The 56,966-nt window shown below is 51.3% G+C and carries 53 protein-coding genes and 2 riboswitches; of the genes, 30 read left to right on the forward strand and 23 right to left on the reverse strand.

Annotated features, from left to right (window positions below; translation table 11 throughout):
• The first annotated feature begins 84 nt into the window (after positions 1-84).
• The 3 genes from IMCC21906_RS00265 to IMCC21906_RS00275 are packed head-to-tail and all read left to right on the forward strand — an operon-like array spanning position 85 to position 4,280.
• Positions 85-2,283 carry a TonB-dependent siderophore receptor gene (locus IMCC21906_RS00265; RefSeq protein ID WP_082117286.1) on the forward strand — a complete coding sequence of 733 codons (2,199 nt, stop codon included), beginning with the start codon at positions 85-87 and terminating at the stop codon, positions 2,281-2,283.
• Between the two features lie 15 nt (positions 2,284-2,298).
• Entirely contained in the window at positions 2,299-2,841 is a 543-nt protein-coding gene (locus IMCC21906_RS00270; RefSeq protein WP_047010478.1) for a hypothetical protein, read from the forward strand.
• Between the two features lie 14 nt (positions 2,842-2,855).
• On the forward strand, positions 2,856-4,280 hold the full coding sequence (locus IMCC21906_RS00275) for a PepSY domain-containing protein (protein WP_047010479.1): 1,425 nt from the start codon (positions 2,856-2,858) through the stop codon (positions 4,278-4,280).
• A gap of 81 nt (positions 4,281-4,361) precedes the next feature.
• Here IMCC21906_RS00275 and IMCC21906_RS00280 read toward each other — a convergent pair whose 3' ends face one another.
• The 5 genes from IMCC21906_RS00280 to IMCC21906_RS00300 all read right to left on the reverse strand — a co-directional run bounded on the left by IMCC21906_RS00280 (position 4,362) and on the right by IMCC21906_RS00300 (position 7,316).
• The gene (locus IMCC21906_RS00280) at positions 4,362-4,850 is read right to left on the reverse strand and encodes a hypothetical protein (protein WP_047010480.1); all 489 of its coding nucleotides are present in this window, start codon (positions 4,848-4,850) and stop codon (positions 4,362-4,364) included.
• Positions 4,837-5,208: a hypothetical protein gene (locus IMCC21906_RS00285; RefSeq protein ID WP_047010481.1), complete on the reverse strand. Its 372-nt coding sequence runs from the start codon at positions 5,206-5,208 to the stop codon at positions 4,837-4,839. Before IMCC21906_RS00285 ends, IMCC21906_RS00280 begins: the two co-directional genes overlap by 14 nt.
• Positions 5,209-5,296: 88 nt before the next feature.
• The gene (locus tag IMCC21906_RS00290; RefSeq protein WP_047010482.1) at positions 5,297-6,508 is read right to left on the reverse strand and encodes an MFS transporter; all 1,212 of its coding nucleotides are present in this window, start codon (positions 6,506-6,508) and stop codon (positions 5,297-5,299) included.
• Between the two features lie 73 nt (positions 6,509-6,581).
• A complete protein-coding gene (locus IMCC21906_RS00295; protein ID WP_052763280.1) occupies positions 6,582-6,902 on the reverse strand; it encodes a hypothetical protein in 321 nt (106 codons plus the stop codon).
• Between the two features lie 63 nt (positions 6,903-6,965).
• Positions 6,966-7,316 carry a VOC family protein gene (locus tag IMCC21906_RS00300; protein ID WP_047010483.1) on the reverse strand — a complete coding sequence of 117 codons (351 nt, stop codon included), beginning with the start codon at positions 7,314-7,316 and terminating at the stop codon, positions 6,966-6,968.
• A gap of 193 nt (positions 7,317-7,509) precedes the next feature.
• Between IMCC21906_RS00300 and IMCC21906_RS00305 the strand changes: the two genes are divergently transcribed.
• The gene (locus tag IMCC21906_RS00305; RefSeq protein WP_047010484.1) at positions 7,510-7,929 is read left to right on the forward strand and encodes a PaaI family thioesterase; all 420 of its coding nucleotides are present in this window, start codon (positions 7,510-7,512) and stop codon (positions 7,927-7,929) included.
• Positions 7,930-9,025: 1,096 nt separating this feature from the next.
• Here IMCC21906_RS00305 and IMCC21906_RS00310 read toward each other — a convergent pair.
• The 4 genes from IMCC21906_RS00310 to IMCC21906_RS00330 form a co-directional block, all read right to left on the reverse strand.
• Positions 9,026-11,074, reverse strand: a complete 2,049-nt coding sequence (locus IMCC21906_RS00310; protein WP_082117515.1) for a TonB-dependent receptor — start codon at positions 11,072-11,074, stop codon at positions 9,026-9,028.
• Between the two features lie 122 nt (positions 11,075-11,196).
• Positions 11,197-11,378, reverse strand: a riboswitch (cobalamin riboswitch).
• Positions 11,379-11,476: 98 nt separating this feature from the next.
• The gene (locus tag IMCC21906_RS00320; RefSeq protein WP_047010487.1) at positions 11,477-11,782 is read right to left on the reverse strand and encodes a DUF2149 domain-containing protein; all 306 of its coding nucleotides are present in this window, start codon (positions 11,780-11,782) and stop codon (positions 11,477-11,479) included.
• The gene (locus tag IMCC21906_RS00325; RefSeq protein WP_047010488.1) at positions 11,775-12,230 is read right to left on the reverse strand and encodes a MotA/TolQ/ExbB proton channel family protein; all 456 of its coding nucleotides are present in this window, start codon (positions 12,228-12,230) and stop codon (positions 11,775-11,777) included. The genes IMCC21906_RS00320 and IMCC21906_RS00325 overlap by 8 nt, the downstream gene beginning before the upstream one ends.
• A gap of 21 nt (positions 12,231-12,251) precedes the next feature.
• Positions 12,252-16,628 carry a cobaltochelatase subunit CobN gene (locus IMCC21906_RS00330; protein ID WP_231580296.1) on the reverse strand — a complete coding sequence of 1,459 codons (4,377 nt, stop codon included), beginning with the start codon at positions 16,626-16,628 and terminating at the stop codon, positions 12,252-12,254.
• A gap of 105 nt (positions 16,629-16,733) precedes the next feature.
• A riboswitch (cobalamin riboswitch) is annotated at positions 16,734-16,993 on the reverse strand.
• A 114-nt stretch (positions 16,994-17,107) separates the two neighbouring features.
• On the opposite strand from IMCC21906_RS00330, the gene IMCC21906_RS00335 reads away from it, so the two are divergent.
• The gene (locus IMCC21906_RS00335; protein ID WP_156165946.1) at positions 17,108-17,380 is read left to right on the forward strand and encodes a hypothetical protein; all 273 of its coding nucleotides are present in this window, start codon (positions 17,108-17,110) and stop codon (positions 17,378-17,380) included.
• Positions 17,381-17,420: 40 nt separating this feature from the next.
• Here the strand turns inward: IMCC21906_RS00335 and IMCC21906_RS00340 are convergent, their stop codons facing one another.
• Entirely contained in the window at positions 17,421-17,843 is a 423-nt protein-coding gene (locus tag IMCC21906_RS00340) for an SDR family oxidoreductase (RefSeq protein ID WP_197085923.1), read from the reverse strand.
• Here IMCC21906_RS00340 and IMCC21906_RS17205 point away from each other — a divergent pair.
• A complete protein-coding gene (locus IMCC21906_RS17205; RefSeq protein ID WP_197085924.1) occupies positions 17,815-17,997 on the forward strand; it encodes a helix-turn-helix domain-containing protein in 183 nt (60 codons plus the stop codon). The two genes, IMCC21906_RS00340 and IMCC21906_RS17205, sit on opposite strands and share 29 nt — an antisense overlap.
• 113 nt (positions 17,998-18,110) lie before the next feature.
• On the forward strand, positions 18,111-18,821 hold the full coding sequence (locus IMCC21906_RS00345) for an NUDIX hydrolase (protein ID WP_052763281.1): 711 nt from the start codon (positions 18,111-18,113) through the stop codon (positions 18,819-18,821).
• A gap of 192 nt (positions 18,822-19,013) precedes the next feature.
• Here IMCC21906_RS00345 and IMCC21906_RS00350 read toward each other — a convergent pair whose 3' ends face one another.
• Complete coding sequence (locus IMCC21906_RS00350; RefSeq protein ID WP_047010491.1) at positions 19,014-19,469, reverse strand: YaiI/YqxD family protein; 456 nt, start codon at positions 19,467-19,469, stop codon at positions 19,014-19,016.
• Positions 19,470-19,769: 300 nt separating this feature from the next.
• On the opposite strand from IMCC21906_RS00350, the gene IMCC21906_RS16115 reads away from it, so the two are divergent.
• Positions 19,770-23,498: an ATP-binding protein gene (locus tag IMCC21906_RS16115; protein ID WP_052763282.1), complete on the forward strand. Its 3,729-nt coding sequence runs from the start codon at positions 19,770-19,772 to the stop codon at positions 23,496-23,498.
• Between the two features lie 48 nt (positions 23,499-23,546).
• Positions 23,547-24,722, forward strand: coding sequence for a methyltransferase (locus tag IMCC21906_RS00360; protein ID WP_052763283.1), 1,176 nt, complete (start codon positions 23,547-23,549; stop codon positions 24,720-24,722).
• 11 nt (positions 24,723-24,733) lie between these two features.
• Here the strand turns inward: IMCC21906_RS00360 and IMCC21906_RS00365 are convergent, their stop codons facing one another.
• The 3 genes from IMCC21906_RS00365 to IMCC21906_RS00375 are packed head-to-tail and all read right to left on the reverse strand — an operon-like array spanning position 24,734 to position 27,951.
• Positions 24,734-25,510 carry an SDR family NAD(P)-dependent oxidoreductase gene (locus IMCC21906_RS00365; RefSeq protein ID WP_047010492.1) on the reverse strand — a complete coding sequence of 259 codons (777 nt, stop codon included), beginning with the start codon at positions 25,508-25,510 and terminating at the stop codon, positions 24,734-24,736.
• A gap of 31 nt (positions 25,511-25,541) precedes the next feature.
• Complete coding sequence (locus IMCC21906_RS00370) at positions 25,542-26,729, reverse strand: DUF1214 domain-containing protein (protein WP_047010493.1); 1,188 nt, start codon at positions 26,727-26,729, stop codon at positions 25,542-25,544.
• Positions 26,730-26,760: 31 nt separating this feature from the next.
• A complete protein-coding gene (locus IMCC21906_RS00375) occupies positions 26,761-27,951 on the reverse strand; it encodes a sulfotransferase (RefSeq protein ID WP_047010494.1) in 1,191 nt (396 codons plus the stop codon).
• Between the two features lie 184 nt (positions 27,952-28,135).
• Here IMCC21906_RS00375 and IMCC21906_RS00380 point away from each other — a divergent pair, with 184 nt between their 5' ends.
• Entirely contained in the window at positions 28,136-29,083 is a 948-nt protein-coding gene (locus IMCC21906_RS00380) for an AraC family transcriptional regulator (RefSeq protein WP_047010495.1), read from the forward strand.
• Positions 29,084-29,118: 35 nt separating this feature from the next.
• Here the strand turns inward: IMCC21906_RS00380 and IMCC21906_RS00385 are convergent, their stop codons facing one another.
• Positions 29,119-30,405, reverse strand: coding sequence for an NADH:flavin oxidoreductase/NADH oxidase family protein (locus tag IMCC21906_RS00385; protein WP_047010496.1), 1,287 nt, complete (start codon positions 30,403-30,405; stop codon positions 29,119-29,121).
• A 5-nt stretch (positions 30,406-30,410) separates the two neighbouring features.
• A complete protein-coding gene (locus IMCC21906_RS00390; protein ID WP_047010497.1) occupies positions 30,411-30,812 on the reverse strand; it encodes a nuclear transport factor 2 family protein in 402 nt (133 codons plus the stop codon).
• 332 nt (positions 30,813-31,144) lie between these two features.
• On the opposite strand from IMCC21906_RS00390, the gene IMCC21906_RS00395 reads away from it, so the two are divergent.
• Positions 31,145-32,335: a class I SAM-dependent rRNA methyltransferase gene (locus tag IMCC21906_RS00395; protein ID WP_047010498.1), complete on the forward strand. Its 1,191-nt coding sequence runs from the start codon at positions 31,145-31,147 to the stop codon at positions 32,333-32,335.
• A gap of 100 nt (positions 32,336-32,435) precedes the next feature.
• On the opposite strand, the gene IMCC21906_RS00400 is transcribed toward IMCC21906_RS00395, so the two are convergent.
• Both IMCC21906_RS00400 and IMCC21906_RS00405 read right to left on the reverse strand, forming a co-directional pair.
• Entirely contained in the window at positions 32,436-32,723 is a 288-nt protein-coding gene (locus IMCC21906_RS00400) for a DNA-binding transcriptional regulator (RefSeq protein WP_047010499.1), read from the reverse strand.
• A complete protein-coding gene (locus IMCC21906_RS00405) occupies positions 32,716-33,027 on the reverse strand; it encodes a transcriptional regulator (RefSeq protein ID WP_047010500.1) in 312 nt (103 codons plus the stop codon). The genes IMCC21906_RS00400 and IMCC21906_RS00405 overlap by 8 nt, the downstream gene beginning before the upstream one ends.
• Before the next feature lie 206 nt (positions 33,028-33,233).
• Here IMCC21906_RS00405 and IMCC21906_RS17130 point away from each other — a divergent pair, with 206 nt between their 5' ends.
• The 7 genes from IMCC21906_RS17130 to IMCC21906_RS00435 all read left to right on the forward strand — a co-directional run bounded on the left by IMCC21906_RS17130 (position 33,234) and on the right by IMCC21906_RS00435 (position 36,122).
• Positions 33,234-33,368 (forward strand): hypothetical protein, encoded by a 135-nt coding sequence (locus IMCC21906_RS17130; protein ID WP_255353585.1) that lies wholly within the window; start codon positions 33,234-33,236, stop codon positions 33,366-33,368.
• 152 nt (positions 33,369-33,520) lie between these two features.
• Positions 33,521-33,724, forward strand: coding sequence for a hypothetical protein (locus IMCC21906_RS00410; RefSeq protein WP_156165947.1), 204 nt, complete (start codon positions 33,521-33,523; stop codon positions 33,722-33,724).
• 55 nt (positions 33,725-33,779) lie between these two features.
• Positions 33,780-34,091 carry a DUF2695 domain-containing protein gene (locus tag IMCC21906_RS00415; protein ID WP_197085925.1) on the forward strand — a complete coding sequence of 104 codons (312 nt, stop codon included), beginning with the start codon at positions 33,780-33,782 and terminating at the stop codon, positions 34,089-34,091.
• An 88-nt stretch (positions 34,092-34,179) separates the two neighbouring features.
• Positions 34,180-34,509, forward strand: coding sequence for a hypothetical protein (locus IMCC21906_RS00420; RefSeq protein WP_047010502.1), 330 nt, complete (start codon positions 34,180-34,182; stop codon positions 34,507-34,509).
• 153 nt (positions 34,510-34,662) lie between these two features.
• Positions 34,663-35,136: a T6SS immunity protein Tdi1 domain-containing protein gene (locus IMCC21906_RS00425; RefSeq protein WP_047010503.1), complete on the forward strand. Its 474-nt coding sequence runs from the start codon at positions 34,663-34,665 to the stop codon at positions 35,134-35,136.
• A gap of 109 nt (positions 35,137-35,245) precedes the next feature.
• The gene (locus tag IMCC21906_RS00430; RefSeq protein ID WP_156165948.1) at positions 35,246-35,566 is read left to right on the forward strand and encodes a hypothetical protein; all 321 of its coding nucleotides are present in this window, start codon (positions 35,246-35,248) and stop codon (positions 35,564-35,566) included.
• Positions 35,567-35,696: 130 nt separating this feature from the next.
• The gene (locus IMCC21906_RS00435; protein WP_047010505.1) at positions 35,697-36,122 is read left to right on the forward strand and encodes a GFA family protein; all 426 of its coding nucleotides are present in this window, start codon (positions 35,697-35,699) and stop codon (positions 36,120-36,122) included.
• 71 nt (positions 36,123-36,193) lie between these two features.
• On the opposite strand, the gene IMCC21906_RS00440 is transcribed toward IMCC21906_RS00435, so the two are convergent.
• Positions 36,194-36,736 (reverse strand): group II intron maturase-specific domain-containing protein, encoded by a 543-nt coding sequence (locus IMCC21906_RS00440; protein ID WP_231580297.1) that lies wholly within the window; start codon positions 36,734-36,736, stop codon positions 36,194-36,196.
• Between the two features lie 1,154 nt (positions 36,737-37,890).
• On the opposite strand from IMCC21906_RS00440, the gene IMCC21906_RS00450 reads away from it, so the two are divergent.
• The 4 genes from IMCC21906_RS00450 to IMCC21906_RS16120 all read left to right on the forward strand — a co-directional run bounded on the left by IMCC21906_RS00450 (position 37,891) and on the right by IMCC21906_RS16120 (position 45,752).
• Positions 37,891-39,984, forward strand: a complete 2,094-nt coding sequence (locus IMCC21906_RS00450) for a TonB-dependent receptor (RefSeq protein ID WP_047010507.1) — start codon at positions 37,891-37,893, stop codon at positions 39,982-39,984.
• A gap of 286 nt (positions 39,985-40,270) precedes the next feature.
• Positions 40,271-41,338 carry an efflux RND transporter periplasmic adaptor subunit gene (locus IMCC21906_RS00455; RefSeq protein ID WP_047010508.1) on the forward strand — a complete coding sequence of 356 codons (1,068 nt, stop codon included), beginning with the start codon at positions 40,271-40,273 and terminating at the stop codon, positions 41,336-41,338.
• A gap of 1 nt (position 41,339) precedes the next feature.
• A complete protein-coding gene (locus IMCC21906_RS00460) occupies positions 41,340-44,444 on the forward strand; it encodes an efflux RND transporter permease subunit (RefSeq protein WP_047010509.1) in 3,105 nt (1,034 codons plus the stop codon).
• 255 nt (positions 44,445-44,699) lie between these two features.
• The gene (locus IMCC21906_RS16120) at positions 44,700-45,752 is read left to right on the forward strand and encodes a DUF4382 domain-containing protein (RefSeq protein WP_052763284.1); all 1,053 of its coding nucleotides are present in this window, start codon (positions 44,700-44,702) and stop codon (positions 45,750-45,752) included.
• A gap of 128 nt (positions 45,753-45,880) precedes the next feature.
• Here the strand turns inward: IMCC21906_RS16120 and IMCC21906_RS00470 are convergent, their stop codons facing one another.
• The 3 genes from IMCC21906_RS00470 to IMCC21906_RS00480 form a co-directional block, all read right to left on the reverse strand.
• Entirely contained in the window at positions 45,881-46,915 is a 1,035-nt protein-coding gene (locus IMCC21906_RS00470) for an NADP(H)-dependent aldo-keto reductase (RefSeq protein WP_047010510.1), read from the reverse strand.
• Between the two features lie 167 nt (positions 46,916-47,082).
• Positions 47,083-47,928, reverse strand: a complete 846-nt coding sequence (locus tag IMCC21906_RS00475; RefSeq protein WP_047010511.1) for an SDR family NAD(P)-dependent oxidoreductase — start codon at positions 47,926-47,928, stop codon at positions 47,083-47,085.
• 47 nt (positions 47,929-47,975) lie between these two features.
• A complete protein-coding gene (locus IMCC21906_RS00480) occupies positions 47,976-48,962 on the reverse strand; it encodes a zinc-dependent alcohol dehydrogenase family protein (RefSeq protein WP_047010512.1) in 987 nt (328 codons plus the stop codon).
• Between the two features lie 146 nt (positions 48,963-49,108).
• Here IMCC21906_RS00480 and IMCC21906_RS00485 point away from each other — a divergent pair, with 146 nt between their 5' ends.
• The 5 genes from IMCC21906_RS00485 (at position 49,109) to arsH (ending at position 52,776) form a co-directional block, all read left to right on the forward strand.
• On the forward strand, positions 49,109-50,026 hold the full coding sequence (locus IMCC21906_RS00485; RefSeq protein ID WP_047010513.1) for a LysR family transcriptional regulator: 918 nt from the start codon (positions 49,109-49,111) through the stop codon (positions 50,024-50,026).
• Positions 50,027-50,154: 128 nt separating this feature from the next.
• On the forward strand, positions 50,155-50,490 hold the full coding sequence (locus IMCC21906_RS00490) for a metalloregulator ArsR/SmtB family transcription factor (RefSeq protein WP_369795836.1): 336 nt from the start codon (positions 50,155-50,157) through the stop codon (positions 50,488-50,490).
• A gap of 31 nt (positions 50,491-50,521) precedes the next feature.
• On the forward strand, positions 50,522-51,025 hold the full coding sequence (locus IMCC21906_RS00495) for an arsenate reductase ArsC (protein ID WP_047010515.1): 504 nt from the start codon (positions 50,522-50,524) through the stop codon (positions 51,023-51,025).
• Positions 51,025-52,047: an ACR3 family arsenite efflux transporter gene (gene arsB / locus IMCC21906_RS00500; RefSeq protein ID WP_047010516.1), complete on the forward strand. Its 1,023-nt coding sequence runs from the start codon at positions 51,025-51,027 to the stop codon at positions 52,045-52,047. The genes IMCC21906_RS00495 and arsB overlap by 1 nt, the downstream gene beginning before the upstream one ends.
• A 24-nt stretch (positions 52,048-52,071) precedes the next feature.
• Positions 52,072-52,776: an arsenical resistance protein ArsH gene (arsH, locus tag IMCC21906_RS00505; RefSeq protein WP_047010517.1), complete on the forward strand. Its 705-nt coding sequence runs from the start codon at positions 52,072-52,074 to the stop codon at positions 52,774-52,776.
• 15 nt (positions 52,777-52,791) lie between these two features.
• Here the strand turns inward: arsH and thpD are convergent, their stop codons facing one another.
• Positions 52,792-53,745 carry an ectoine hydroxylase gene (gene thpD, locus IMCC21906_RS00510; RefSeq protein ID WP_047010518.1) on the reverse strand — a complete coding sequence of 318 codons (954 nt, stop codon included), beginning with the start codon at positions 53,743-53,745 and terminating at the stop codon, positions 52,792-52,794.
• A gap of 738 nt (positions 53,746-54,483) precedes the next feature.
• On the opposite strand from thpD, the gene IMCC21906_RS16760 reads away from it, so the two are divergent.
• The 3 genes from IMCC21906_RS16760 to purK all read left to right on the forward strand — a co-directional run bounded on the left by IMCC21906_RS16760 (position 54,484) and on the right by purK (position 56,487).
• Positions 54,484-54,849, forward strand: coding sequence for a hypothetical protein (locus IMCC21906_RS16760; RefSeq protein WP_156165949.1), 366 nt, complete (start codon positions 54,484-54,486; stop codon positions 54,847-54,849).
• 73 nt (positions 54,850-54,922) lie between these two features.
• Positions 54,923-55,414, forward strand: a complete 492-nt coding sequence (gene purE / locus IMCC21906_RS00515) for a 5-(carboxyamino)imidazole ribonucleotide mutase (protein ID WP_047013011.1) — start codon at positions 54,923-54,925, stop codon at positions 55,412-55,414.
• On the forward strand, positions 55,414-56,487 hold the full coding sequence (gene purK / locus IMCC21906_RS00520) for a 5-(carboxyamino)imidazole ribonucleotide synthase (protein WP_047010519.1): 1,074 nt from the start codon (positions 55,414-55,416) through the stop codon (positions 56,485-56,487). The genes purE and purK overlap by 1 nt, the downstream gene beginning before the upstream one ends.
• Positions 56,488-56,966: the final 479 nt, after the last annotated feature.

The raw sequence follows: 56,966 nt of genomic DNA on the forward strand, positions 1-56,966 counted from the left end.
AAGAATCAATCTTATTACTATTTACCGCGTTTATTACCACTCTCAAATGGCCATTCAGCCGCCCCCATCGTCAGGAGCATCTCCATGTCCGCGCCCACTCTGCGGTCAACACGCCTAAATCAGGGCCCAGCCCTAACACTGGCGATTGTTTTCACATTGCTATCCCCAGGTTTAATCGCTGCCGAAGAATTAGCCCCCAAACGTGATGTAGAAGAAGTGCTGGTGACCGGTGACGGCTCCCAAGTATTGCTATTGGAAGCCTACCCCGGTGAGCAAGTAGCTCGGGGAGGCCGGGCAGGTATTCTGGGCAATATGGATATGATGGATGCGCCCTTTACCAGCACCAACTACACCAACGCCCTGATTCGCAATCAGCAGTCCCGCAGTGTTGCCGACGTACTTCAGAATGACCCCGTGGTGAGAGTTTCCACCGGTTTTGGTAATTTTCAGGAGCTGTATATTATTCGGGGCTTTCCGGTGTACTCCGACGACATGACCTACAACGGCCTGTACGGCATTCTGCCCCGGCAGTATGTGGCCGCAGAACTGCTAGAAAGAGTAGAAGTTTTTCGTGGCGCCAATTCATTCTTAAACGGCGCCAGTCCCGGCGGCAGCGGTGTGGGTGGGCTGGTCAACCTTGTGCCAAAACGCGCGGGGGAAGAACCAGAAACACTGCTCAGCGGCGGCTTTGAAAAAGGCGGGCAAATCTACACCGCGCTGGATATGAGCCGTCGCTTTGGCGAAACCGAGGAAAATGGCCTGCGTTTGAATATTGTACGCCGGGATGGCGACAATGCCATTAGCGATCAAGACCGTCAACTTAGTGTGTTCTCCTTGGGGCTGGATCATCAGGGCGAGCGTTTGCGCTTGTCTGCAGATATCGGTTATCAGGATAACCGCATTGATAATCCGCGCCCCAGCGTCACCCCCACTGGCGAAATTCCCAAACCACCCGAGGCCGATAGCAATTACGCCCAACCCTGGACTTACACTGACGAAAAGCAACTGTTTGGTGTGGTCAGAGCCGAATACCAGCTAACAGACAGTACCAGCCTATGGGCTGCATTTGGCGGCCGAGAAGGTGAAGAAGACAATGTGCTAGCCAATCCCAGTACCGACAGCGATGGCAACACCACCGCCAGCCGCTTTGACAATATCCGGGAAGACAAAATCTACTCCAGTGAAGTCGGTTTGCGCAGCGATTTTGAAACCGGCAGCATCGGTCACCGTCTTATCGCCTCGGCCTCTTATTACAGCCTGGAATCCAAAAACGCCTTTGCCTTTTATCTGGACAGCTTCGCCAGTAATCTCTACCAACCGGTAAATCGTCCGGCCCCAAACAGCAATATTTTTCCCGGCGGTGATCTTAAGCACCCATTGATCACCGAAGAAACCGACACCAGCAGTTTGGCCATTGCCGACATGCTGTCTTTTATGCAGGGACGCGTGTTACTCACCCTCGGTGCCCGCTACCAGAAAATCGATAAAGGCGGCTTTGATTACAACAGCGGTGCGCCCGACCCGGCGAGTAATTACAGCGAGAGCGCCCTCACCCCGGTTACCGGCCTCGTCTACAAAATGGGAGAGAGTATCGCGCTGTACGCCAACTACAGTGAAGCCTTGCAACCTGGAGAAACCGCCCCCGCCACCAGTAATGGCAACCCGGTAAGCAATGCCGGAGAGTCACTGGACCCCTTCCGTTCAGAACAATTTGAAATTGGCGCAAAATACGACGGTGGCAATATCGGCGGTTCAATCAGTCTATTTTCCACCAACAAACCCAGCAGCCTAGTGGAGGCGAGTGTCTTTACTGACAACGGCGAGCAACGTAATCGCGGTATTGAATTAAGCGTGTTTGGCCAGGCAAGCCAAAACCTCAAACTACTGGGCGGCCTCAGCTGGATTGAGAGCGAGCAAGTCAATACTACCGGCGGGGCGGACGAAGGCAATGAGGCCATTGGCGTGCCCAATCTACAGGCCAATATTAATGCCGAGTGGACGCTGCCCAGCATGCCCGGACTCGCCCTGGACGCCCGAGCCATTTATACCGGCGAGCAATATGCCAACTCGGCAAACACCGTAAAGTTACAAGCTTGGACAAGGCTGGATGCCGGGCTGCGCTACACCACCACCTTAGGCGGTAATGAAGTGAGCTTTCGCGGTCGGGTAGAAAACCTCACCGACCGTCACTACTGGGCTTCCGTGGGCGGCTTTCCCGGCTCCAACTACCTTGTGCTAGGCTCGCCCAGCAGCCTGGTACTGTCGGCAACGATCAAACTATAAGGAATATACAACGGCATGATTTTGGTATTTTCCGCACTCTGCCTTTCAGCTCTGGCGATGGTTTGTCTCTATCTGTCATGGCAAAACCGCAGCGCCACTCAAGCATGGCTGATGCCGACAGGCTGGCTATTTAGCGTGGCTGCCGCCGTGGTTTGGATTACGCTGAGCGGCATTGAATTTGGCCTGGCTTACGGATTTTTGATTGTCCCACTCATGGCCTGGCTAGCCGTTATTTACAACCTGGAAATTAAACGCAAAAAACAGCGTATTGCCGAGAATATCAATTTTGTGGTGCCCAATAGCCGCACCCTGTTCAGGCACTTTGCCTTGTTCTTAATTGCCTTTCCCCTTTCTGCCATTGCCGCAACCTATGCCACCACCGGGCTGATTAGCCTGCTGCCCTGGAGCGCAGTAAACAGCATGGTGTTTATCGTATTTGCTGCCCCGGTCTTATGGGGGCTGGCCGCATACTGGGTTTGCGCAGACCCCAATCGCTTTCGCCCTGCACTCTGGATTAGCCTCGCGGGTTTGGCCGGCGCGGCCATAGTACATATTTAAGGACGACGCCAATAATGAAGCAACTGCTCTCACCCTCACTGGTTAAAAACTCCCTCAGCAGCCACTCGTGGATTGGCCTGCTGGTTGGCGTCTTTATGTATTTAATCTGCCTGTCTGGCACCTTGGTGGTGTTTTACCCCCAATTTGAACGCTGGGAACAACCCCAGATCAGCGAAGACATCAGTGTCAGCCCCAGCCAATTGCAAGCAGCTTACGACAAGGCGCTAAAGCGAGGCACAGAAGAAACCGAGCATATGTTTATCGGCCTGCCCTATAAGGATATGCCCCGAGCCTCTGTTGCATCGGACCACGGCGGTTGGTGGCTTAACGACGAGGCCGAGCTGGCCGAAGAAGTTAACCACGACTGGACCCACGACCTGATCAACCTGCATATTGGTCTGCACCTGCCCCACACCATCGGCACCTTGATCGTCAGCATTTTTGGGGTGATGTTAATCAGCTTGATCGTTTCTGGATTTTTGGCCCACCCACGCATTTTTCGCGATGCCTTTACCCTGCGTCTGAAGGGCTCCAAGCACTTGGAACAGGCCGACATTCACAATCGCTTATCGGTCTGGGGGGCGCCTTTTCATTTAATGATTGGTATTACCGGCGCTTATTTTGGTCTGGCAACGGTGATGAGCCTGGTACTGGCCCAAGCCTTTTTTGACGGCGATACTGACAAAATCATTCCGTCGGTATTTGGTGAAAGCCCCGTTTTAGCGCAAGCTGTCGACAATGCCCAAGTTGGCTCGGCACTCGCCCAAATGCCTGAGCTAGCACCCGACGAAACCCCGTTTTATATCACCGTGGAAGACGTGAACACCCCGGAACAATTTATTATTGTTGGCACTCAGGTTCCCGAGCGACTGATTTATGCCGAGCAGTATCGCTTTGATGCCCAGGGCAACTATTTAAGCAAGGTGGGTTTTTCTGACGGTGAGGCCGGGCGCCAGACCATTTTCTCGGTATACCGCTTACACTTCGGCCATTTTGCCGGGGTGAATATGCAGATACTGTTCGCTATTTTTGGTTTGGCCCTGACCGTGGTGTCGGTTACGGGGATTAATATCTGGTTTGCTCGCCGTAAATCCCGGGACGCCCTCAACCATCTTTGGGTGGGCTGTGTCTGGGGCGCACCGCTGGCCATTACCATCACCGCCATCGCCCAAATTGCTTTTCAGTTACATTCTCCGGCGCTGTTCTGGCTACCGCTGTTGGGCTTTAGCGTGCTTACCGGCTTTGTCCGCAATGAGCAAAAAAGCAAAGCCATCATGCTCTACGCCAACGCGGCCGCCATAATGGCCTTGCTTGTCATTCACGGCCTGAGGTTTGGGGATAACGCCTTAAGCGGGGTGTCTTTGGGCATCAATACCGCTCTACTGATTGGCGCCATCGTTATGCTGTGGATGGTGCCTCGCACTAAAAACAAGGCATAGGATTACGTCGCTTAAGGCCCTATTCTCGAGGCAAATTTTGGTTAAGCTTGAGATATCACCGAATCAATCAGAGGTGCCTTACTAGCGATCTGACTCACCGTCTTCATCAAGGGGGCGGTGCTTGTTGGCAGACTTATCAAGGCCTTTGTCGGCACCCTTGGGTTTAGCACCCAAAACACTGCGACCCAATATTCCCACCGATTTATTCACCCCTCTAATCGAGCCATAAACCACATCAGAAATAAGATCGTGGGTTTCCCGCACCACCTTGCCGGTATCCCGGGTCATCGCATTGGCTTCAAGCATGCCAAAGGGAATCCGGGAAATGCCCATGTGCAAACCACGCACTGTTGCGGTTCCCGACTCCACAAAGGTCTCGACAAACTCTTGGGCGTCTTCCATCTGCCATTGCAGCGTTTGCTGGTAACGCAGCTCCAGCAAACGGGCGGCATCTTCACGCAATCGCAGCGACAATGCCTGAGTTTGCTGACTCAACTTCGCCACCCCTTGATACACCAACACCACCAGCGTTAAAGCCAATATGGCCAAGCCGTATTCAATCAAGTCCATAGAGTTGAATCTCGGTTTGCACACCTTTCATCTGCAACTCTTCTCGCAGAATATCGCCAGTGCGTTTATAGACTTTGCGGCGAATCACATCCGGCGCCACACTGCTTATCGGCCCGGCAAACACCGATTCTTTAGACGCCAGCTCCACCGGGTTGAGTATCTTGATACAAATTAAGGGTTCGATACTTGCCCGCTTCAAGTGTTCAAAGTCGATGGGTTGAGATTGCCACGCCTTGGCCAAGGTTTGCTGTTCAAGCTGCAACTCCGCCAGCAATACCTGCTGGGCACGCAAGCGCATCCATAAATATCCCAGCGTCAAAACCAAAACCGTAAAAAGAATAATCAGCAGTATTTGCATAGCGATGTGTTCAAGCCGGTTCCATTTCAATTAAAGATAGCAGCATCCCCGCCACTGTTAACAGACTAATGACATATAAACCCAGGGCCTAGCCCCCTTGTTTTGGTACAACATCCACCATTTTGTCCAATGCCCGCAGCTTAGGCGACAAACACCAGCCAGCCATCGTAATCAGCAATGCAAAACCCGCGCCCACCGTAGCCGCAGGCACAGCACCGACCATTGCCACTGCGCCACCGGCCCGAAAGTCGCCAAGGTCATTAGACGTGGCAATAAACAGAGAATTAACCGCATTAACCCGGCCCCGAAGATCATCCGGGGTGGCCAGTTGAATCACCGTAGAACGCAAGTTCACGCTGACCATATCGGCCCCGCCGTAAACGAACAAGGCAAGCAGACTCAGCCAAAGCTGGTCAGACAAGGCAAACACCAGAATGGCGCCGCAAAATACCAGCAGCGCAATAAATAAACGCCGCCCCACGCCCCGCGCCTCAGGTAATCGAGACATCAGCGTTCCCGCTACCACCGCCCCCAATGCCGGCATGGCCCGTAACAAACCCAATGCTTGAGGACCAACCGCCAAAACATCTACCGCAAACACCGGCAACAATGCCACCACGCTGCCCAGCAGTACAATCAACATATCCAGGGTGATGGCAGGCAAAACATAGGGATTGGCAAACACAAAGCGAACCCCTTGCAGCAGCGCCCGACCATCTCGCTGAGACGTCTGAACCACTCGGATATCTGGCAACTGGGAGAGCAATAGCAAAGACAAACCCGCCAATATCACCAACACCCAGTAGGTGGCAAAATCCAGTTGTGCAATCAGTACCCCGGCAACGAAGGGGCCAGCTGTCATCGCCCCATTCCAAACGGTACTCGTTACTGCCACCGCTTTCGACAAGTCGTCTCTACTGACAATATTAGGGAGCACCGACTGCAAAGCGGGCCCAAAAAATGCCCGCGCACAGCCGTTAATAAATAACAGGGCAAAGACGACTTCCCGATTAAGCTGCCCCGACGACAGCGATAACGCCAGCCCCAAAAACACCAATAGCTGCAAACTGCCACAGGCCAGCAACACCCACTTTCGAGGAAAACGGTCAACGACCCAGCCGGTAATAATAAACAGCAACACAATAGGCAGAATCTGCATCAAGCCGACTAAGGCCAAGTCAAAAGCATCACCGGTGGCTTGATAAAGATGCCAGCCAATCGCCACCGACAGCACCGAGGCCGCAAGACTAAACAGCACCCGCGCTAACAGAAAACAAATAAAGGCTTTATTTCGCAGCATTAAGCAGCATCCAAATTTAGCGAGGGGATAAAGGTATCAATCGGTACCACCAACAATTTCTGTGCTGCTCATGTTAATGACCCTTGCGCTCGTAGGTCGGTGCATCATAAGCACTGTAATCAATGGCTTCGTCTTTCCATAAACCTGACAACTCAGCTTTGCGCTCCTCAATGGTTTTGCCAAATACCGCGTAATGAATCGCAGCCATTTTTTGGCCCAGCTCCTGATGGCTCGCCAAGCCCAAAAACACCCCTGCCTGCATAAAGCCCTCTAAACGATGACGCTCCACCGGCGCAGCTTTATGGCCATCGCGAGAAGCCTTAAACATCCTGCGCAGACGCTGCTCCACTTCAGCGATATAGGTTTCTTTATTTATCATGTCTTCTTTATTCATAAGGTCCAGCATCCCTGTGGGTGACAAAAACAAACCGTAGCAATCAAACTCATCAACAGCGCGCTATGCGTGTTGCAAAATATTAACAAGCCGACCAAAGGGGTCGCGAACGTAAAATCGACGCACACCCCAAGGCTCGCTAACCGGCCCGTATTCAATCGCCACATTGGCCGCATGAAAACGAGCCAGGGCCATATCAAGGTCATCCACCTCAATGGAAAGATCCGGCACCGCCGTTCCCGAGCCGCCCTCAGAGCCAAAACTCAATTGCACCGTCATTGTTTGATCTGAGCCGTAAGTTTGAAGCCAGCCGTGATCCATCAGCAACTTCAAGCCTAAAATATCGCCATAAAAAGCCCCGGCCCTGCCCAGCTCGGCCGTCGCGGTATTGGACGTAATGCGCTTAACTTTCATTTTTAACCTCGGCTCTGTTGCAGCGTAGCGGCTCCGCAGTCTCCACCCTTGCCAGCACAAACAGGCCAGTACAAAACTGCCCCAAGCAATTTGATTGATCCATGTTAGCCATTTACCTTGCTGGAAAGCTATAATCAGACAAGGATTTTTATCAAGCTGCAGACAGCCTCGGCATTCAGAGAAAATAACACCTATGGCCACCTCAAACCGCCCAGACGATAACAACTTTGCCTCATGCTACGACACCTTAGGCGTTCAGCGTCTTGAACGACTACACGAAGAAAACCAAGTCAAAATGGTCTTTACCGGCACCCCGCAATTCCTGAACCCTTCCGGCAGTATTATGGGTGGATTTCTTAGCGCCATGCTCGACGCCGCCTTAGGCGAAGTGGTGGTTAACAGCCTGAGCGAAGCCGAATCGCTGTTTACCTTGGATATCAAAGTGAGCTTTATTGCCCCCGCCCGGGCAGGCAAGATCTTCGCCGAAAGCCAATTAATCAAACGCGGCAAGCGGGTCGCCTTTAGCGAGGCCCAGCTCCTCGATGAAGATGGCAAACTGGTAGCCACCGGCAGCGGCACCTTTAATATTTATCAAATGACAACCGCAGAATAACGCCTACACACCCGGCAGCTTACAACATTGCTATTGTTGCTATTACAAAATACCGAGACCTTCTGGATACCGGCTCAAAGCCTGCCCCGGCCTTCGAGCCGGGGGCCTGCATGACAATAGCATGGTGTGTTCTCCTGTCACCCCAGACGCGCAGCGAGCCCCTCCGCCTGCTCTATTCCCCTTTATTAAACGTTCGTCATCCCGGACGCGATAGCGAGCCGGGATCCAGCTACGGTACAAGCCGCTACATCGAAGTGGATTCTTACACAGAGGTCTTATGGATACCGGCTCGGGGGCCGGTATGACGATAGCGTGGTGTGTTGCCCTGTCATCCCGGACGCGCAGCGAGCCGGGATCCAGCTACGGCACAAGCCACTACATCGGAGTGAATTTTACACCGAGGCTTTCTGGATACCGGCTCGAGGGCCGGTATGACGATAACGTGGTTGTTGTCCCGTCATCCCGGACGCGCAGCGAACCGGGATCCAGCTACGGCACAAGCCGCCACATCGAAGTGAATTCTTACACCGAGGCATTCTGGATACCGGCTCGGGGCCGGTATGACTCAGTCTTTTTGGCTAGACCACCAATACATTACACTCGTGAGATTCAAGCTAAAACGTACCCAGGCCTACGAGCCCGAGACTAGCATGACTAAACTACCTGAAACCTCGTCATCCCGGACGCGATAGCGAGCCGGGATCCAGCTACGGCACAAGCCACTACATCGAAGTGAATTCTTACGCCGAGGTCTTCTGGATACCGGCTCGGAGGCCGGTATGACGATAGCGTGGTGTGGTGTATTGTCATCCCGGACGCGATAGCGAGCCGGGATCCAGCTACGATACAAGCCACTACATCGAAGTGAATTCTTACGCCGAGGTCTTCTGGATACCGGCTCAAAGCCTGCCCCGGCCTTCGAGCCGGGGGCTGGTATGACGATGGTGTGGTGTGGAGTGTTGTCCCGGACACGTAGCGAGCCCCCTCCGCCTGCTCTATTCCCCTTTATTAAACGCTCGTCATCCCGGACGCGCAGCGAGCCGGGATCCAGCGCACAAAGGTAGGTATTAACAATGCCCCTGCTTAGAACGCAATATTAAAAGTTATAACGCATACCTACCCGTAACGTTCTGGGTTCTGTTGCGCGACTCATGGTGCAGTCCACCGCGGCACAATCCACATCATCTGAGCTGCTGCCCGCATCCAGCCCTTCGACATAAGCCGGGTAGTAATAGCTGATATCTTTACCATCGTTATCCAGCAGATTAATCATTTCGGCGTACAGGGTGATTTTCTGCCAATGATAGGCACCGCGAATATTGACGGTGGTTAAGGGTTTGGAGCGATGGCCATTGTCTGCGGTGAGTGCATAGGCACCTAAATAACGAAGTCTGGCACTGACTTCCCACGCGGCACGGGTCACTGAAATACCAAGCTGGGCGGCTTCTTCAATGGCGTTCTCGACGTATTTCCCCTCGGCGCTATTATTATAACGAGCATCGCTATGGGCATACACCGCGTCGATACCCACACCGTCAAAGGGCTGCCAGAATAACGTTAACTCATAACCATCCCGCTCAGATCCCCCCTTGGGTTCCACTGAATTGGAATCACCAACAAAAATTAGCTCACTGTCCTGATCTAACCACCAATAACTGGCGGTAAGCTGTACATCACCAATATTGGCTCGGCCACCAAACTCATGCCCCGTTCCTTCAGACAAACCGGGTACCCTATCAGCCTTGTTTACCACTCCTCTAGCATCGTTAGAATGAAAGCCTTTTCCCCAGTTTCCATACCATTCCAGCCATTCATTAGCGGCGTAGGCCAAACCCAATTTTGGTGAAATCTGGGAGTCACGCTCTTCACCATCAAAGGCACCGCTATTATTTGCCGTCGCATCAAAATAGTAATAATCACCACGAAGACCGATCAATACCCGCAACTGCTCATTGGCATGCCACGCTAAATCTACATAGCTGCCGATGGCGCTTTCCTTAATATCGTTACTGCTGATTTCCGCTACAAACTGTCCCTTGTTATGCTGGTTTAAGCCAACCGGTGAAATATCGTCGTAACGAAAATCACCACCCACCGTCAACTTAATATGATGACCGTCTACAATCATTTTATTGGCGTAGCCACCCAACGTCTGGCGCTTATCAAACTGCTGAATCTGAAAATCGTAGGTGGGATTGGACTCCATCTTCCAATCATAATACTGAGCGTAAAATCCGGCCTGCCAATCATCACCATGCAGCTTTGAACCCAAAATCCAGCGGCTTGTTTGTCCTTTCGCACTATCGTCCAGCGCGCAATATTCATCCTCACAAACCGCCGAGCCAATGGCCCGCTCGGGAATTTGCTCGGTGGGTTGCCATTTAGCATCGTAAACAGACAGCGTGAATTCAGCCTGCCCAAAGCGGGTATCAATAAGGTATTTACTCCACAGTGAAACATGCTCCAAGACCTCTTCCTGCTCCCAAGGCCCATCGTAGGTTTTAGACTCGCCAATCACACTCAGCTCGCCAGCGCCCACCGAAAGGCTGTGCCCTGCAGCAAGCCGTGCCCAACCGTATTCACCTAGTTCCGCCGAGATAAAGCTGTGCTCTAACCGATCAATGGTTTCAATCGATGATGAACCCGCCAAAGAGAAATCTCCCAAGGCAGCGTAGTAAGGTCCCTTACGGTAATTCACCTGCTTGACGGTTTCCGGGATCAGGCCATTAACATCAAGATATCCTTGACCGTGACCATGGGAGCGCAGATTCCACGGCACAGCATCCACACTCACGGTGTAATCGGTACCATGGTCCAGGTTAAATCCCCGCAGAAAATATTGATTGGCTTTGCCACTTCCTGAATGCTGTACGGCAACCATACCGGGCATGGCTTCCAGCAATTCGGCTACTTTTAACATGGGTCTAACCAATAAATCTGCGCCGCCCACCGAGCCTTCGCTGGCCGAGCCAGCAATACCCACCAGATCGGTGGCGCGACCAAACACCGTCATTTCTTCTAGCGATTTATCGCTGCGATGACTTTCAGCATGTGCCATAGAGATGCCGATCGTGGCCAGCAAGACGGCGATATTGATTCTTATCCCAAGGCGGCAATAGCGCGATTGAGCAGTATTGTTTTCCATCGTTTTATCCCAGTGTCGCCGGAGCCAAGGAAGCTGGCGCGGCAAGGTTGCAAAAAGAAGGCACAGCACAATGACGCCACTGGGAAAGTGACGAGATCGTTGCAAGAAGCCCTCCGCTTCATCCAAGAAAATACTGCTCAGGCCGGTTTCGGGCTTAGGGACCACAATCCCTTCACCGTTGCGGGGGCAGCGTCGGTATTACTTGCAGCAGCCATCAAGCCACAGCGCACCGAACTTCCCGTTTACCCTGATCCAGCCACGTTTGGCAGCGTGGCGATCAGGCACCTGATCAGCGTTGAAACAATGCAGATACGGTTTGCGTATCCGCGATAATATTAAGGTGATTTTTCAGACAATCTTGCTGAAAAAAACACTAAAAAATGTGGCTTAACGACGTGGTGATTACTCCCCTATTAACACCAACTTTCCGGTTTTAGGGTCGCGATACACTTTGCCCAGCGCTTCATAGCCCGAGCCATCGTCAACATGACGTTGCAGTGATTCTGGTGCCTCACTCAACTCTTTACCCAAGGAAACATTCTGCGGTGTTTTTTCGGTTGAGAAATGCTTTTGCAAATCGGGGCTAAAGGAAACCAGCGCGGCAATAAGCCCACAGGCAAACACCAGAATAATATCGACCAGATTGGCCATAGGGCCGAGGGGGTCTTCATCGGTATCTAAAAAGGCACTGCGCCGCCACTTATCCATTGCTATGACCTTTATACTGCAGCTCTGACAAAGCTTGGTCATACCAGCGACGCCGCAAGCGCCCCAGTACAAAACCAATCATCCCCGCCAACAAGCCAATCACCGTGGTATCAAAAGCCACCGTCATTGCCGTGGTTAACACCCGCAACTCACCTTCACCCAGTGCCGCCAAACCGGGGCCGAGGGGAATCAAGGTGCCCATCAGCCCCAGCATGGGGGCCAGCCGGGTGATAAAATCTGCGCGTTCAATACGACGCTTACCGGCCTGAAGCAAGGCATGTTCACCGCCACGGCGGCTCAGGCGCGCAATCCCGCCCCAGCGTTCGCCCAGACTGATGCCCACTTCGTACAAGGCCAAGGCAACAAAAAACAGCAGCGCCCACACCACCGGTTGCAACAGCAGCGACGTGATTTGATGCATAAGCCCCAGCGAAATGCCTGAAAACATCGTAACAACCCCCAATCAAATTTAGTTGTGGCTACGGCCACGCACAGCACCCATCGCAATTAACAACAAGCCTGCCGCCAAGATCCACAGCCAATACCACTGAGTGTCATCAGAAGCCGTCTCTGACGAAGCATGTGTAGAAGATTCTGAGGGCGGCGGCGATGTGTTAGCATCGACTTGCACCTCCTGAATATGGCTTGGAACCGGTTTGTCGGCGATGCTTTGCTGACGACGACTCTCTGCCAGCAGCTTTTCCAAGGCGGCGGCCTTCTCTGCCGATAACTGAGTTTTTACTAAGTTATACATGGGATGATTGGCATGAGTATGACCACTGCCGGGATTACCGTGCTCGATAATATTATCGGCAAACGCCTCCGCCAGTTGTTTAACCGTCGCCTCATCAGCCTGCCAAAACCCCTTGTCGACAGCTACCAACATCACCGCCAGAATATTGCTTTGCACATAGCGGTTATGGCCATCGCTTAAAAAGTCATCCAGGCCCAGATCAAGCTTGTCGTCAACGTAGACCGCTTTCACTTCTTGCCATACCCAGTCATTAATAATCTCCGGGCTGGTCACCTGCCAGCCCCAAAGATACTCAATAAATTCACTGCCCATGGTACGGGCGCCTGAATAGCCTTCATTCATCAGCGGCTTAATCCACTGCGGGTTAAAAAACCGCCCCCGCAATTCTGACAATATCGCGGTATGCAGCGCATCAATGCGCAAGTCATTGCCGTCGGCATGATTGATCACTGCACTGGCCGGCGCCTTGCCCCGCACGGTTTCTACAGCAAGATTAAAGCCCCCTAAATAATCAAAGGCATCGTTGTTATCGACCAAGCCATAGAGATTACTGGCTCGCCCCAAATAGGTTTGGGAAATACCCGCCAGCTGCTGGCGAAACAGCGCTGGAGCGGCCTGACCATCAAGACCAACCCCGTAAGCGTGACCCATACGTTTGCTGAATACCTCGGCCAGTTCGCTGCGATCTTTCCACGCCCCGGAGCGCTCTACCAAGCGATTAATACCGGCACCATAAGAACCGGGAGCAATGCCAAACACCCGCACACTGGCCTGACGACCCAAGGTCTCGGCATCAATATCACCTTGCTCTGCTAATATTTTTCGCGCCTGATTCACCCAGTTATTTGCCACCTGATTTTTATCCAGCGGCTCATTGCCGCCCTGTTGCCATTCCCCCAAGGGTTTCAAGGCCGCCCGTAGCGCGGTGGTTAAGGCAGGAAACTGCTTGATTATCCGGTCCCGGCTGGCATCCAATGCCAACAGACTGGCCTTGTCTAGCAACAACATATGCTCGCCGTAAAGGTCTCGGAATAAGCCCGATGTGGTAAAAACCACATCAAACCGTTTGGGCTGACTGGCGCTTAATGGCAGTCGCTGTAAACCTTTTATAATGCCGCGGCTATTCCAAATTGGCTTCACCCCAAGCAGCTTCATACCAAAGGCAATCATCGCGCCTTCATCTCTCACGGCGTCAGAGGCCCAAAGAATCACACCTTGTTTATTACCGGCAATATCCTCGGTATGGGCAGCAACCCCCGACTCACCAGACAACACTTTATTAGCCAACGTCTCACCCGTCGTAAAGGCTAACTGGGTAGGCAGCAAACTGCCGTCCAAAGCATAAAAATTGCGACCGGTGGGCAGCGCCGCTGGGGTACGAATAGGATCATTGCCTTTACCCGGCGCGACAAAGCCACCGTTTAAGCCATTTAGCAAAGCATCCATCTCGGCCTTGGGAGAGGCCTTTAATTGCTGCCGCCATAAATCAGATGGCGCATTCTTATTGCCATCAATCATGGAGTTCACCATGGTATCCAAGGCAGCTTCCGTCCAATTCTGACCAAACACATGCAACCCCAGCGGCATAAAGTCCTCTTGAATATTGGTCAGATAATGCCCCACTTCGTGGAGCAAAAATTCTTCATCAATATCATCAAAACCTACGCCCCGAACTTGCAGCTCTTCATCCATACTGGCGATCAATTCATCTCGCAGCTCAAGCTCGTCGATGGTTTCTCTGAGTCGCTGCACAGCGCGGCTGCGGGTTTGGGAATCTGTCGCGGCCTCAGCACTTTCAATCAACTGTCGCAACTGCAATAAATCGTCATAGAGCTCAGTGATCGCCAAGGGCGGTGTCAGGTGATCCACCATTACCGCCAAACCTCGGCGCTTGGCCTGAATACCTTCACCGACACCATCGACAATATAGGGATAGATGCCGGGAATATCCCCGGCGATAATGCTGGGATAATCGGCCTCGCCAAGCCCGGTGCTGCGCTTGGGTAAAAACTCATAGGTAGAATGTCGCCCCACATGCACCATGGCGTCGGCGCTAAACACATCTTGCAGATAGTGATAAAAGCCTAAATATTGATGAGGGGGCGGAAATGACATATTGGCATGAAGCAGCTCTTCATTAATCTCCCACCCCCGAGGCGGCTGCGGCCCTAAAAACACATTGCCAAATTGCACACCCGGAATCAGCTGCCTGCCCTGCCAGACCATCACCTTGCCCGGCGCGTCGCCCCAGCCACGAATGCCCTCAATCTTCATTTTGACAATGGCATCAACCAAAGCTTGGCTGCGCTGCCACTCCAGGTCTTGCCCCGCCGTCAGCTTTTGCAACACATCCAGATATTCTTCTTCTAACTGGGCCAGCAAATCCAAGGCTCTTGCCCGTCCCTTATGCCGCAAACCATCCATTGCATGATGAAGATCAGTGATAGTGCTGTGCATGCGATCTTCAAGAAACTGCGCCCGCGCCTGACGCGCCGACGCAGAAGCCAGGCTGGCAATAGCCGACACCTGAGACTGCATCAAGGTCTGCAATGCGCCCAGAGGCCCCGCCACCATCTCGGCCTGGACACTGGCCGGTAAGGTTTCAAACCATTGTTGATACTGCGTGGCACTCAAACCGGCCACCTTGCCAGCCATCTCAGCTAAGGCTTTGGCATCTTCCGGCAGGTTAACCCCTTGGGCTTGCAAAATATCCAGCAACTCCTCAGTGTCGCCGGGAATCTCACCGGTGGTGTAGCCCGCCGCTTTCAGTGACTGCAATATTGTTAATAAGCTCTCTGGCACATTGAGGTTGTCCGCCCCAATATTGTGGCGGCCGGGAGGATGGTTGTAATACACAATAGCCACCCGCTTGTCGGCATTGGCCTTAACCTGCAGGTCTAACCAACGCTGTAATCGCCGGGCCTGACGCTGCACTTCATGCGCAAGAGGCTTGCTTCTAAAAAGACTGGCACCGGTAAGTGGGTCTTGTTGTTGAGGTTCTGCCAGTGCCAGCAGCTGGGCTTGGCTCACACCCTGCAATTCAGGCATGGCCAAGCGGTAGTGGATGGAGTCTCGGGGAAGCCCCTGATCAGAAAGTTGCCAATCTGCCTCGCTCCATTCCCCCACCCGCAGCCCTTTTAACACCGGCACATTGAGTTTTTTTAATTCAGCCAGAACGGCTTCGCGACCATCGCCGCCACCAATCACAAAATCCTGCAGTGCCAATACCGCAGTGGGAGTGGCGTTTTGACTAAACGCGTTAATCGTCTTTACCGCCTCCACACTGGGTTGCCCCCAGGACGCCAATACCGAAACACATTGCCAGTCCTGAGCCTGACAAAATTGCTGGTGCAGTGCCCACTCTCCCGCCAGATCACCGGTATCGTGATCGAGAATCCACAAGGTAGGCTGCAGGGGTGTTAAGGCACGGCTGAGCGCATCAACATCTAACCACCTTGCCGTACCTTGATGATGCAGGGCAAAGCGCAACGGCGACACCACAACCAGCGGCGACTGTTGACGGTTGCCATTGGCGAGCATAGCCAGCAAAGCACGGGCATTTTCCACTGAACGATTTAACCAGTAGGCGCGAGCCTGCAGCCAATCATGATATTTGGGGTGCTGCTTTTGGAATGTTTCAAGTGCAGAGGCATCCAATAAGGCGGTCTTCTCCGAGACAATATCGTCCGGCAAACCGTGGCCAAAAATCGCGCCTTGCCGGCCCTGTTGCAAAGCCAGTAAACGGCGATCACTGTGTATCACCATGCGCAGTTTTTGATTGGCAAGCGGCATACTCAGTAAACGATCGACGGCATCACCAAACACCGCCACCAAGAGCAGGGCATCCTTATTTGCCAGCAGACTGCTAAGCTGTTGATCATCCATCTCCGCAAGCTGGCTCACCGTGCGGATGTCAATCTGGGCGTCACTGCCCATATCCTTTAACTGATGGGCTCCCGCCACCAAATAGGGAGCAGACCGGTCGGATACAATCACCGCCACACTTTGACTGGCCGCCCACAGCGGCGCATTAAACAACAGGCCGCAGCCCAGCATAAGCAAAGCCATAACATGGCGTAGCTGAAATATCACAAGCAATCCCCTGCGCCAGAACCTCTGCGCTGATAGCGGTTGATTGAAATAGAAAGGGGACGGCAATTCAGAAACTGACTGAAAGCTCAGTGGCACCCCGCCACGATCTATTTCCTTTGCTTAGGCCGGTCTCCGGACTCACAGATTGCTCAAAGTGCATGAGCACAGCTTCTTCGCCTTCCCACGCCTGATTCACTGGCGCAGTGGCTGCCAACACCGGGAGGTGTGGCGGAAAAAGATAATCTGCTTACCGTTGCGGGGGCAGTACAGGCTTAGCGTTACCACACGTAGGTAATACGCACCTGTTTCCCGTTTAACCCTAGACAATGGACTTGCCGTCGGGCACCTGAAAGCGTGGACAAGGATACGCACTTTAGAAATTAGGTCAAGAAATCACCTCGGCAGGCACTCTGTATTTTTTGAGTCCATCATTGTTTTCAAGGAGGGTGATTAGCCAAACCCTTATTGGATGTGACGCCGTGAACTCAACGCTAAAACCGCCGCGCAAGGCCGTGACTATTCAGCACGCTTGGTTTGAATGGCGCTTGCAAGAAGACAATCTACACCGCACCCAAGTAGAGGCCATCATGTTTATGGACCCCGCCGGGCCCACCCCCGCCGGGTTATTAAACTACTTATCGGTGAGCCAGCCGGGGGAGAATATCCAAAAAAATCGCAACACACTAAGTGCAAGCCGCTACAGCTGCAGTGCAGCAGCACTGGCAACAAGGCAATTTGACATGGACCAATGACCACGCCTTTTGTCGCCACCACAGTTCAGTTCGTTTTCTCTCACATCGCGGTATAACCGCCATCTACCGTGAGTTCAATGCCGGTCACATAACTGCTGGCATCGCAGGCCAAATACAAGGCCGCATTGGCCACATCCTCAGCACTTCCCCTACGCCCGAGGGGAATGGCCTGCTGTTCCAGAATGGCGACGACTTCCTCTATGGAGCCAGCCATGCCTGCATCGACGAAACCCTGCAGGGAGCGATCCCCCATCACGGTCGCAATCACCCCAGGGTGCACTGAATTAACCCGGACTCCATAGCCCAAGCTGGCAAATTCCACGGCCGTATGGCGGCTAAAAGAGGCTATCGCGCCCTTGCTTGCACCATAGAAACTATGCCCAAGTAAACCTACCTGACTCACCACTGAGGACATATTGATAATTGAGCCGCCTTTGCCAAAGCGACCCTCGGCTTTCATCATTGAAAATGAAGGCGTAATATCCCTTACTGACATTGCTGATGAGGTGGGCTTTGGCAGTCAATCCCATTTTTCCACTGTATTTAAAAATCACACTGGTTGCTCTCCGAGCGAGTTTCAGCGACGAGGCTTATCGAAAAACGTTTTTCTCTCCTGAGTGAGAACTGAAACTCAGCAGAATTGGGCATCAAACTGATTGAAACGGCCGTACTAAAGAGTTTTCCAAATAACACGAAGGATACAAACACAATAAATAACAAGGAGTCGTTAATGTCCTCAAACTCAGCACCGCGCCCAGCGGCCACTGTCATCTTGCTAAGAGATGGCCCACACGGTTTAGAAACCCTGATGTTAAAACGCAACCAGGCGCTGATGTTTGCCGGTGGTATTTGGGTTTTTCCCGGTGGCGCAATCGACGCAGAAGATAGGAAAGATGGCGATGTCAGTGAGCTTAGCGCTGCCCGCCGCGCGGCCGTGCGCGAAGCTTTCGAAGAGTCGGGACTGTTGATTGACGAAAAGACACTCGTCAACTTCTCTCTCTGGATTACCCCCCAAGCCGAGCCAAAGCGCTTCCACACCTGGTTTTTCATCGCGCCAACATTTAGCGTAGAAGATGTGCTTATTGATAACAGTGAAATTGTTGACCACGCCTGGATAGCCGTTAATCACGCCCTCTCATCCCACGAGGCGGGCGAACTCGGGCTATTCCCTCCCACCCTGCTCAGTCTCAAAGCGCTGGCTATTTACGACACGGTCGAACAGGCCATGACGGCTATAGCCAACAGAAAACCCTATGAAACGACACCTATTTTAACAACAGAGGGTGACGGCGATGCGCAAATCTTCTTTGCTGGCGACGCCGCTTACACAGGCGCAACCCCGTCACCAGAGGGCCCGAGGCACCGCTGCATTTTAAGAAATGGTACTTGGCATTACTTACGCAGTGGACTTGCAAATAACATAGAACGACTAGACCGATAACCGCCTGCCAGTGACTGGTAGCAGAGCCCTACTCTACTTTTCACTGGTATTGTTAGTCTAAATGCCACATGTTTCTACTGATGTTCATCCAGCCATAAAGCTTTTGAGTCCGCTCGTGGTGGGGCGATGTCACCCCTTGCAGCTCATATTCAACCTACCGGCCTGGTATGATTTAAAAACCATGCCGCAAAGCTATTGAGCCTTTGGCAGTTTTGCCAACCAGCGATCCAACTGGTTAGCAAAGGCCTGCTTCTCTCGCTGGCCATAGGTGGCGCTCCCCGCCGAGTGCACGCCACTGCTGCGCATCGTATCCATAAAGTCACGCATATTGAGGCGGCTGCGAACGGTTTCGCGGGTATACAGCTCCCCTCTGGGATTTAGAGCCAAAGCGCCTTTTTCAATCACCTCTGCGGCAAGGGGAATATCGCTGGTAATCACCAGGTCTCCGGTATTTGCCCGCAAAACAATTTCATTGTCCGCCACGTCAAACCCAGAGCTGACCTGCAGTGCAGTAATATTGGCTGACGGCGGCACCTTCACCATTTGGTTGGCAATCAACGTCAGTAGTACACCTGTGCGCTGGGCAGCTTTAAACAGAATTTCTCTAACCACCACCGGGCAGGCATCGGCATCAACCCAAATTTGCATTACGCTTCATCTTCTCGGTTAAAAATTGCGCTAAAACACGGAGTTTAGCGATTTTTATAGGGGCTGCCGAGCCAAATGCGCTTGCAGCGGTAGAGACTGTAAGCAATAACGCCTCTTCCCCCAGCCCCAGACGGCTCGTCAACACCAGGCTTTTGCTACCGATATGGCTACGGACATCTACGCATTTCAGCTGCTCAGCACAGACTTTAAGATTAGACCCCAGCGCCTGATTTCAGGAGGCATCGCTGTGCACAATCCTCATAACGGAAGGCTATGCGCGGCAACAAGAGGGTTCGTATAATGACCGCACTGCGGGCATGGCTAAAAAAAGCTAGCGACAAACACAGACCACTCAAGTCTCTGGCAGGCGAGCGCCCTATATCTAAAAAGGCGATGCCTCGTCGTCTGGATGTTGTCGTTATTAGTTTCACCATCGTATCTCTCGCCATTGGTAGCTATTTTATAGACCGCTTAGCCGCTCAAGACTACCAAAGCCAACTTCGTCAAAGCACTGCGAATGAACTGAGCATCCTCCGGGCTCAACTCGAAGGCAATATCAACACCAACATCCAGCTGGTGCGGGGAGTGGTTGGCGCAATAAAAAGTCACCCCAATATCGGACAGGCTGAATTCACGGCGCTGGTATCGCCCCTCTTCGACAGCAACAACCAACTGAGAAATGTTGCCGCGACCAAAGATCTCATTCTGCGCTTCACCTACCCCTTGGAAGGAAACAGCAAAGCCATTGGGCTTAATTTTAAAAACCGACCCGAGCAACTTATCGATTTACAACGCGCTCGTGATACCGGAAAAATCACCTTATCGCCCCCCCTCAAACTGATTCAGGGTGGCGAAGGCTTAATTGCCCGAATTCCAGTTTTTATCGACGGCCCCCAGCAACAGCCAAAAATATGGGGCACGCTTTCTGCGGTGATGGATATACAGCGCCTGTTCGCCGCCAGCGGTATAACTGCTAGAGAAGGTAAACTTAAACTCGCCATTCGGCGAACCACTCACGAAGGCGACAGCCAAGTATTCTGGGGCGATAAAACGCTATTCAGCCCTCAAACAAAGGCGGTCAGCGATACTATTGAACTGAGCCATGAACGCTGGGAGCTGGCCGCCATTCCTCAACATGGCTGGTATGGCAGCGTAAACAATGCCTGGGCTATTCGCCTGACGTTGATGATAGCCGCCTGCCTGATTTTGCTACCGATGCTACTCATCGCCAAGTTAATCCGCCGACAACGCCGAGAGAGCATTTTACACCGAAGCCTTTTTGAAGACTCACCCACCGCGATACTGCTTTGTGATATTTCTACAGGCATGCCCCATCGCTGGAACCAGGCTATGGAAACGCTAACGGGCTACAGCAGTAACGAGTTGTCGTTAAAGCATTGCTTCGGATTATTTCCCAAAGATAAATTAAGCGATATTAAAAACGTAGAAGCACAAATTCTGCAGCACGGTGCTTATGGTCCTGTTGAATATGCATTATTAAAGAAAGACGGCAACCTTGTGCCCATTTTACTCAGTGGCATCATTATTGATGGCGACAAAGGGCGTCAATATATCTGCGCAATGGCAGAAGATATCAGCGAGAGAAAAGCAGCGGACCAAGAACTGCACAGCCGAAAAAACATGCTCCAAGCCATGAGCGAGCAAGCCCGAATCGGCGCATGGGAGTTCGATTGCAGCAAGCAAACCATGTATTGGTCCAGCATGACTCGAAAAATATACGACGTCGCTGAAGACACCCCATCCTCGCTACAATCAGGATTACAATTCTTTACGACCGAGGCAACACGGCAGGAAATCTCTGACTTGATGAATCGCGCCATCAAAACAGGGGCACCGTTTAATCTTGAATGCATGATACGCACCGCCAAAGGGAGAGAAATGTGGGTAAGGGCAACGGGCCGCGCTGACTTTCAGAACGGTTACTGTCAGCGAGTATATGGATCGCTACAAGATATCGATGCCCGAAAGCGTAATGCCCAAGAACTGATCACCGCCAAAGAACAAGCCGAGTCAGCAACCCGAGCAAAAGGCGAATTTCTGGCAACCATGAGCCATGAAATACGCACGCCAATGAATGGGCTTCTCGGCATGCTTGGTATGTTAGAAAAGGCGCCATTGCGCCAAGAACACGCCCACCAATTAAAAATTGCCAGCTCAAGCGCCAAAAGCCTGCTTTCTTTAATTAATGATATTTTAGATTTCTCACGAGTCGATGCCGGAAAACTAGAACTCGAAAATATCAATTTCGATCTTCGTCGCCAACTTGATGAACGCTGTGAAGCAATGGCCGTCAATGCGCAAGATAAAGGCCTGAGTTTAATTACCGACTTCCGGGCTATCAATGTAGATCAGGTTTGTGGCGATCCCGACCGAGTGCTGCAAATCGTGAGCAATTTAGTCAGCAATGCGATTAAGTTTACCCAAGAGGGTGAAATTCTTATTCGCGCGGGGCTTGTCGTCAAAGACGAAGAACTCATTCTTAGCTGTTCGGTTACCGACTCGGGCCCCGGTGTGCCCTCAGATAAATTACAGAAATTATTTCAACCATTTACCCAGATAGATGCCAGCACAACCCGTCGATACGGCGGCACTGGTTTAGGCTTAGCGATTTGCAAAAATCTCTGCACACAAATGGGCGGCGATATTGATGCTAACAGTGTAGTTGGTCGAGGCAGTTGTTTTAGCTTCCACCTCAAGCTTCGCCCCGCAAAAAACGCAAACATTATTGCTCCTAATGTAAATACCAAGGATCTTCGGATCGTCATGGCGAGCAAAAACACCTCGCTACTTAATGCCGCACAGCAACAGCTGCAAGAATGGAATGTCAATTTCTCGGGTGTGCAATACAGTGAGTTAAAATTTAGATTAGAAGAATTACAAGGCGATGCCTCAGAACCATGCTGCCATATGTTATTGCTGGATTTTCTTGGCGACGGTCAAGCAGAACTCATCAAAGAACTACGAAAAATTGATGCATTACGTAACGTTCCAATCGTAGCAATGACCGACATTCGCAGCAATCTTCGCGCTGCCAGCCTTAACATTGGCTTTGACAGCACTACCTCTAAACCCATCTCCGGGGATAACTGGACGGTATTACTTAGCCTGGCAAAAGAGTTTTATGACGCACCTGAACAACAGCATCAAATCCCCTATATCCGCCACGACGAGAAACCGCTTTCAGAAAAGAAAATCGTTTGGCCTGAACACAATCGGATTTTAGTCGCAGAAGATAACGCAGTTAATCAAGAAGTCATGACCTGCTTATTACAGGATATGGGCTTGTCAGTGGATATTGTCAGTGACGGCCGACAAGTGCTTAGAGCACTTGAAAAATCTATACAAGAAATACCCTATTCCTTGATTTTAATGGATTGCCAAATGCCCGTTATGGATGGCTATCGCGCCAGCGCCGCGATTCGCCACGGTTTAGCGGGAGAGCAGAGCAAAGAGATTCCGATTATTGCTGTAACCGCTAACGCAATGCACAGCGATCCGGAGAAATGTTACCAAGCGGGTATGAGTGATTATCTCAGCAAACCGGTAGACGCTGTTAAACTGCAAAACCTGCTGATTAAATGGCTAAACGGCGACAATACTAATACCACGCAAAAACCGGTATCCAGAGTGCAAGCGACAAGCGGTCCGGTGATATGGCAACGTGAAACTGCGCTGGAAAATGTTTTGGGGCAAGAAAAAACATTACACAAATTAGTCGAGCTTATTCTGCAGCGTTTACCCGAACTGCAAAAAGCACTGCAAACGGCGTTTAAAAACAACGATCTCCCTCAAATTGAATTTCATGCCCACTCAATAAAAGGCAGTTCAGGTCAGGTTTATTGCAAAAAACTACAAGAAGCAGCCTCTAACTTAGAAGCCTTAGCCAAGGCTGGCAACCTGGAGGGTGCCCGAGACCTAGAGGATTATTTTAATAATTGCTGCGAAGAAGTACTCGAAGTTTTTAGCAAAGAGCTGCACAACCACCCGGCCAACTCTAAAACCGGGTGAGCTCCCAAGGAGCAAAGGCTACAATAACGTCTTTTTCTCCGAGAATGCATGTCTTACAGCTCACTGACACATCACATTGATGAACTGCTGCTGCGTCACCAAGCAATATGGCGCAGCCATGCTTATCAGCTTTTCGTTCCCACATGGCTACAGGATCAGCCTGAGCTATGTCATTTTTTACTGGAGCTGAATGACGATCAGGTCAGAAATCTGCAAGGTGACGACCTTGCTTTATTGACTGCCATTACGCCTTTTTTTGACGATGCCAAGGCGATCCATCAATTAATACAGCCTTATCAAGATCAATCGCGTCAGCAGGTCAAAGAGCCGCCAGCGGGTATACCAGGCCGAAAATGGCAGCAAATTCTTGCCTTTTGCCACGCCCAGTCTCCACCGAAAGGAAAGGTCTTGGAGTGGTGTAGTGGTAAATCTTATTTGGGCAGGGCCATTCATCAGCAAAGCGGGCAAAATATTCTGGCTCTGGAAATTAACTCTGATTTAGTTAATTCAGGGCACCATCGCGCAGCGCCACAGCACCAACTCCAACAGTGCGATGTATTTAGTGACAAGGTCTGGTCGTATTTTTCCAACGATATTCAGCGTGCGGTTGCGCTTCATGCCTGCGGCGGTCTCCACCAACGACTGCTACAATGCGCCAGCCATCAGCAATGCCCGGAAATTGCCCTATCGCCGTGCTGTTATCATCGCTTTATTGATCACTACCGGCCATTATCCCAGCAACTTCAATCAGCAAAGCTGCAACTCGATAAAACAGATTTACGCACCGCCGTCAGACAAAGCAGTACCGCCCATCAAGGCGAGATTGCTGGCAGGCGAACACTGCAAAGCGCCCAACTGGCTTTTCGGGTATTGCTGCAAGACAACAGCCTAGACTCAAACATGCCACTCCCCAGTCTGAGTTTGCGCTGGGCAAAGAAAAGTACCACCGAATTACTGCAGCATTATCGTCAGCAGAAATCATTAACGCTCAATTATAAAAAACCCATTGCCGAGTATCACAATCTTGGAGCCGCCCTGCTTGCCAGGGCCGAGCGCTTGGAACTTGCCAGAATGGCCTTTCGCCGATTGCTGGAATTACGCTGTGTGCTCGACGGCATTTTATTTTTAGAAGAACAGGGTTACCGCTGTACCTTAAAGGCCTTTTGCCACCACGCACTAACGCCCCGAAACCTTCTTCTCTTCGCCACAAAGCAAAGCCATTAACAACATCGCCATTACGCGAGGGCGATAGAGTGCCCCGCATCCACCGTTACAATGCTTCCATTCATATGGCAAGAGGCGTCACTGGCTAGCATTAATAAAGGGCCGTCCAGCTCTTCGACATTTCCCAATCGCTTTAATGGATGCATTTGAATTAGCGCTCGGCCATCTTCACTGTCAAATAAGGCAGACGACATCTCTGTCTCAAAATAACCGGGTGACAAGGCATTAACCCGAATATTTTTGCCAAACATATCTCGGGCCATGGATTTGCTTAATTGGTTTACCGCAGCCTTTAGCGTGCAATATCCAGGCATGCCCGGCATGACCCGGTCGCCGGTGATAGAGGTAATATTGACGATGGCACCCGCCTCGTTGGCCGCCAACAAGCGGCTTGAAAACTGTCGGCACAAGCGCATGGTGCCGGACAGATTCACCTCAATTAAGCTGTCCCAAGACGCATCATCAATCTCCGGAAACAAACCAAAATCGGCTTGAGCAGCGCAATGCACCAACACATTAGCGCGCCCGTAAATTGCTTCTGTGCGATTAAAAATATCGTTTATCGAGTCGACTGTTGAGATATCCCCCGCCACGGCCACGGCATCTCCACCGTCGGCACGAATACTGGCAGCAACAGCTTCCAGCCGCTGAGCATCCCGTGCCACACACACTGTTTTCGCACCAGCTTTGGCAAGGGTATGGGCAAACTGACGCCCCATTCCCGTTCCTGCACCGGTGACTAAAGCGATTTTGCCTTTCATTGAAAATAAGGATTCAAGGTCTTTCATTTTGCGTCCTGTTTCTTATTTTGGGGAATGGTTAGTCGCGGCCCAAACGCGGGAATGACCAGGCGCGCTTTTGTAGCAGTTTTTGCCGCTGCTCAGCAGACACTCGGGGAGTCGACGAAGGCAATAAGTCCACCACCTCATTGAGCTTCACCCTTTTCAGACTCGTCGGGCGAATGGCATCCGCTTCATAGTAACGAACCGTTATCAGCCCTTCTTCGTGACCACCCGCATCCAACCAATTGGCCACACCGGGATCGTCGTGGGAAATCACCGCACGAAAAATGCCATCCTCGTCTACCCAGGCCTGATGATCGTTCAATGAAGTTTGGCGAAGATGATAGTCTCGAGCCTCCCAGAATTTACTGCCAATCTGGATATTCCAAAAACGGGTTTTGGGCAGTTCAACTTCCAATAAAACAGCTTCATCCTTGGCACATTTGTATACCCCTTTACCGTAGCGCAGTGAGGCAAAACCGTAGTTAATCCCATCAAAGCTCAACTCATCGGTTTTGCCGTTGTAATAGCTGCCAACGGTTTGACGAAATCCTGCAGGCATTTCCTTGAGCAGATCACAATACAATTCGAGGTTACGACGAATATCCTCTTCTTTTAAGGGTGGTGGCGGATAGGGTTTACCTTCGGTAATGATGGTCAAACGTGCGGGCTGCTCGGTATCCCAATCACTAAAATACTGGCGAAAAATCATATTGCAGGGGCCATCGGGCAGCTTCAGCCAATTCATTGCATTGTCAGGACGGGTTTTGCTGACCACAACTTCCACCTGATTGTTCGGTCCCACCTCCAGGTCTTGCAGACGATGAAACAACTTCCAATCGGCCAAGTGAGCAATGTGGTCTTCTCGCACTTCTAAGTCGATTAAGTTAGCCGTACCTCTATCACCAATAATGCGATAAACATTGTCACCGTGTAGTGGCGCCCACAGATAATGACAATCCGCAGAGGGCAAGCCCCACTGCACTTTGGTGCCAAGCAACTGCATAAAATGCGGGTAGTCCGGATTAATATTTTCCAAGGTGATGGGCTGACCACCAGAAATCAATCGCGTCAGTTGTCTAACCCCTTCGGCCCGAGCCAGATCATTATCAATAGTGGGATCGTCCCAAACCAATGACGCCATCTCTGCCATCACTTTTGTTACTTGCTGCCATATTTCCGGGTTTGAAAAAGATAAATTTTCAAAAGACGTTCTATTCGACATAATCTCATTCCTTTTATTAGCGCGTTTTTAATTAACGTAAAAATTCAGCGAACTGTTGTTGATAGTGAGCAAACCGAGTGGATATGGCTTCTGGGGTCAGCCCATAATCTTCACAGTGGTAGCTGTAGCTACCAAACTGGTGCTGTGGGCGTTCTGCCTCAAAGTGGTTAATGGCTTTAAGAGCCTCGTCATCAAAACGAATTTCGGCTGCTGCAAATATGCTCTTAACAACATCAACCGCATTGCCAATCACGTCCTGATAACGAACATCAATGATTCGTCCTTCTGGAAGTTGATCTCGAACTTGAAGATAGCGATCCATGCAAAGCCCAAAATAATCCAGCATCTCCGGACCAATGAGCTGCCGATCAACGCGATCACTATGAATACGGCGCATTTCTTCCGTCAGGCCTGCCATCGACGGAATGATGGTGGTGACCTCCCGATGACAATTCACTAGCACAGCATCGGGAAAGGTTTTTAATAACGAATCCAAGCTAGCAGTATGGCAAGGTGACTTAAGCACCCAAGGTCGGCCGCGACGACCCCCATCTTGCCATTGCAGATATTGCATCTGGCTGTGCAAAAATTGATACGCAGGCGCCGGATCGGTGTGCATCGCGTAATCATAGAACGAGGGCATACGAGCAAATAGCCATGTCACAACATGTTGGAAAGACCCTTGCATTAACAGCACTTCTTCATCTGGCTGCAGTGCCTCGGTCGGGTGTCGAGCCATAAATCCCGGAAAATTTTCTGCAAACATTTGCACGACATCTTGCGCCGCTTTTATCCGCTCATCCGGGTGGCCCGGTTTTTCTCCCGGAAAAGGCGCAGGGTTCATCATTTTCCAGTAAATCATGCCCTGAGTTTGCGGGGCCGCAGACAGTACCCGCTGCAACTTTGTCGTACCTGTCCGAGGCAAACCTAAAACAATAATGGGCTTTTCAATTTTCTCTTGCAGGATTTCTGGATGTGCATGAACATCTCGGACATAACGCAGGCGATTAATCAAGGAGTTGAGCAGGCCACCAAAGGCTAACTGCTCGCCCAACTCAGAAAGCTGTGCTTCTTGGATAAAACCATTAACCACTTTTTCCAAACCGGTGAGAAATTGCCTATCACCAAAGTCAGTCAGACCTGTCGCCTGTTCTGCTGCGCTCAATAATTCAGTCACCGTTTTAGGTATTGCCACGACCACGGGTTCAGATATTTGCGTCATTCATCCTCCAGCGAGTATTCTTTTTATGTTGGGGAAGCAAAAACGATTTATAACAACAAGTCCGCTCCAGCAATATCGAAATTATTCATTGCTGTTATTATGGAATCGTCCGCGCCATATTCAGTAACGCTAAAAATATAAAACACAATAAAATCAACAACAAAGAGATCCGCGAGGATAAGAAATGAATGCAGCTGTCAACAGCACATCCGCCTTTGATGTGTATACAAAAGCGTGCCGCACCACTCCCATGATTGAGCACCGGGACAAACCCAGCACAGGAATCAGCCTCTACCGCTGGGATCTCAAACCGGTGAAAGAAGTGCGTATCCCTAAAAATGGCGAAGTGACGGTGGCGGTGCATTTAGGTGGCAACAGTCAGGTCAGGGTATTTACTGAAGAGGGAGTGAGCCAACGATTTTCACGCCCCGGCGATATCACCTTGGTACCCAGCGGCCAACCCATTAAGTATTTACTTGATGGCAGCGTAGACTTTGCCACCATTCATTTTCCTGCTAGTGCAGCGAATATTTTTGGCAAAAATGTTGGCGACGATTTATTAAACCTTCGCGATTGTCTTTTTGCGGTAAGAGATGACTATGTTATTGCCAGCGTTCTCGCCTTATTTAATGCCACCCACTCAGCCTCTTCGCTAAGCAAGCGTTATTCCCGATCGGTATTAGAGTCATTGTCATGGCACTTACTTCGGCTCGTTTCAGAGCAGAAATTTGACCCCGTTAGACTACCCGAGCCCGGATCACAGATATCGTTTAACAAGGGCGGCAATAATTTTTCGATCATTGCAGAAGAGATTGAAAATCGCTTAAGCGAACCCTTAAAAATTGAAGCCCTTGCGGACCGGGCAGGAATGGGACGAACGACGTTTTGCGAGCAATTTACCAAGCATTTTGGGACTCCACCCCATCGCTTTATCGTCGACAGGCGCATCGCCAAAGCCAAGCAGCTATTAATCGAATCCCATTACAGCATTACCGATATTGCTTACGAATTAGGCTTTAGCAGCGCGTCACATTTCTCCTCTACCTTCAAATCGACCATTGGCATTACGCCAAAAAACTATCAAATACAATTTGGAAAACGGTTCTTAGAAAATACAAAACCGCAGCATTAAACACTACCCAGTGTGCTTAATACTGCGGCAGATAATTAAGGCCGTTGCCAAGCCGCTAGAGCGGCCTCCTCAGAGGATTTATATCGCAGCAAGGCGTCAAATACACTCAAATTCACATCAACACCCTCCCCTCGTCCTACTCGCATCAACTGAATGCAATACCAACCCAATAAACCAAAGGATTCTGCCGTTTTAAAGGTTTTATCATCTACATCCGGCCCTAAAGCATCTCTGGCCATGGCCAAGCTCCGCTCCATCGTCGGCAGCTCTTGCACTGAATGTAAAATGCCACCGCAATCATCCGGCGCGTAGCAAAACGGGCGACCGACGCCAATCAACTCACAGGCTCCAGATGACAAGGCGCTGGTCATGCCGTCAACACTGCGTATACCGCCGGTTATCATTAACGGCATGTTCACCAAGGGGCGGATTTTTTCTGCAAATTCTAAAAAATACGCCTCTCTAGCAACGGTGCTTGCCATTTTCGTGGTGGCAGCTTCTTCTGACTCAGCCCCCACCATCGACATCTGCTCGTAGTTACCACCGGAGATTTCCAACAAATCGATACCGGCCGCAGACAACCATTGCACCACCTGCATCGATTCGTCTTCGGTAAAGCCACCGCGCTGAAAATCGGCGGAGTTTAATTTCACAGAGACAGGAAACGCCCCCCCCAGCGCCGCCCGCGTCGCCTTCACCACCTCAAGCAATAATCTCGCCCGGTTCTCTAAGCTACCGCCATATTCATCATTCCGCTGGTTTGCCAAGGGGCTCAAAAAGTTAGATAGCAAATACCCGTGCGCAGCATGAATCTGCACCCCAGAAAACCCCGTCTCTTTTGCCACCTGAGCGACATGAACAAAGCGACGAATCACATCCTCAATCTCGCTTTTTGTCATGGCCTGTGCCTCGCCACAACCCGCGGCGTCTAAAGGTAACGATATCGCTGAGGGTGATAGCGGTTTGGCATGAATCCCCGCCGGCGTTTGGCGACCGGGATGGTTTATCTGCATCCAAATATGGCGATGATTTTCCGTGCCGATAGCCGCCAGTTTTTTTAATTCCTCCAAACCACCATTGGCATCAATCGCAATATTGCCGGGCCGTTCCAAAAAACGCCGATCAATTTGCACATTTCCGGTAATCATCAGGCCATAATCATTGGCCGCCCAGCGCTGATACAGCCGGAGTAAATCGTCCGATACTCGGTTACTCGAATCGGCCAAGCCCTCACTCATGGCCGCTTTAACCAAGCGATTTTTTAACACCGCACCACAAGGAAGGCGCAACGATTGATTTAAAGCCCCGTGACGATCTTGCATATTGGCTACCCCTTCAGCACATCGGCAGTATGCATGGTATCCAGATACTCTTTTACCGCCGTGATTTTGCCGTCCCGCAATTCCACTAAAAAATGATACTCGTTGTTATACACACGACCATTGCCCAACACGCCGTATGACTCTGCCTCGCAGGCCACTTTATTACCTTCTGCAATCATCCCGCTGGGCGTAATGGCCAGACCATCTTCAGTGCCAGGCACCAGCTCATTAAGAATTGCCCCCATCTCTGCTTTGCTTTTTAAGCCACACATCGGAAATAACTCCGGCTTGCCACCAATCCACCACGTGGCATCATCGCTCATCATATCCAGTGCTTTCTGTACATCTTTACGTTTGAAGTGGGCAAAAAATTCGGCCACTAAAGCCTTATTATTTTCCGTAGACATAATTATTCTCTCTCTTTGCTTACTGAATTGAGGCAGCAGCCTGTCAGCTGCCCGAAAAACCTTATTGTTTAAAGCACGAACGTAAGATCGCACTCGACACTCTGCGAAGGACACAATGCTTGCGCTAAACCTTCCGAGCAGCTGGATCCCGGCTCGCTATCGCGTCCGGGATGACGGCAAACTGTGTGTATTTTTAGCAACTCGCGCACAAGCCTGCCATCGGATTTATTCACCGACTGACATCAAATTCGTCCGGGCAATATAACGATGGCTAGCCAGCGGCTAACGCGAAATAATGCGCGCCCACTAAATCGCCCGCCTCTGGAGTCGCTATGTCACTGCCCATCCTTCGCCTAGCCAAAAACGAAGAACGTCGATTACGCAGTGGCCACCTGTGGATTTACAGCAATGAAGTAGACAAGCAGGCCTCACCCCTAAAAAGCTTTCATCCCGGTGAGCAAGTGGTGGTGGAGTCCAGCCAAGGCAAAGTGATGGGCGTGGCTTACATCAATCCACAATCCCTTATCTGTGCCCGGCTGCTAAGCCAGAGCAGCAAGCCCTTTAGCAAAAACCAACTCATCGCCCGCATCCGTAGCGCCCTCGCCATGCGCGAGCAACTTTTTGCCGAGCCCTGCTATCGCTTGGTTTATGGCGAGAGTGACCTGCTTCCCGGCTTGGTGGTAGACCGCTTTGGCGATCACCTGTCGGTACAGCTCAACACCGCAGGCATGGATGCCATGCGAAACATGATCATTGACGCATTAATAATAGTCTTGGCACCCAAATCCATACTGCTTCGTAACGATGCCGGCGTTCGGCAACTGGAAGGGCTGGAATCTGAAGTCATCACCGCTTTTGGCGAGGTGCCGGAAACCGTCGAACTGATTGAAAACGGCGTGCGGTTTTTAGCCCCTTTGGCAAGCGGCCAAAAGACCGGCTGGTTTTATGACCAGCGACCCAACCGGGAATGGCTGCGACCACTGGTTCCCAGCAAGCGAGTATTAGACGTGTTCAGTTACGTAGGCAGCTTTGGAGTGCAGGCCGCCAGCTTCGGTGCGGCCGAGGTTGTGTGCTCCGACATCTCCGCCAAAGCGCTGGATATGGTGCATGAAAATGCCACGCTCAATGGCGTTGCCGATAAAGTGTCCAGCATTGAAGGTGATGCCTTTACCGCCATGAAATCCCTGAAAGAAGCCGACGAACGTTTTGATGTGATCATCGTTGATCCCCCGGCCTTTATTAAGCGCAAGAAAGATCAAAAAGAAGGCATTCTCGCCTACCGCCGCATCAACGAGCTGGCCATGCGCCTGTTGAATCCAGATGGCTACTTGATTTCAGCATCGTGCTCCATGCACATGCCCAGAGAAGAACTACTGGAAGTGGTTCGCAGCGCCTCCCGGCATATTGATCGCCATGCACAAATATTGGCAGAAGGCATGCAAGGCCCCGATCACCCGGTGCACCCGGCCATCCCCGAAACCCGCTACCTTAAAGCCGTGCTTAGCCGAATTAGTCGTAGCTAACCCTCACCGCGCCTAAACGTAAAAAGGGGACAGATTTATTTTCACGCGGTTTCAAATCCGAAGTGCATCTAAACAAAAATAAATCTGTCCCCTTTTCTTTTTAGTGAAGTTGAGCGAAGACTTCCGGGTGTTGTTCCGCAATACGAAGAAGAGCCACAGCCGGACCTTGTGGTTCGCGGCGGCCCTGCTCCCAATCTTGCAGCGTACGCATACTGACACCCAGCAACCCTGCAAATGCTGATTGCGACATTTTGAGCTTTGAGCGGATCACTTGCGGTGGCGAGGGCTCCGAAAGCTCTCTGGTTTTTAATTGAACCTTCCCTTTCTTGTACTGCTGAATTTCTCTAATGCCACTTAGGATCTCAGCACCGATATCTCGCTTACTCATGATCGATTGCCTCTGCGATTTGTTTCAAAATATGACCAGGAAGCGTAGACCGCTCCGATTTGCTATAAATCGTAAGCATCCAGATTTCATGATCAGGCTTCTTCCAATAGTAGATAACTCTAACGCCACCACTTTTTCCCTTTCCGTCGGGAGCCCAGCGAACCTTCCTTACACCACCAGAGCCCTTGACGATATCGCCAGCATCAGGCTTTTGCATGAGATAGCTCTGCAATGCTCGATAATTTTCATCCGAAAGGTAATTCGGAAGAAGTTTCGTAAATACGCTGGTTTCGATGAATATCATAACGCCAGATTATACGGCAATGCCGTATTTTGACAAGTACGAGCAAAAAGGGGACAAATTTATTTTCACGCGGTTTCAAATCCGAAGTGCATCTAAACAAAAATAAATCTGTCCCCTTTTCTTTTCACTAGTCGATGATGCAGTTCCACCCCTGCGTTCGGGTCAGCTTCAGCTCCCCGCAGGGTGAGCGTGTCCTCGCGACCATTATGAAATTCAACCGCAAAACCGTAACCGTGGTGACGGACAGCGGGCAACGCTGGAATGTCTCGCCGCACCTGCTCTCGGCGGTCAAGGATGCCGCGCAGTCGTCTGTGATCGACGGGCGATTAGAAAACGACTGAGCGCAAGGATGGGGTTTATTGAGCGCTTACGAAAAGATCGCCGGCAACAGCAGGTAAAACGTGATAGCGCAGCGTAACTTTTTTGGCTATTCTCAGTTCAATCACATCCCGCTCATCGCTCATCAATGTGAGTTTTGATACCGACGACTTAAATGGAAATAGGTCCTGCTGATATGGATGCCAAAGTATTTTGCCGTGGTTCTTCTTGCCGATTCTTTATTCTGGCCAGCTTTGCCAGCCGTGAACCTTTCACGAAGCACCTGGTGCTTCAAGCCTGCTTCAGGCAATCTATTGATTTCATAGCTAATTTTCCGGAATTTCTGATGCGGGCGAAAATTAACGTGAATTCACGCTAATAATTATTATGAGGCCGAAGGCCTCATTAACAGGCTGTTATGTGTAGGAGGCATCGTGGCATCTAAGGAAGAAAAAAGACGACGCGCCGCATTAGTTCAAGCGATCGTGGCCGAGGACACGAAAAAGGCAATTGAAGAAATGCCGATATCGCTTGTTCACCTTGGCCAGCTCTTTGATCATTTAGATGAGCAGGTAGAGAATGGCTGTGATCATACGCCAAGAATCACAACAGCTTTTTTAACAAGCAACAATCTAAGCCATGACAGCATATTGCCTTGGCTACAAGAGCAAGGTGGATTTTGTGACTGTGAAATACTGGCAAACGTAGAAGAGATCTGGGAAAGTGAAATTAGCAAAAACACATAACAAGTTTGTCAACGAGCGCACTTCGTGCTGGACCGCTAAAAGCGCTGCTTCGCAGCAACGCGGCCCGTTACAAAGGCGTTAACTGTAAATGAGCGCCAACGATCTTCGCAGAAGTATCATAGATTGGATAAAGCTGATCTCTTCAGAAGTGGATCAGATAGCATTCGAGCGTGATGCGGCTGGGGAAATGGCGGGAGACGAACTAATTGAGGTATGGTTAGGGAACTACCATCCTGAGACGTTTCTTCACCAAAGGGCATTTTCTGCGACTGAGACTGAAGCCATGAACGTGCTGCATGAAAAACTATATATATCTGCACCTGAACTTCCCACTAAGCTTTCTGAATTGCAAAAAACCAAAGAGTGGCAAGAGCTTGTACAAATTGCAAAGGACATTATATCGGAATGCGGATGGTAAAATAGTTAACAAGCGCAGTTACCGCTGAAAAGCGCGGCGGGACAGCCAAAACTCCGCGCCTTTTTGTGCATTCGGCTTCGCTCAGTGTCGCACAAAAACGCGCTCCATTTTGGCTGCCCCTGGCGTAGGGCGTTATGCCTTTAGGAGAGCTGAGTGTCTTTAACTTGGAATGATCTTACCGTCAACTTTGAACATTTAGATCGCACTAAATTGATCGAAGATTGGCAATGGCTTGTGGGTTCATCCCTCCCAATTTTGATAACCTCAGTTGGAGATGCATTCCTTCAAAGCGGGGATGGTGAAATCTACTGGCTTATTACTGGCAACGCAGAACTCGAAAAAGTCGCCGACTCTTACGAAGAGTTTCAAGGCAAGCTAAATGACAATGAGCTTATTCATGAATGGTTTTTGGTTCCTGTTGTCTCTCAACTCAAAGAGCAAGGTGTTCAACTTGAGCAAGGGAAGCTATACGGTTTCAAGCAGTTACCTGTTTTGGGTGGTAAATACGAACCAGAAAACTTTGAACTAACAGATATAGAGGTTCATTTTACTATATCAGGCCAAATAAATTTTAAAATAAAAGAACTGCCCGATGGCACTAAAATCAATTTTGAAATCACAGAGTAAAGGCATAACAAACAGCTCAAACCGACCTCCACTGCGTTGCTCGTTTTGTGCTTTTTCGCTACGCTCGCACAAAACAATCAACTCCGTTCCGGCGGCTTAGATGGGCGTTATGAGTAAAGTAGAAATGACAAGAATTATTACAGCCGGACTTATTGTAGGCTGCATCTTTGCGTTTATGATCAGCTATATTGAGGTGCTAACCCTATCGAATTTTTTCGGCTGGCTGGCATTTTCCATAGCTACTGGAGCAATCGCATTCTTTGCAATATTTTCACCTTATGGCGTTCGTTCGCACACAACAGTATTTGGACACAGACAAAAATATCGTCATCCTGTCTCAAAGATACCGGGTAAAATTGCAGGTCCAATTCTGATAGCGGTAGTTGTTTGTTGTGCGGTAAGTTTTGGCTTTTACATCTATGACAAGTAATACTCATAACCAGGCGCAGCACTACACAGCCTTCGGCTGTCGGATGCTCGCAAGCTCCCACCGGTGAACGCGGCGTTACGTGCACTCTGTGAAATTAACCTTGATCGTATAATCTATAGAGGGATTACTTATGCAAACTAAAGCGAGTTGTCTGTGCGGATCCGTTAAGTTCGAGATTGAGCTATCAAACCCAGAGCCAGAAATTGCTGCATGTCATTGTAGTATGTGCCGAAAGTGGCTTGGTGGGCCAATGTTGGCAATGGATAGTGGCATGCTAAAGAACGTGTCGGGTGAATCTTTTATTTCTCGATATTCATCTTCGGAGTGGGCAAAGAGGGGGTTCTGTAAGAAGTGTGGTACTAATCTGTTTTACTACTTAATACCCGCAGAACAATATCATTTTCCTGTAGGTTTATTCGATAGCGAAATACAATTTAAATTCAGTCATCAGATTTTTATTGACGAAAAGCCAGATTTCTATACTTTCGCTAATGAGACTCAAAATATGACTGGTGCCGAGGTGTTTGCCCACTTTAAAAATGAGAACAACACATAATCGGGTAGCCGAGGGCCTCTAACCCTCAGCCCCCACAACACCCTGCATGCAGATCCGCACAGGGCGTTTCACTAAGAATGGTGAAGCTTAATCCAACCATCACGCAATTCGTAAAGTCCCTGAGATTTTAAATAGACATTGGATAAAGCCTGATTAATCCCCGGTGTTTTAGAGCTGCGCCATGGGCCTTTGCTGGTAATACCACACGCAACAGCAGCCTGTACGTGGACGCCTCGACTCATCAGGTTTCTTACTTTGGTTCGTGGCTTTCGCCACTGCCGCCAGTAAGCCATCCGTACTCTGCGCCGAATCCAATGATCTAGATCGACGCACAGTTGATAACAGTTGGCGATACCAAAATAGTTAATCCAGCCTCGTATAAATTGGCTGGTTTTAAAGAGCTGATATTTCATCGACTCTCCCCAGTTACGATTCGTTAACAGGCGAATCCGCTGCTTGAATTTCAGCAGTGTTTTCGCGTGCCATTGAATACGGCCAGCCTTGAAGGTAAACCCCAAGAACTTACTCTCACTGGTTTTAACGACGCGACTTTTATCGGTATTTACGACCAGCTTCAAGCGGTTTTGCAGGTACTGGCTGATACTGTGCAGCACGCGTTCACCAGCTCACTGACTTCTTACTATTATCGTAATAGTCGTCAGCGTAGGAGAAGGCTTGGGGGCAGGTCTGTGATTTATGATTTTTAATGCCATTGGGCCGACAGTATCAGGAGCGGTTTACTGATCGCTAGACCATCCGAATGATTAACCTGACAATTAAGTCAACTGTCCCCAAATTACGGAGCGGGGCTTTTGTTCTGTGTGGTACTCACCTTTTTTACCACTTGCTGCCTGGCGATGAGTACATTCTGCCAGCCGGGTTATTTCAGGATCAGGACTTTCGGCTGGCCAGAAAATTAAAAGGGGACAGATTTATTTTCACGCGCTTTCAAATCCGAAGTGCATCTAAACAAAAATAAATCTTCCCCCTTTTCTTGTGATTTTGAAAATTTCAACCCCAAGCCCCTTCACCACAATAGTATTAAAATGAACAAAAATACTGCCAGCCCAAAAACAAAAATCCCAATCCTAACTCCCATTTTATGATTTTGGTCGATATCAAAGGCCATTTTTATTCTATCTAGTTCAGCTAGCTCATAACCGCAACTTTGGCAGGCATCATCGTCTTTGAACAATGCTTTTCCACATTGAGGGCAGCTACTCCATGCAGAAGTTATCGGCATAATAGGCGCCTTAACAGCAACGAATCACATATATAACGACTAGGGCCATATATCACTTTGGCCCCTTATCAAAGTTGGACTTTCAGAATTATTTGAACAAAACTGGGAATTCAAAGAGCTGCCTGACACGCCATCAGCGCAATACCGGCAAACGAAGACGACTTCCCTATCTCTCTGCGAGTCATTCCTTTCTCTTGATCATATAGCGGTTTGTATAAACTTCAATGACTTGTGTAACGCGTCGTAGTGTTAACGGGAAGACCTCTCTTGTTCAGTGCGCGTCTGTCACTTTGCGTGAAGGATATTGATTTTGGCGGCAACATTTTGTGCGCGGCGATAAAAGGAAAAGATCGCACTACAATGCTGCCGATAAAGATTCATGCCCGCCTTGCTTGAGTCAACGAGGCGATACCCTGCCGAGCCATTATTGCGAATAACTTTCATTTGCGCTTTAATTCGTAAAAACGATACACTCTATTCGCTCCCATATTGCAGCAACCAACTCGACGAGACGGACCCCTCATCATGCTACGTTTATGCTCTTACCGACTGGCCATCGGCGGCCTTCTTTTAACGCCTCTGCTTACCTTGGCCCAAAGCCCTGAAGGGAAACCCGTAGAAGAAGTCCGGGTGACCGGCGACCTGCTTCAACGCACCACCCTAGAGACCGTCTCTAGCATCACGGTGATTCCCGAGGCTCAAATAGAAGCCCGCAGCATTCGCGATCTGTATGACTTGCTGCTACGCACTCCCAATGTCAGCGCCGCCAAAGAAGACAAGTTCTCTGTCCGGGGCATATCCAACGAAGGCATCGGCCCCGGCGGGGCAGGCCGCCCAACCGTGAGCGTATTTATAGACGGTGCCCGGCAACCCGGTCGCGGTGTCGGCAACACCTGGGATATTGAACAGGTCGAATTTTATCGCGGCCCCCAGTCCACGGCTTTTGGTCCCGGTTCACTGGCGGGTGCCATTGTTTTAAAAACCAAATCACCCTCTTTTGAAGAATACGACGCCAAACTCAAGCTGGGGGTTGCTAACGACAACGGCCGGGAAGCCGGTGTGGCTCTGGGCGGCCCCATAGGCGGTGGCTTTGCTTTTCGTTACGCGGCCGAGACCAACCAAACCGACGGCGAAGTGACCAATACCACTTTAAACGACGATGAATGGCAGGCCCGAGATCGCTACCTGCAACGCTTTAAATTGGCCTGGGCAGGCAGCGACTGGTATTCAGCCGAGCTGAGCTACCAGCAAACCAAGCTTAGAGAAGGCAACGAATACCTGCCCCCCGAAAGCGCTGAATCGAATATTTCCACCGACAATATTGACGGCTATTACGACGACGACAGCGAACTGATTATTCTCAAGCAGACCGCCTTTATTAACGAGCAGTTACAGCTTCAGTTCATTGCCAGCCAAAGTGAATCGGAAAATGAACGCAAAGGTGACTACGACGTTTCCCCAGAAGACCGCGGCTTTTTTATCAATACCACCAAGCTGGAACACAAAGCCTTGGAACTGCGCTTATCATTCAACAATGACTGGATTAGCAGCGTAGTGGGTGTTTACTCCAGCGACGACGACCTCAATGGTGACTCGGTCAACAAAGACGTGCCCTACTCAGTTAGCGGCATTAACCTGCTTGCCGATGCCCTGCTGATTGCCGACCGCAGCGCAGAAACCAAAGCCCTCTATGCCGAAACCGATATCGACCTCAGTTCTCGCTTAACCTTAACCGTGGGTGGGCGCTATGAAGAAAATGACGCCGACAACCGCAGCGCTTTTATTGTCACGGGTGCCAAAGAAGCCAATACCGGCGCAGACTTAACGCCCTTGGTTAAACCCGCGCTGGACAGTGATATCAGCGCGCCCAGTGGTGACAAGGTGTTTTTACCCAAAACCGCGTTAAGTTATGACTTTAACGATCAGCTCAATGGCTTTATCAGCTACACCCAAGGCTACCGCGCCGGGTCGGTGGACTTTGTCAGCAACGGCAACTCCCCCACCTACGACCCGGAATACACCGATAACTACGACATTGGTCTAAAGCTGCGCCAAGGTAGCTGGTTCCTGCAAGCAGCCCTGTTCCGTATTGATTACGAAGACATGCAAGTGGGCGTGCGGGTGGATACCAACAACTTCCGCACCGATAACGCTGGCGAAGCCAGAGCCCAAGGGGTGGAGCTGGAGTTTAATGGCGAGCTGGGCTATGGTTTTAGCGTTTTTGGCGGCCTGGGCTATACCGATACCGAGTTTAAAAACTACTCTGACGACGATGTGAGCTATAACGGTTTGCGCTTCCCCAATGCCCCACTGATTACCGGCAACCTCACCCTGAGCTATCAACACAGCTCTGGGGTCTTTGCCGACATCAATTGGTCCCGCACCGATCACAGCTACACCGACCGGGAAAACAGTCAAAACCTGATGGCAGACGCCAGAGATATTTACGGTGCCCGCCTGGGCTGGCAAAACGAACAGCTGCGTATTGAGCTTTATGGTAAGAACCTGACTGACGAGTTCTATATCACCGACAGATTTGTCAGCCCGTCGCTGGGAATAAACGCGGCCTTTGCAGGCGACCCCCGGGAGTATGGACTGCGGGTGACGTACCAGTACTAGTACGCCATTTAAGCGCAGGCATTTTTCGCTGCCAACGAACTCGCTCGACACCCCTGCTTGAGCGAGTTCGTTGGGGATTTTAAAGCGCAAATATTCGACCCCACTTTCTCCTGGCCTCTGGTCCTCTGACTCCCCAACCCTCTGGCAGCAAATACGGCTACCCGACTTCTTCCTCCTGTTCTCTTGGCCGCGAATACAGAAATGACCGGCGGCATCAAATTGCCGTTAATATCCGATATGCTATGGGGCACGTAGCGTACCCGAGGAATCACAAGAGCTTTTTGATATGGATTACCCACAACGGCTTCAATTATGGATCGCCGCTGCATTGCTGGGCTTTAGTCTTGGCGCCCGAGCCGATGGTGTGCCGGTATCAGTGGATACCCCCCGGCAAGCAAAACTGGGGGAAACCCTACGCTTGTCGGGATCGGTCACCGCCCTTCGCCGCGCCAGCTTGTCGGTGCGGGTGGATGGCCTGATTCGCGATCTGCAGGCAGAGGCAGGAGACCGAGTGGAAAAGGGCCAGGTCCTGCTGCATCAAGATGCCACCCTCGCCAAACTGGAACACCAGCAAGCCCTCGCCGCCCGCGATGAGGCTCAAGCGGCCCGGCAGGAGTCGGCCCGTTTATTAAGCGAAGCTGAGCGCCTGCGTAGCAATAATCATGTGTCAGAAAACGAGGTCAAAATTCGCCGCGCTGATCTGGCTCGTACCAATGCCGCCCTGCAAGCTAGCCAGGCCAGCGCCAGGCTGACGGAAGAACTGGTGGCACGACACCGGCTGTTAGCGCCCTTCTCCGGCGTGATCAGTCGTCGACTGGTGGACAGCGGCGAATGGCTGGACCGAGGCAACCCCGCCTTTGAGCTCGTATCCACCGATCAGTTGTTGGTGGACGTCAACGTGCCCCAGGAACGCTATTCAGAAATCAATCAGAACACCGCCGTCAGCGTCTGTCCCGACTCCCACCCCGGTGACTGTTACCCCGCGCAAATCGCGGCGTTGATTCCCGTGGGCGACAATGCCGCGCGGGCTTTTCGGGTGCGATTGGCCAGCGAAGCGGCTGCCAAAAGTTTACTCTCCGGCAGCTCGGCCACCGCGGTGTTTCAACTCGGTGACCAGAACGCCACCCAGCTGCTGATTTCCCGGGATGCCCTGCTGCGCCACCCCGACGGCCGCTACAGTGTGTTTGTCACTGAAAATGACAAGGCCAGCCGACGCAGCGTGACGATTGGCCGGGAGTCCGCTGGCTATGTGGTGGTTTTGTCTGGCCTGAACAGCAGCGACCGTATTGTAGTGCGGGGCAATGAGCTGCTCAGCGACGGTCAGGCCATCAGTATCGTTGCTCGGGAGAACTAAGATGCTCGACGCCGCTGTTCGCCGTGGCACACTGCTTGCCGTGGTTGTGCTGATTATCTGTGTGCTGGGGATTGCCGCCGCGTTTCGCATACCGGTGCAGATGATCCCCGACCTCAGCGTACGCACCATTACCGTAATCACCTCCTGGGCCGGTGCCACACCCCAGGATATCGAGAGTGAAATTCTCATTGAGCAGGAGCGCTACCTGCGCACGCTACCTAACCTGCAACGCATGGAGTCGCTGGCAGAAACCGGTCGCGCCACCGTCGAGCTGGAATTTCCCTTTGGGGTCGATGTTAACGAAGCTCTCATTCAGACATCTAACGCCTTAAGCCAGGTGCCAACTTACCCCGAAAACGTCGATCAACCCTTGCTGATCAGTAGCTCCTTCTCCGACAACGCTTTTATGTATTTCAATATCTTGCCCAAGCCCGGCAATCCACTGGGGCTGGATATCGATATGATCGGTGATTTTGTCGAGGACGATGTGCGACCTCGCATGGAGCGAGTACCCGGCGTGTCGCAGATTGAAGTGCGTGGCAGCAGCGAACGCCAGGTCAAAATTCTATTAGACCCCGCCAAACTGGCCCAGCGAGGGCTGACATTAGTTGATGTGCGGGATGCCATTCGTCAACGCAATCAAGACGTTTCTGGCGGCGATATCAACGACGGCAAACGGCGTTATTTGCTACGCATGGTGGGACGTTTTCGGGACCTCTCCAGTTTGGAAGATATGATTATTGCCCGCCGGGGCGGCAGTGATATCTATCTGCGAGATATTGCCCAGGTCAGCATGGATCACTTTGAAGTGAGAGACCTCTCTTATGTCGATGGCCGCCGCAGTATCACCCTGGCCGTACGCCGAGAGGCGGGCTCCAACGTCATTCAGATCAAACACGATATGCTGGCAGCAGTGGAGCAAATGCGCCGAGATCTGCTAGAACCTAACGGCTTAAACGTGGTGCTTTTGGGCGACGACGTGCGCTACGTGCAAGACTCGGTGAGCAATGTTATTAGCAACCTCTGCCTGGGGGCACTGTTGGCCACCTTGGTGCTGTATGCCTTTTTGCGCTCCGCCGGTGCCACCCTGATCGGGCTGATGGGGATTCCGGTGTGCACCATTGCCTCCTTTCTCGGCTTGATGATTTTTGATCGCACCATCAATGTCATCTCGCTGGCCGGTATCGCCTTTGCCATTGGCATGACTCTGGATAACACCATTGTGGTACTGGAGAGCATCGAAAAAGCCCGCCGCCGAGGGCTGGATCGCATCGAAGCCGCCATTGCGGGCGTCCGCGAAGTGTGGCCCGCGGTGCTGGCATCGAGTATGACCACGGTACTGGTGTTTGCGCCGGTGCTGTTTGTGCAGGAAGAGGCCGGGCAAATCTATTCCGATATTGCCATCGCCATCTCCACCGCGATTATCGCCTCCATGCTGCTAGCTTTGCTGGTGGTGCCCGCGGCTTGCGCCCGGCTGCGTCGCAGTAGTTCAGTGCTCGGTGACACTGAGGCGCCCTCCCGAATATTGACGGGAGTCAGCTGGCTTACCGAAAAACCCTTGCGGCGTCGGGCGGCCATTGTCCTGACGCTACTCTTCACGGTAGGCGCTGCGTGGTGGCTATTGCCCCCTGCGGAATACCTGCCCGAGGGCGAAGAGCCCAAGGCATTCTCGTCAATGATTGCACCGCCGGGCTACAATCTTGACGAAATCCAGCTGATTGCCGATGAGATACAGACAAAACTACTGGCCGCCGTGGAGGCAGACCCGACGCTTTACGATCGCGGCGAAGCCGATCTGCCGTCGCTAAAATACTATTTGCTGCGAGTCTCTACCTCAGGACTGCGGGTGATCAGCGAGCCCACCCGCAATGACGACATTCACCACATGATGAACGCCCTTACCGAGTTGTTCGCCCAATATCCCGGCATGCGAGGCTTTTCTGGACGGGGCTCGATTATCTCCAGTAGTCAGGGCGGCACCCGGGCGGTGAGCTTGGATATTGCCGGTGCCGATCTGGCGGGCTTATATCGCACAGCCGGGCATGCCTTCAGCCGGGCTGGTGAAATCTTTGATAATCCCCAACTGGACTCCCGGCCCGCCTCACTGACTCTGGACCAACCACTGGTGGAAGTGAGTCCCCGCTGGAATCGGATGGCAGAAACTGGGTTTAACAGCGGCGACTTTGGTTATGCCGTGGCGGCCCTCAGCGATGGCGCCTATGTCGACGAGTTTTTTGTGGATGACGACAAGGTGGATATCTTTCTCTATAGCGCCGCCGGACGCACACAAAAACTGGATGAGCTCGCCCTGCAACCGGTCCTGACGCCCAATGGACAAGTGCTGCCCCTCAACGCCCTGGCCGATATTCGTCAGACCGTCGACAGTGACAGCCTGCGCCGAGTTAACGGCCGCCGCACAGTGACCCTGTTAATCATTCCACCTAGAGATGTCGCCCTTGAGACCGCAGTGGCTCGGGTGCGCAATGTTATGCTGCCCGCCATGCAAAGCGCCGGGGAGGTCAGCCCTGGTGTCAGCATGACCATCTCTGGCGCAGCAGACCAACTGGATGCCACCCAAACCTCGCTAAGCCGTAATTTTATCGTGGCGGTATTATTAATTTACCTGCTGCTGGTGGCCATTTTTACCCACTGGGGCTACCCACTTATTATTCTCGCCACCGTGCCGCTGGGCATTGCTGGCGGCATTGTCGGGCTGGTGCTGATCAATGCAGGGGGCAGCGTATTGGGCGGTTTCCATCAACCCTTCGACATGATCACCATGCTGGGGTTTGTGATTCTGCTGGGAACTGTGGTCAACAACCCCATTCTGATCGTCGACCACACTCGCCACGGCCTGGCGCAGGGGCGCGACAGTCTCACCGCAGTACGAGAAGCGGTAGCCACCCGCCTGCGACCAATATTGATGTCTACCTTCACCACCCTATTTGGTCTGGCGCCGCTGGTGTTTATCCCCGGCGCCGGTACCGAACTCTATCGTGGCGTGGGTATTGTGGTGCTGGCTGGCATATTGATTTCCACCTTTATTACCCTCACTTTTTTGCCCTGCATGCTAGTCAGCCTGCTCCAATGGCGGCAGCGTTCGTAAAGGTCTGTCTTGATCATTCCCTCTATTTACGGCTGAAGTTTTATACGGCAGGGCCACTAATATAAAGCAGCCGTAAGATCCTCCAAGTCAGCAACCAAACCGGCCATCAACTGCCGTCATGTTTTGTGGCAAGGTCAGCCAGCAGGAACTAATGGGCCGACTCAGGGTCGGTATCTTTCAGACAAAGTAAAACATAATGAATCCAACAAACGCCTGAAATAGCGCTCTTCAAGCTATACAAAGAGGGGAGAACTCATGAAAAACCAAATACTTGAAAACAAAACCGCATACTGCCTAGCCACCGGCTTGGCGCTGACCATGCTCACCGCATGCGGCGGCGGTAGCTCCTCAAGCTCAGGCAACGACACGGGTCGCGCGTCCTTTGCGGTCACCGACGCACCAGTAGACGATGTCGATGTGGTCCAGGTGAGTTTTTCCCGGATTGATCTCAAGCATGCCGACGGTGACCTTGAGACCATCGAATTTGATGAACCGGTTGTCATTAGCAACCTCAAGGCGCTAACCGGCAACGCCTCGGAAATCATCGTTAACGATGCCGAGGTCAAAGCGGGCGACTACAACTGGATGCGAATCTATGTGGACGGTGGCTTCCCCGACTCTTATGTCGTCCCCAGTGCAGGCTCGCCAGAGGAAGATTTATTTATTCCCGGTCAGCAAAATGGTAATGGCAACGGTAATCCGCGCTTCCTCCAACTCAACACCGGCTTTACCGTGGCGGTGGGCAGCGAAACCGATTTCACCATCGACTTCGTGTTGCGCAAAGGGCTGACCAAGCCCGAAAATAACAAAGACTACTATCTGTTGCGTCCGGCCATGCGGCTACTCAATAACGTTGAGGTGGGCACCATCGCTGGCACCGTGGAAGAAACCGTTCTAAACAGTCCCGCCTGCTCTTTGACCGAAGGCGATACAGTTTACCTTTACCGTGGCGACCTTCTGGCAGAGGACAGCCAGCCCGACGATGTTTACGACCCAGGTATTGCTGAAGGTAGTGAAGAAGTGATGGACGATGGTGGAGTGCGGCCTATTACCACCGCCGAACTAGCCCAGCTTGAAGGCGGCGGCATGGGTTTTACCATTGGTTTCGTCAGAGACATTCCCGAAGGCTATAGCGTGGCCTTCAGTTGCGAATCTGCCAATGACCTGGCAGCAAGCGACGACGATATCAGCTTTACCGAGGTGATTCCGGTGCAGGTAACGGCCGGAGAAACCAGCAATGTGAGCTTTGAGGAAGCACCAGTTTTGGAAGAAACCCCAGTTGAAGCGGAAGCAACTACCGAAGCTTGATTTCATTTTTCTCCCAACACCTTGTTGTTAGCAGAGCTGGTGGTAACACCAGTTCAGACTTAAGCTGCTAGGCGCTGCCGCAATATTGTTGTCGACAGCGCCGAGTCTATCAACACCGCTCATTAGCCCTATGGCGCAGGATTAGGCTGGGCGCTGTGAATAGCTTCAATTCCTTCCAGTACCTCATCACTCAACACCAAGTCGGCACTATCAATATTGCTTTTCAGCTGGGCCATTGTCGTAGCACCAATAATATTGCTGGTAACAAATGGCTGCTGATTAATAAAGGCCAAGGCCATTTGTGCTGGGTCCAGACCATGTTTTTCTGCCAACTGACAATACTGCTCAGTTGCCGCAACGGCTTCGGGTTTGGCGTAACGCTGGAAGCGTTCAAATAAGGTAATGCGCGCACCCTCAGGGCGTTGATTATTGCGGTACTTACCACTCAACACACCAAAGGCCAGTGGCGAGTAGGCCAGCAAACCCGCCTGCTCCCGAATCGCCATTTCAGCTAAACCCACTTCAAAACTGCGGTTCAATAAATTGTAGGGATTTTGAATACTCGCCACCCTTGGCAGATTGTATTTATCGGCCAAACGCAAATAGCTCAGCATACCCCAGGGCGTTTCATTACTAATGCCTACCGTGCGAACCTGACCTTGCTGTACCAGTTCTGCCAGTGTACGCAGAATTTCATGAATCTCGGTTTCTGCCTCCCGGCTATCGCTGTGCTGATAACCTAACTTGCCAAAGAAGTTGGTGGAGCGGTTTGGCCAATGGATTTGATACAAGTCGACATAATCAGTTTTCAGACGCTCTAAACTGCCTTCAAAAGCCCGCAAAATACCATCACGACCCAAGCCTGAAGCATCGCGAATATGTTTATGACCCGGCCCCGATGCCTTGGTCGCCAACACAATATCCTGACGCTTGCCGCTCTGTTGAAACCACTGGCCAATGTATTCCTCGGTACGCCCCTGGGTTTTAGCAATTGGCGGCACCGGATACATCTCGGCAGTATCAAAAAAATTAATCCCCCGAGACACCGCGTAGTCCATCTGCTCGCAAGCCTGTTCAAGGCTGTTCTGCTCGCCCCAGGTCATGGTGCCCAAGCACAGCTCGCTGACAGATAGCTCACTGCGACCCAAATTACGGTATTTCATCGAAACTCCTGTTATACGGGAAGGTTATTCTTCCATTGTGGCCATCAGTGAATTACAGAACAAGGGTACTGAAAAGAGTAACGCAACTTGAATAAAGCAGAACGTCATTCGTTCTGCCTAAGGCATACTTGGCGAGCGCGGTATTCATTCTCCGAAACTGGCAACGGCTAAACCCCGGAGCGAGTTAATATTTTTTCTATTAGCTCCACTATTTCTTGAGATTTAAGCTCATCTAAAGCGTCAGCGTGAGGATGGGAAAAGTCGCCACTGTCATTATCAAAATACAAACCCGTGGCACTGGCAAATTCGTCTGAAAGAGCTGCTCTAAGCAAAATATCAGCGCCCTTCCGAACATCACCACCAGCTACACCAAAGCCCTCTTTAACCATCTTGGTGCCAAGCATTGAGCCCGGATTAACCGCAATAATCGCAGGGCCAGCGTGAGTCGCCAAACTCTTGTCATTGACTGACCCGGAGCGCAAAGACAGAGCCAACTGACGAGACCACATCGTCAAGGCCAGCTTACTTTGGGCGTAAGCATTAAAGTCATCCGATAAACTAATTTCTCCCTTCAATGCCTTTGGCTCAACAGGAGATTGGGCCGCAGAAGAAAGGTTAATGACCCGTCCAGAACTGTTCAGCAAAGGTAATAATCGCTGGGTAAGCAAATATGGCGCAATCGTATTTACCACAAAGCGCAGATCAAGGCCTTCTGCTGTTTTGGCATTGGCGCTTTTAAAAACCCCGGCATTATTCACTACCACGTCAAGCTTGTTATGAGATGCCAGTACAGACGCGGCCAAAGCAGCCACCTCCGCCAAGTTGGACAGGTCTGCAGAATAGGTGTCTATCTTTTCAGCGCCGGACACAGCCAACAGTTTACGTCGCACTTGCTCAAGCTTTGATTGATTCCGGCCGTGCAGCAATACATGATGCCCCAAGCCAAGCAGCAACTCGGCCGTCATCAGTCCGATACCGTCCGTCGACCCTGTAATTAATATGGTTTTAGACATACATCCTCCCCTCCAGCCACGGCCTGCAATAAAGGCAAACGGTATCGTTAAATACTCACCACTACCTTGCCAGTCGCAAGGCCTTGCGACAGATGCTCATGAGCTTGGCCAATTTCTTCCAGGCTAAACTGTTTATCATCCAATAACGGCGTCAGCTTTCCTTCGTCAACAATAGCGGCCAACTTTGACAAAATATCACCGTGCACTTCTCGCCCCTGCCCGTGCAACATAGGGATTAACATAAACACAATATGTAAAGACAAACCCTTAAAATGTGCGGGACTTAAATCTAAATCCACCAGAGCTACCGTTGAGGCAATATGCCCATTGAGTGCAGCCGCCTCGAAAGACTTAGTCATATTAACGCCGCCTACCGAGTCAAAAACAACATCAAAACCGGCGCCAGCAGTGTGTGTTTCAACATAATCCGCGACAGCCTCCTTGCGGTAGTTGATTGCTGTCGCGCCATATTGCTTGACGATTTCCGCCTGCGTATCCGCTGAAACCGTGGCATAGACATGCGCATCAAAATATTTAGCTAATTGCACAGCAACATGGCCAACCCCGCCGACACCACCATGCACCAATACTTTTTGCCCTGCGCTTATGCCCGCTCGTTGTAAGCCCTCGTAGGCGGTAATGCCCACCAGAGGTAAAGCGGCGGCCTCACGCATAGAAATAGATGTGGGTTTATGGGCAATCAATCGTGCATCTGCCACCATATATTCAGCAAGGGCCCCTTGCAGATCCGCCAAACCACCCGCACATCCATACACCTCATCACCGGGGGCAAAGCCACTCACCCCGGCACCCACTTCGGTCACTGTTCCGGCAAAGTCCATACCCAGCACAGCGGGCAGTGCCGGTGATAATGGCAGCTCCGCACCCATCTGCCTGATCATGGTATCGACTGTATTGATACTACTGGCAGCTATTTTCACCAACACATGTCCGGCCTTCACAAGGGGAACGCTAATTTCCGCCAACTGAAATGTGGACTGCTCACCGTATTCATTCAAGATCATTGCTTTCATCGTGCTTCTCCCAATATTTTTCTACGCGGCTATGTATCTGCTAAACCAGCTAACGACTCAGTGATAAGAGACACCTTATCTATTCTCCATATCTAAAAAAATGCCATATAATGGAGTTCAGTATTTTCAAAATAGATATAATCAGAATGGACACCGAAAGCGTTCGACTCTTTGTGTTAGCCGCAGAAAAATTAAATATCAGTGCGGCAGGTCGTGAGCTAGGCATGGCTCCCGCGGTAGCCAGTACCAAACTGGCAAAACTGGAAAAAGCCCTAGGGGCAGATTTGCTGCGACGCTCAACCCGCAAAGTCGCCCTGTCACTCGAAGGTGCCGACTTTTTACCCTATGCCAGAGAAATTCTCGCCCAAGAGAGCGCCGCCCATGCCATATTGGGTCGCGGCAACGTTACTGCCAGCGGCACCCTGCGATTTACCGCCCCAAGCACTTTTGCTCAACTCTATATCGCCCCTATCCTGCCGGAATTTCTCTCGCAACATCCCCAACTTACTCTTGATATGCGTCTTACCGACATGGAATTTGACCTTATTCAAGGTAGTTTCGACCTTGCCCTACGCAATGCGGCCCTTGCAGATTCAAGCTTAAAGGGACGTAAACTTGCAGAGGACAAGCGCATACTTTGCGCCTCGCCGGCTTACTTAAAAAAATACGGCATTCCAGCAACGCCAGAAGAATTATCACAACACCAACTTATCGCCTTTAAAGAACAAGCCTCCCTAAAGCTCGTCAGCAAAAATGGCAAAACCGGATATTTCAATCCTCGTTTAGCCAAATGTAATCTGCTGGTAGATGATGGAATGAGCCAAAAAATTGCAACCATCGCGGGTGCAGGCATCTCCATAAACTCGCGCTGGAACGTGCACAAAGAACTCACTAACGGCAAGCTGGTCCATGTTTTGCCCGACTATATAATGGACGGAACCACGGCACTTTGGCTTGTTTACCCAAAATCCAATGTATTGACAGCAAAAGTCAGAGTATTTATTGATTTCCTAATAGATAACATCGGCAGCCCCCCTCCTTGGGCAGAGCGTCATACAAGCTAGAAGCAATAAGTAGAAAGTGGTGACTCAATCCTGAAACAGCGCCTATCTAATACGAATATATGGATATACATATATTCGTATTAGCCGTATACTTCCACCAAGCCAAGATGAACAGAAGTAAAGTCATGATCAGCACCACCCAGTTATTTAAATGCCTCGCCGATGACACCCGCCTGATGTCTACCCTGCTGATTTTTAAACAGGGTGAGCTATGTGTCTGCGAATTAATGGTTGCCTTAGAGGACAGCCAACCGAAAATTTCACGGCATTTAGCCCAACTTCGGAGCTGCGGCATATTGTCAGATCGCCGGGATAAGCAGTGGGTGTATTACAGCCTCCACCCCGAGCTGGCCGACTGGGTCATAGCGGTTTTAGAGGCCGCTACTGTTGCCGAGCACACACCCTTAGAACAGGCTAGCAAGCGACTAAGCAGCATGGATTGCCGTCCCGAGCGCTGCGCTTAACCGTCCCCCGAACACACTTTGGAGTTCAAATATGAATATTTTATTTGTCTGCACCCACAACCGCTGCCGCAGTATTCTCTGTGAGGCAATTGCCAATCATCTCAATTCGCCTCACCTTCAAGGCCATAGCGCCGGTAGCCAACCCGTTGGCGAGGTACACCCTCTGTCGTTGAAATTTCTCGCTGAAAAAGGCATTCACACCGACGGCCTGCACAGCAAATCCTGGGAGCAATTTAGCGACCAACAACCGGATCTTGTCATTACCGTCTGCGATAGTGCCGCAGGTGAAAGTTGCCCACTGTGGATGGGTAAAAGCCTGAAGTTTCACTGGGGTTTGGCCGATCCTTCAAAACTGGAGGGCAGTGAAGACCAGCTCCGCAGTGCTTTTTTTGCCGTGATTGATTGTATTCAGAATCGGCTTAAAGCCTTGATTGAAGCTAACCTTCAGGCTGATGACCCCGCTGCTCTCAAGCAGACCTTAACCCGGATTGCCCAGCAATTTCCGGCACCCGACTTTGAGCAGGAGGCAAGATAATGGGATTTTTTGAACGCTTTCTCAGCGTCTGGGTGGGGCTGTGCATTTTATCAGGACTGCTGTTAGGACAGATCTTTCCCGGCGTATTTCAAGATATCGCCCAAATGGAAGTGGCCCACGTTAACCTCCCGGTAGCGCTGTTTATCTGGGTGATGATTTTTCCGATGATGGTGCAGGTCGACTTTTCTTCCATCAAAGATATTGGCCGCAAACCCAAGGGGCTCGCACTGACGCTGGTGATTAACTGGCTGATCAAACCCTTTTCCATGGCGGCCCTGGGCTGGCTGTTTTTTCGACTGCTGTTTGCCGATTTTGTCGATCCGCAAACCGCCAACGAATATATCGCCGGTATGATTTTGCTCGGTGTGGCCCCCTGCACAGCCATGGTATTTGTCTGGTCCCATTTAACCAAAGGCGACGCCAATTACACGCTGGTTCAAGTTTCCGTCAACGACGTGATTATGGTGTTTGCCTTTGCACCCCTTGCCGCATTCTTGCTGGGCGTCAGTGATGTCAGCGTTCCCTGGGATACCCTGCTGTTATCAGTAGTACTCTATGTTGTGGTGCCCTTGATTGCGGGCATTGCCACCCGCCGAATGCTAGATAGTGCCGACAATCATCAGCGGCTTAATCGTTTTTTGGATAAGGTCAAACCCATTTCTATATCAGGCTTGTTAGCCACGGTGATTTTGCTATTTGGCTTTCAAGCGGAAACCATTATCAGCAAACCCTTGGCCATTGTCCTCATTGCCATTCCGCTACTTATTCAAAGCTACGGTATTTTCATCATTGCCTACGCGGGAGCCAAGGCCCTGAAACTCCCCCATAATATTGCCGCCCCGGCCTGCATGATTGGCACCTCCAATTTTTTTGAACTGGCGGTAGCCGTGGCCATTTCCCTGTTTGGCCTGCACTCCGGCGCGGCCTTGGCCACCGTGGTTGGCGTACTGGTAGAAGTGCCAGTTATGTTGTCGCTAGTTGCATTTGCTAACCGCACCCGGCACTGGTTCCCCAATAGTTAAGTCGCGATTTTTAAGGTTTTGAGCATGAAGGATTTAGAAAATATTGATGCCGAGGTCATCTCGGCCATCAATACAGAAAAACTGTACCGAGCAGAAGCCCACCCGCCCAAGATACTATTGCTTTACGGCTCGCTCCGGGAGCGCTCTTTCAGTCGCTTGGTAACGGAAGAAGCCGCCAGAATTTTGCAATATTTTGGCGCCGAGACCCGTACGTTTAATCCCTCGGGCCTGCCACTTCCCGATTCTTGTGATGCAGACCATCCCAAAGTGCAAGAACTGAGAGAGCTCGCCAGCTGGTGCGACGGCATGGTGTGGTGCTCACCCGAACGCCACGGCGCCATGACCGGCATCATGAAAGCCCAGATAGATTGGATTCCCTTGTCACTCGGAGCCGTGCGTCCTACCCAGGGTAAAACCCTGGCGGTAATGCAGGTCAGTGGTGGTTCGCAAAGTTTTAATGCCGTCAATCAACTGCGGGTACTGGGCAGATGGATGCGGATGCTGACCATCCCCAACCAGTCCTCCGTCGCCAAAGCGTGGTTGGAATTTGATGACAACAACCGCATGAAACCCTCATCTTTTTACGACCGCATTGTCGATGTTATGGAAGAGCTGGTGAAATTCACCCTGCTCACCCGCGGCAGCAAAGACTACTTTGTCGACCGTTACTCTGAACGCAAAGAATCCCAAGACGCCTTCAAATCCAGAATAGGAAAACGAGCGACCTAAGCCGCCCGCTTTTGGCTAGCCAGACCAAAGCCCGTCAGGCCGATGGGCTAAAAACTCAGGTCGTGGCGTACTCGCCGCATAAGGTTGGCCACAAAGATTATCATGGCGGTTATATACAAAAAATACATTAGAACGCGGGTCTGGCGACATATTCGCGTTTGAGCCATGCAAGGTATTGCAGTCAAACAAAAGCAAGCCACCAGCCCGGCCCGTTGGCGCCTGAATCCCTCGCTGGGCAATCAACTCTGCCAATGCCGACTTAGGCGGCGTACCCAACTCTTGAGATTTTAACGATTTTTTGTAGTTGTCATTTGGCGTCTCCCCCACACAGGGAATAAACACATTATTCGAACCGGGAATTAACATCAGCGGCCCATTAAACTGATGATTATCCGTCAAGATAATAGACGCGCTCACCGCCCGCATTTCCGGCATACCATCTTCCGCGTGCCAGGTTTCAAAATCCGAATGCCAGTTAAACCCCTTGCCAGCAAAACCGGGCTTGTAATTAATTCGAGACTGGTGGATATAACTGTCGCCGCCTAGCAATTGCTCGACTCGGCTCAACAACCGGGAATCGTAAGCCAGTTTTTGAAATACTTCCGACAGAAAATGCACGGCGAACAAAGAGCGAATTTCTTCACTATCTGGCTCTGTCACCGCATATTCTTTGTCGCGAAAGGCATCGTTCGTCATCAACTCACTCAGCTCAAGCTGAAAGCGGCGAACGTCACTGTCGGAGAGAAAATCGGGTTCAAAAAGAAAACCGTCCCGATCAAAATTAGCCAACTGCTGCTGACCGAGGGGACCACCCCTACCATGCTTAGGTTTTTCTCGCCGGGGCAGAAACGGCTGACTGGGCGCCGTTGATAAGCGAGTAGGATAAGGGTCGTTTAAAAATGTCTCTGTTTCTTGGTTTGCAAACCGCAGGCTGTGATCGCGGTGGCGCTGCGAAGCCTCGATGTACATGGTTCCTCCTTTCAAGTTTATAAAATCGTGTGTTTCCTCATCAAAAGTCTGTTTTCTAATTTACCTGTATGGGCAAGATCGTCCTATTTCAAGGGCCATACTCCCAGCAAGGCAAATCCAGTGGATCTAAAAATCACTGGATCCCGGATCGCAAAAAACCGCGTCCGGGATGACCATAAATCGCAGTGGAGTCGATTGCCAATGACCACACCCAAGTCGTCCAAAAGACCATTCTGCAAAGAATAAATTCCCAAGGATGCCTTATCATTCAGCCCCAGCCACTTACTCCATCATTCAGGCCGCTTACCGGTCCCCCCTAGTCATCCCGGCCTTGAGCCGGGATCCAGCAAACCACTCCACGTTGAATAACCCTCGGAGCAAAACCCACCCCGAGCAGCTGGATCCCGGATCGCCTACGGCGTCCGGGATGACGAGAAATGCTTGAGAGTTAACGCACTTGTCATCCGACCGCGGCTTCCCAAGATTTTTTACTTTTATCGACCCCTTACCTCGATGCCTAAATCACCGGCCTCGGCAGCCTGTTACCACCTAAGCCATCTACTTCATCATGGCCCAACCCCCTCTATCTCACCGGACACTTATCTGTCATCCCCACTACCCCGTCATCCCGGCCTTGAGCCGGGATCCAGCAAACTACCCCACTTTGAATAACCCTCGGAGCAAAGCCCACCCCCGAGCAGCTGGATCCCGGATCGCCTAGCGTCCAGGATGACGGAAATGCTTGAGTCGACACACTTGTCACCCAGACTACTTATCTGTCATCCCCACTACCCCGTCATCCCGGCCCTGAGCCGGGATCCAGCAAACCACTCCACTTTGAATAACCCTCGGAGCAACACCCACCCCGAGCAGCTGGATCCCGGATCGCCTGCGGCGTCCGGGATGACGGAAATGCTTGAGTTAACGCACCTGTCACCCGGACTACTTATCTGTCATCCCCACTACCCCGTCATCCCGGCCTTGAGCCGGGATCCAGTAAGCCACTCAGCAAGGGAGGTACCCCATCGACTAGCCAAACTTAGCTGTCACATCACCGACATAAGCACTTATTTGGCAGTATTTTCCTCGATTAATGAATTTTGATGGCATTTGGGCTCTGCGCCGACGACAGAATTCCTTTATAATTGACGGTTTTCCATTTGCCGAGACAGCAGAAATGACAGCAAAAGTAGCCCTGATAATGGGCTCCAAAAGTGACTGGGACACCATGCGTCCTGCCACCGAGATCATGAGCGAGTTGGGTGTGGAGCACCACGTCGAAGTGGTATCGGCTCACCGCACCCCAGACAAGCTGATGAGCTTTGCCGAATCCGCTGTCGACAACGGCTTTAACGTCATTATCGCGGGTGCAGGTGGCGCAGCTCACTTGCCCGGCATGGTGGCGGCTAAAACTCGACTTCCCGTGCTGGGCGTACCAGTACAAAGCAAGGCGCTGAATGGCATGGACAGTCTGCTGTCTATTGTCCAAATGCCCAAAGGGATTGCAGTGGGCACCTTAGCCATTGGCGTGGCCGGGGCATTTAATGCGGGCCTGCTGGCCTGCCAAATTCTGGCGCTGCACGATGCTGAGTTGGGCAAGCGCCTGGAAGCCTTCCGTAGCAAACAAACCGAAACCGTTTTAGACAATCCGGATCCGAGGGACGCGTAATGCCGAAGGTGTGGGTGCTGGGTGCCGGTCAATTAGGTGCCATGTTGCAACAGGCAGCTTATCCGCTAGCGTTGAAGGTAGTGCCACTGGAGCCAGAACAAGAAACCCTGCCTGACATCGCCAGCGAGGATATTGTCACCGTCGAGCGCGAACAGTGGCCCGACACGCCACTCACTCAGCATTTAGCCAAACAACCGGGGTTTATTAACGCCGATATTTTTGGTCGTATTGCCGACCGGCTTTATCAAAAAACCATGCTGGACGAGCTGGGGATCAATACTGCGCCATGGCAACAGGTCACCGCCGATAGCAGCGCAGAGGCCTTGCACAACGTGCTGGGCGAAGATGTATTACTAAAGCGTCGCACCGGCGGTTACGATGGCAAAGGTCAGTTTTGGTTGTATCAAGATCAAGGCGACGAAATCCCCAGCGACTGGCTGGACGCCGCTATTGCCGAAAAGAAAATCCCGTTTAAAGAAGAGCTCTCACTCGTTGCGGCCCGGGACGCCAACGGTCAAAAAGTTTTTTATCCGCTAACGCTAAACCTGCACAGCAACGGCATATTAATGGCGTCGATTTCGCCATTAGAACGAGTCAAGCATCTGCAGGGCCAAGCAGAAACCATGCTATCCACCATTATGGATGCGACGAATTATATCGGCGTGATGGCAATGGAATGCTTTCGGGTGGGTGACGAACTGATCGTTAACGAGCTGGCGCCCCGCGTTCATAACAGCGGCCACTGGACCCAAGCTGGCGCTTGCGTGAGTCAGTTTGAAATGCACCTGCGGGCGGTAAGCGATTTACCGATTAAATCACCGGAAGTCCGCGGTCACAGCGTGATGATTAATGTGATTGGTGTCGAGCGGGATATTCACTGGCTGAGCATTCCCTCTACCCAATGCTATTGGTATGGCAAAGACGTTAGGCCGGGACGCAAGCTGGGGCATATTAATATCAACCACCCCCAACGCCATGCGGTGCAAACTGCCTTGTCAAAATTAAAACCCTATCTGCCAGAAAACTACCTCGCGGTTTTTGATTGGGTGCAGGACGAATTGGCAAAAAGTTAAATGCCTCTCCCCTTAGAGGGTGAGGGAAGTCTTACGCCAAAACCCTCATCTCATACGCCAGCTCAAGACGGCTCACATAGTCCCGCACTTTTACACAGCAAGGCAGACTACTCTGGACCCCGGCTCAAGGCCGGGGTGACGACTTAAGGTCGTTTTAGCTGATCATCAAAAACACCGAACTTCAACAGCTCCCACTACCTCGTCATCCCGGCCCCAGCTCGTAGGCCGGGGCAGGCCCCGAGCCGAGATCCAGTCATACCACCCCGACCCGACACCCACGAACCAATCTCAACCTCAGCAGCACAATTTTGTGTCCTAACTAAAAACTTGAATGGCAACTTAAGCTATTTCAAATCTAGACTAAACTTCACCTTGTTCCACCACTTCGTCATCCCGGTCTCCGAGCCGGGATCCAGCAACAGCACGATGACAGCTACTAAAATAAAAAAGGGAGGAGACAATCAAATCATCTCCTCCCA

The sequence above is a fragment of the Spongiibacter sp. IMCC21906 genome (assembly GCF_001010805.1).
Lineage (GTDB): Bacteria > Pseudomonadota > Gammaproteobacteria > Pseudomonadales > Spongiibacteraceae > Spongiibacter.

Coding starts and splice junctions, on each gene's coding strand:
- IMCC21906_RS00265 (WP_082117286.1), top strand. CDS start 85: ATGTCCGCGCCCACTCTGCGGTCAACACGCCTAAATCAGGGCCCAGCC.
- IMCC21906_RS00270 (WP_047010478.1), top strand. CDS start 2,299: ATGATTTTGGTATTTTCCGCACTCTGCCTTTCAGCTCTGGCGATGGTT.
- IMCC21906_RS00275 (WP_047010479.1), top strand. CDS start 2,856: ATGAAGCAACTGCTCTCACCCTCACTGGTTAAAAACTCCCTCAGCAGC.
- IMCC21906_RS00280 (WP_047010480.1), bottom strand. CDS start 4,850: ATGGACTTGATTGAATACGGCTTGGCCATATTGGCTTTAACGCTGGTG.
- IMCC21906_RS00285 (WP_047010481.1), bottom strand. CDS start 5,208: ATGCAAATACTGCTGATTATTCTTTTTACGGTTTTGGTTTTGACGCTG.
- IMCC21906_RS00290 (WP_047010482.1), bottom strand. CDS start 6,508: ATGCTGCGAAATAAAGCCTTTATTTGTTTTCTGTTAGCGCGGGTGCTG.
- IMCC21906_RS00295 (WP_052763280.1), bottom strand. CDS start 6,902: ATGAATAAAGAAGACATGATAAATAAAGAAACCTATATCGCTGAAGTG.
- IMCC21906_RS00300 (WP_047010483.1), bottom strand. CDS start 7,316: ATGAAAGTTAAGCGCATTACGTCCAATACCGCGACGGCCGAGCTGGGC.
- IMCC21906_RS00305 (WP_047010484.1), top strand. CDS start 7,510: ATGGCCACCTCAAACCGCCCAGACGATAACAACTTTGCCTCATGCTAC.
- IMCC21906_RS00310 (WP_082117515.1), bottom strand. CDS start 11,074: ATGGAAAACAATACTGCTCAATCGCGCTATTGCCGCCTTGGGATAAGA.
- IMCC21906_RS00320 (WP_047010487.1), bottom strand. CDS start 11,782: ATGGATAAGTGGCGGCGCAGTGCCTTTTTAGATACCGATGAAGACCCC.
- IMCC21906_RS00325 (WP_047010488.1), bottom strand. CDS start 12,230: ATGTTTTCAGGCATTTCGCTGGGGCTTATGCATCAAATCACGTCGCTG.
- IMCC21906_RS00340 (WP_197085923.1), bottom strand. CDS start 17,843: ATGATGAAAGCCGAGGGTCGCTTTGGCAAAGGCGGCTCAATTATCAAT.
- IMCC21906_RS00345 (WP_052763281.1), top strand. CDS start 18,111: ATGTCCTCAAACTCAGCACCGCGCCCAGCGGCCACTGTCATCTTGCTA.
- IMCC21906_RS00350 (WP_047010491.1), bottom strand. CDS start 19,469: ATGCAAATTTGGGTTGATGCCGATGCCTGCCCGGTGGTGGTTAGAGAA.
- IMCC21906_RS16115 (WP_052763282.1), top strand. CDS start 19,770: ATGACCGCACTGCGGGCATGGCTAAAAAAAGCTAGCGACAAACACAGA.
- IMCC21906_RS00360 (WP_052763283.1), top strand. CDS start 23,547: ATGTCTTACAGCTCACTGACACATCACATTGATGAACTGCTGCTGCGT.
- IMCC21906_RS00365 (WP_047010492.1), bottom strand. CDS start 25,510: ATGAAAGACCTTGAATCCTTATTTTCAATGAAAGGCAAAATCGCTTTA.
- IMCC21906_RS00370 (WP_047010493.1), bottom strand. CDS start 26,729: ATGTCGAATAGAACGTCTTTTGAAAATTTATCTTTTTCAAACCCGGAA.
- IMCC21906_RS00375 (WP_047010494.1), bottom strand. CDS start 27,951: ATGACGCAAATATCTGAACCCGTGGTCGTGGCAATACCTAAAACGGTG.
- IMCC21906_RS00380 (WP_047010495.1), top strand. CDS start 28,136: ATGAATGCAGCTGTCAACAGCACATCCGCCTTTGATGTGTATACAAAA.
- IMCC21906_RS00385 (WP_047010496.1), bottom strand. CDS start 30,405: ATGCAAGATCGTCACGGGGCTTTAAATCAATCGTTGCGCCTTCCTTGT.
- IMCC21906_RS00390 (WP_047010497.1), bottom strand. CDS start 30,812: ATGTCTACGGAAAATAATAAGGCTTTAGTGGCCGAATTTTTTGCCCAC.
- IMCC21906_RS00395 (WP_047010498.1), top strand. CDS start 31,145: ATGTCACTGCCCATCCTTCGCCTAGCCAAAAACGAAGAACGTCGATTA.
- IMCC21906_RS00400 (WP_047010499.1), bottom strand. CDS start 32,723: ATGAGTAAGCGAGATATCGGTGCTGAGATCCTAAGTGGCATTAGAGAA.
- IMCC21906_RS00405 (WP_047010500.1), bottom strand. CDS start 33,027: ATGATATTCATCGAAACCAGCGTATTTACGAAACTTCTTCCGAATTAC.
- IMCC21906_RS17130 (WP_255353585.1), top strand. CDS start 33,234: ATGAAATTCAACCGCAAAACCGTAACCGTGGTGACGGACAGCGGGCAA.
- IMCC21906_RS00410 (WP_156165947.1), top strand. CDS start 33,521: ATGGAAATAGGTCCTGCTGATATGGATGCCAAAGTATTTTGCCGTGGT.
- IMCC21906_RS00420 (WP_047010502.1), top strand. CDS start 34,180: ATGAGCGCCAACGATCTTCGCAGAAGTATCATAGATTGGATAAAGCTG.
- IMCC21906_RS00430 (WP_156165948.1), top strand. CDS start 35,246: ATGAGTAAAGTAGAAATGACAAGAATTATTACAGCCGGACTTATTGTA.
- IMCC21906_RS00435 (WP_047010505.1), top strand. CDS start 35,697: ATGCAAACTAAAGCGAGTTGTCTGTGCGGATCCGTTAAGTTCGAGATT.
- IMCC21906_RS00450 (WP_047010507.1), top strand. CDS start 37,891: ATGCTACGTTTATGCTCTTACCGACTGGCCATCGGCGGCCTTCTTTTA.
- IMCC21906_RS00455 (WP_047010508.1), top strand. CDS start 40,271: ATGGATTACCCACAACGGCTTCAATTATGGATCGCCGCTGCATTGCTG.
- IMCC21906_RS00460 (WP_047010509.1), top strand. CDS start 41,340: ATGCTCGACGCCGCTGTTCGCCGTGGCACACTGCTTGCCGTGGTTGTG.
- IMCC21906_RS16120 (WP_052763284.1), top strand. CDS start 44,700: ATGAAAAACCAAATACTTGAAAACAAAACCGCATACTGCCTAGCCACC.
- IMCC21906_RS00470 (WP_047010510.1), bottom strand. CDS start 46,915: ATGAAATACCGTAATTTGGGTCGCAGTGAGCTATCTGTCAGCGAGCTG.
- IMCC21906_RS00475 (WP_047010511.1), bottom strand. CDS start 47,928: ATGTCTAAAACCATATTAATTACAGGGTCGACGGACGGTATCGGACTG.
- IMCC21906_RS00480 (WP_047010512.1), bottom strand. CDS start 48,962: ATGAAAGCAATGATCTTGAATGAATACGGTGAGCAGTCCACATTTCAG.
- IMCC21906_RS00485 (WP_047010513.1), top strand. CDS start 49,109: ATGGACACCGAAAGCGTTCGACTCTTTGTGTTAGCCGCAGAAAAATTA.
- IMCC21906_RS00495 (WP_047010515.1), top strand. CDS start 50,522: ATGAATATTTTATTTGTCTGCACCCACAACCGCTGCCGCAGTATTCTC.
- arsB (WP_047010516.1), top strand. CDS start 51,025: ATGGGATTTTTTGAACGCTTTCTCAGCGTCTGGGTGGGGCTGTGCATT.
- arsH (WP_047010517.1), top strand. CDS start 52,072: ATGAAGGATTTAGAAAATATTGATGCCGAGGTCATCTCGGCCATCAAT.
- thpD (WP_047010518.1), bottom strand. CDS start 53,745: ATGTACATCGAGGCTTCGCAGCGCCACCGCGATCACAGCCTGCGGTTT.
- IMCC21906_RS16760 (WP_156165949.1), top strand. CDS start 54,484: ATGCTTGAGTCGACACACTTGTCACCCAGACTACTTATCTGTCATCCC.
- purE (WP_047013011.1), top strand. CDS start 54,923: ATGACAGCAAAAGTAGCCCTGATAATGGGCTCCAAAAGTGACTGGGAC.
- purK (WP_047010519.1), top strand. CDS start 55,414: ATGCCGAAGGTGTGGGTGCTGGGTGCCGGTCAATTAGGTGCCATGTTG.